General features: G+C 70.2%; 47 protein-coding genes (2 of these 47 cut by a window edge). 33 read left to right on the top strand and 14 right to left on the bottom strand.

What is annotated here, in order from left to right:
* The 8 genes from VHU88_21625 to VHU88_21590 form a co-directional block, all read left to right on the top strand.
* Window positions 1–914 carry the 3' portion of a polysaccharide biosynthesis tyrosine autokinase gene (locus VHU88_21625; protein ID HEX3614300.1) on the top strand. It extends 688 nt beyond the left edge of the window, so the window shows 914 of its 1,602 coding nt (coding positions 689–1,602); the start codon falls outside the window, past its left edge; the stop codon is at window positions 912–914.
* 206 nt (window positions 915–1,120) lie between these two features.
* Entirely contained in the window at window positions 1,121–2,479 is a 1,359-nt protein-coding gene (locus VHU88_21620; protein ID HEX3614299.1) for a hypothetical protein, read from the top strand.
* Window positions 2,476–3,408: a GDP-L-fucose synthase gene (locus tag VHU88_21615; protein HEX3614298.1), complete on the top strand. Its 933-nt coding sequence runs from the start codon at window positions 2,476–2,478 to the stop codon at window positions 3,406–3,408. Before VHU88_21620 ends, VHU88_21615 begins: the two co-directional genes overlap by 4 nt.
* The gene (locus tag VHU88_21610; GenBank protein HEX3614297.1) at window positions 3,405–4,697 is read left to right on the top strand and encodes a glycosyltransferase; all 1,293 of its coding nucleotides are present in this window, start codon (window positions 3,405–3,407) and stop codon (window positions 4,695–4,697) included. Before VHU88_21615 ends, VHU88_21610 begins: the two co-directional genes overlap by 4 nt.
* A 200-nt stretch (window positions 4,698–4,897) precedes the next feature.
* Complete coding sequence (locus VHU88_21605) at window positions 4,898–6,679, top strand: DUF4012 domain-containing protein (GenBank protein HEX3614296.1); 1,782 nt, start codon at window positions 4,898–4,900, stop codon at window positions 6,677–6,679.
* Between the two features lie 91 nt (window positions 6,680–6,770).
* A complete protein-coding gene (locus VHU88_21600) occupies window positions 6,771–8,321 on the top strand; it encodes a sugar transferase (protein ID HEX3614295.1) in 1,551 nt (516 codons plus the stop codon).
* 88 nt (window positions 8,322–8,409) lie between these two features.
* Window positions 8,410–9,003: a hypothetical protein gene (locus VHU88_21595; GenBank protein HEX3614294.1), complete on the top strand. Its 594-nt coding sequence runs from the start codon at window positions 8,410–8,412 to the stop codon at window positions 9,001–9,003.
* Window positions 9,000–10,112, top strand: a complete 1,113-nt coding sequence (locus VHU88_21590; GenBank protein HEX3614293.1) for a glycosyltransferase — start codon at window positions 9,000–9,002, stop codon at window positions 10,110–10,112. Before VHU88_21595 ends, VHU88_21590 begins: the two co-directional genes overlap by 4 nt.
* 55 nt (window positions 10,113–10,167) lie before the next feature.
* Here VHU88_21590 and VHU88_21585 read toward each other — a convergent pair whose 3' ends face one another.
* The 3 genes from VHU88_21585 to VHU88_21575 form a co-directional block, all read right to left on the bottom strand.
* Window positions 10,168–11,631 carry an oligosaccharide flippase family protein gene (locus tag VHU88_21585; GenBank protein HEX3614292.1) on the bottom strand — a complete coding sequence of 488 codons (1,464 nt, stop codon included), beginning with the start codon at window positions 11,629–11,631 and terminating at the stop codon, window positions 10,168–10,170.
* A gap of 187 nt (window positions 11,632–11,818) precedes the next feature.
* Complete coding sequence (gene gmd / locus VHU88_21580) at window positions 11,819–12,862, bottom strand: GDP-mannose 4,6-dehydratase (GenBank protein HEX3614291.1); 1,044 nt, start codon at window positions 12,860–12,862, stop codon at window positions 11,819–11,821.
* Between the two features lie 200 nt (window positions 12,863–13,062).
* The gene (locus tag VHU88_21575; GenBank protein ID HEX3614290.1) at window positions 13,063–13,743 is read right to left on the bottom strand and encodes an LPXTG cell wall anchor domain-containing protein; all 681 of its coding nucleotides are present in this window, start codon (window positions 13,741–13,743) and stop codon (window positions 13,063–13,065) included.
* A 230-nt stretch (window positions 13,744–13,973) separates the two neighbouring features.
* On the opposite strand from VHU88_21575, the gene VHU88_21570 reads away from it, so the two are divergent.
* Both VHU88_21570 and VHU88_21565 read left to right on the top strand, forming a co-directional pair.
* Window positions 13,974–14,621 (top strand): hypothetical protein, encoded by a 648-nt coding sequence (locus tag VHU88_21570; GenBank protein ID HEX3614289.1) that lies wholly within the window; start codon window positions 13,974–13,976, stop codon window positions 14,619–14,621.
* A 280-nt stretch (window positions 14,622–14,901) separates the two neighbouring features.
* Window positions 14,902–17,787 carry a hypothetical protein gene (locus VHU88_21565; protein HEX3614288.1) on the top strand — a complete coding sequence of 962 codons (2,886 nt, stop codon included), beginning with the start codon at window positions 14,902–14,904 and terminating at the stop codon, window positions 17,785–17,787.
* A gap of 83 nt (window positions 17,788–17,870) precedes the next feature.
* On the opposite strand, the gene VHU88_21560 is transcribed toward VHU88_21565, so the two are convergent.
* Entirely contained in the window at window positions 17,871–19,757 is a 1,887-nt protein-coding gene (locus tag VHU88_21560; GenBank protein HEX3614287.1) for an Hsp70 family protein, read from the bottom strand.
* Between the two features lie 416 nt (window positions 19,758–20,173).
* Between VHU88_21560 and VHU88_21555 the strand changes: the two genes are divergently transcribed.
* The 3 genes from VHU88_21555 to VHU88_21545 all read left to right on the top strand — a co-directional run bounded on the left by VHU88_21555 (window position 20,174) and on the right by VHU88_21545 (window position 25,089).
* Entirely contained in the window at window positions 20,174–21,427 is a 1,254-nt protein-coding gene (locus tag VHU88_21555) for an IniB N-terminal domain-containing protein (protein ID HEX3614286.1), read from the top strand.
* Between the two features lie 316 nt (window positions 21,428–21,743).
* Window positions 21,744–23,603 (top strand): dynamin family protein, encoded by a 1,860-nt coding sequence (locus VHU88_21550; GenBank protein HEX3614285.1) that lies wholly within the window; start codon window positions 21,744–21,746, stop codon window positions 23,601–23,603.
* Entirely contained in the window at window positions 23,596–25,089 is a 1,494-nt protein-coding gene (locus tag VHU88_21545) for a dynamin family protein (GenBank protein ID HEX3614284.1), read from the top strand. Before VHU88_21550 ends, VHU88_21545 begins: the two co-directional genes overlap by 8 nt.
* Window positions 25,090–25,185: 96 nt before the next feature.
* On the opposite strand, the gene VHU88_21540 is transcribed toward VHU88_21545, so the two are convergent.
* Both VHU88_21540 and VHU88_21535 read right to left on the bottom strand, forming a co-directional pair.
* Window positions 25,186–25,680, bottom strand: a complete 495-nt coding sequence (locus VHU88_21540; GenBank protein HEX3614283.1) for a hypothetical protein — start codon at window positions 25,678–25,680, stop codon at window positions 25,186–25,188.
* A gap of 241 nt (window positions 25,681–25,921) precedes the next feature.
* Window positions 25,922–28,543 (bottom strand): LuxR C-terminal-related transcriptional regulator, encoded by a 2,622-nt coding sequence (locus VHU88_21535; GenBank protein HEX3614282.1) that lies wholly within the window; start codon window positions 28,541–28,543, stop codon window positions 25,922–25,924.
* A 265-nt stretch (window positions 28,544–28,808) separates the two neighbouring features.
* On the opposite strand from VHU88_21535, the gene VHU88_21530 reads away from it, so the two are divergent.
* The 10 genes from VHU88_21530 (at window position 28,809) to VHU88_21485 (ending at window position 41,120) form a co-directional block, all read left to right on the top strand.
* Window positions 28,809–29,744, top strand: a complete 936-nt coding sequence (locus VHU88_21530; protein HEX3614281.1) for a DUF2520 domain-containing protein — start codon at window positions 28,809–28,811, stop codon at window positions 29,742–29,744.
* Window positions 29,745–29,838: 94 nt separating this feature from the next.
* Window positions 29,839–30,699, top strand: a complete 861-nt coding sequence (panC, locus tag VHU88_21525) for a pantoate--beta-alanine ligase (protein HEX3614280.1) — start codon at window positions 29,839–29,841, stop codon at window positions 30,697–30,699.
* Window positions 30,700–30,795: 96 nt separating this feature from the next.
* A complete protein-coding gene (gene panD, locus VHU88_21520) occupies window positions 30,796–31,266 on the top strand; it encodes an aspartate 1-decarboxylase (protein HEX3614279.1) in 471 nt (156 codons plus the stop codon).
* 31 nt (window positions 31,267–31,297) lie between these two features.
* Window positions 31,298–33,883 carry an L-aspartate oxidase gene (locus tag VHU88_21515; protein ID HEX3614278.1) on the top strand — a complete coding sequence of 862 codons (2,586 nt, stop codon included), beginning with the start codon at window positions 31,298–31,300 and terminating at the stop codon, window positions 33,881–33,883.
* A complete protein-coding gene (locus VHU88_21510; protein ID HEX3614277.1) occupies window positions 33,883–34,665 on the top strand; it encodes a type III pantothenate kinase in 783 nt (260 codons plus the stop codon). The genes VHU88_21515 and VHU88_21510 overlap by 1 nt, the downstream gene beginning before the upstream one ends.
* 172 nt (window positions 34,666–34,837) lie before the next feature.
* A complete protein-coding gene (gene lysX / locus VHU88_21505; protein HEX3614276.1) occupies window positions 34,838–36,358 on the top strand; it encodes a bifunctional lysylphosphatidylglycerol synthetase/lysine--tRNA ligase LysX in 1,521 nt (506 codons plus the stop codon).
* Complete coding sequence (locus VHU88_21500; protein ID HEX3614275.1) at window positions 36,355–36,849, top strand: amino-acid N-acetyltransferase; 495 nt, start codon at window positions 36,355–36,357, stop codon at window positions 36,847–36,849. Before lysX ends, VHU88_21500 begins: the two co-directional genes overlap by 4 nt.
* Before the next feature lie 112 nt (window positions 36,850–36,961).
* Entirely contained in the window at window positions 36,962–37,303 is a 342-nt protein-coding gene (locus tag VHU88_21495; protein HEX3614274.1) for an Lsr2 family protein, read from the top strand.
* Window positions 37,304–37,741: 438 nt separating this feature from the next.
* Complete coding sequence (locus tag VHU88_21490) at window positions 37,742–40,240, top strand: ATP-dependent Clp protease ATP-binding subunit (protein HEX3614273.1); 2,499 nt, start codon at window positions 37,742–37,744, stop codon at window positions 40,238–40,240.
* Between the two features lie 151 nt (window positions 40,241–40,391).
* The gene (locus VHU88_21485) at window positions 40,392–41,120 is read left to right on the top strand and encodes a hypothetical protein (protein HEX3614272.1); all 729 of its coding nucleotides are present in this window, start codon (window positions 40,392–40,394) and stop codon (window positions 41,118–41,120) included.
* An 83-nt stretch (window positions 41,121–41,203) separates the two neighbouring features.
* Here the strand turns inward: VHU88_21485 and disA are convergent, their stop codons facing one another.
* The 5 genes from disA to VHU88_21460 all read right to left on the bottom strand — a co-directional run bounded on the left by disA (window position 41,204) and on the right by VHU88_21460 (window position 46,403).
* Window positions 41,204–42,304 carry a DNA integrity scanning diadenylate cyclase DisA gene (gene disA / locus VHU88_21480; GenBank protein HEX3614271.1) on the bottom strand — a complete coding sequence of 367 codons (1,101 nt, stop codon included), beginning with the start codon at window positions 42,302–42,304 and terminating at the stop codon, window positions 41,204–41,206.
* 121 nt (window positions 42,305–42,425) lie between these two features.
* Window positions 42,426–43,838: a DNA repair protein RadA gene (gene radA, locus VHU88_21475; protein ID HEX3614270.1), complete on the bottom strand. Its 1,413-nt coding sequence runs from the start codon at window positions 43,836–43,838 to the stop codon at window positions 42,426–42,428.
* Window positions 43,839–43,912: 74 nt separating this feature from the next.
* Window positions 43,913–44,758, bottom strand: a complete 846-nt coding sequence (locus VHU88_21470) for a class I SAM-dependent methyltransferase (protein HEX3614269.1) — start codon at window positions 44,756–44,758, stop codon at window positions 43,913–43,915.
* A complete protein-coding gene (locus VHU88_21465) occupies window positions 44,755–45,663 on the bottom strand; it encodes a phosphoribosylaminoimidazolesuccinocarboxamide synthase (protein ID HEX3614268.1) in 909 nt (302 codons plus the stop codon). The genes VHU88_21470 and VHU88_21465 overlap by 4 nt, the downstream gene beginning before the upstream one ends.
* The gene (locus VHU88_21460) at window positions 45,663–46,403 is read right to left on the bottom strand and encodes a hypothetical protein (GenBank protein ID HEX3614267.1); all 741 of its coding nucleotides are present in this window, start codon (window positions 46,401–46,403) and stop codon (window positions 45,663–45,665) included. Before VHU88_21460 ends, VHU88_21465 begins: the two co-directional genes overlap by 1 nt.
* A gap of 23 nt (window positions 46,404–46,426) precedes the next feature.
* Here VHU88_21460 and VHU88_21455 point away from each other — a divergent pair, with 23 nt between their 5' ends.
* From VHU88_21455 to proC, 4 genes are all read left to right on the top strand, one after another.
* Window positions 46,427–47,380, top strand: a complete 954-nt coding sequence (locus VHU88_21455; protein HEX3614266.1) for a Ppx/GppA phosphatase family protein — start codon at window positions 46,427–46,429, stop codon at window positions 47,378–47,380.
* On the top strand, window positions 47,364–48,203 hold the full coding sequence (locus VHU88_21450) for a sugar phosphate isomerase/epimerase (protein HEX3614265.1): 840 nt from the start codon (window positions 47,364–47,366) through the stop codon (window positions 48,201–48,203). The genes VHU88_21455 and VHU88_21450 overlap by 17 nt, the downstream gene beginning before the upstream one ends.
* A gap of 70 nt (window positions 48,204–48,273) precedes the next feature.
* Window positions 48,274–49,218 carry a proline dehydrogenase family protein gene (locus VHU88_21445; protein ID HEX3614264.1) on the top strand — a complete coding sequence of 315 codons (945 nt, stop codon included), beginning with the start codon at window positions 48,274–48,276 and terminating at the stop codon, window positions 49,216–49,218.
* Between the two features lie 34 nt (window positions 49,219–49,252).
* Window positions 49,253–50,062, top strand: a complete 810-nt coding sequence (gene proC, locus VHU88_21440; GenBank protein ID HEX3614263.1) for a pyrroline-5-carboxylate reductase — start codon at window positions 49,253–49,255, stop codon at window positions 50,060–50,062.
* Between the two features lie 28 nt (window positions 50,063–50,090).
* Here the strand turns inward: proC and VHU88_21435 are convergent, their stop codons facing one another.
* Window positions 50,091–51,410, bottom strand: a complete 1,320-nt coding sequence (locus VHU88_21435) for a DUF445 domain-containing protein (GenBank protein HEX3614262.1) — start codon at window positions 51,408–51,410, stop codon at window positions 50,091–50,093.
* Between the two features lie 89 nt (window positions 51,411–51,499).
* Here VHU88_21435 and VHU88_21430 point away from each other — a divergent pair, with 89 nt between their 5' ends.
* The 6 genes from VHU88_21430 (at window position 51,500) to VHU88_21405 (ending at window position 56,250) form a co-directional block, all read left to right on the top strand.
* Complete coding sequence (locus tag VHU88_21430) at window positions 51,500–52,684, top strand: acetoin utilization protein AcuC (protein HEX3614261.1); 1,185 nt, start codon at window positions 51,500–51,502, stop codon at window positions 52,682–52,684.
* A complete protein-coding gene (locus VHU88_21425) occupies window positions 52,681–53,475 on the top strand; it encodes a phosphatase (GenBank protein ID HEX3614260.1) in 795 nt (264 codons plus the stop codon). Before VHU88_21430 ends, VHU88_21425 begins: the two co-directional genes overlap by 4 nt.
* A gap of 248 nt (window positions 53,476–53,723) precedes the next feature.
* A complete protein-coding gene (locus VHU88_21420; protein HEX3614259.1) occupies window positions 53,724–53,933 on the top strand; it encodes a helix-turn-helix domain-containing protein in 210 nt (69 codons plus the stop codon).
* 138 nt (window positions 53,934–54,071) lie between these two features.
* A complete protein-coding gene (locus tag VHU88_21415; GenBank protein HEX3614258.1) occupies window positions 54,072–54,170 on the top strand; it encodes an AURKAIP1/COX24 domain-containing protein in 99 nt (32 codons plus the stop codon).
* 27 nt (window positions 54,171–54,197) lie between these two features.
* Complete coding sequence (locus tag VHU88_21410; protein HEX3614257.1) at window positions 54,198–55,286, top strand: NAD-dependent epimerase/dehydratase family protein; 1,089 nt, start codon at window positions 54,198–54,200, stop codon at window positions 55,284–55,286.
* Window positions 55,279–56,250 (top strand): lysophospholipid acyltransferase family protein, encoded by a 972-nt coding sequence (locus VHU88_21405; GenBank protein ID HEX3614256.1) that lies wholly within the window; start codon window positions 55,279–55,281, stop codon window positions 56,248–56,250. The genes VHU88_21410 and VHU88_21405 overlap by 8 nt, the downstream gene beginning before the upstream one ends.
* A 36-nt stretch (window positions 56,251–56,286) precedes the next feature.
* Here VHU88_21405 and VHU88_21400 read toward each other — a convergent pair whose 3' ends face one another.
* The gene (locus tag VHU88_21400) at window positions 56,287–57,516 is read right to left on the bottom strand and encodes a DUF5667 domain-containing protein (protein ID HEX3614255.1); all 1,230 of its coding nucleotides are present in this window, start codon (window positions 57,514–57,516) and stop codon (window positions 56,287–56,289) included.
* Between the two features lie 123 nt (window positions 57,517–57,639).
* Window positions 57,640–57,671, bottom strand: partial view of an ECF subfamily RNA polymerase sigma factor, BldN family gene (locus VHU88_21395; protein HEX3614254.1) — the end only. 769 nt of this gene lie beyond the right edge of the window; the window shows 32 of its 801 coding nt (coding positions 770–801); its start codon lies beyond the right edge, outside the window — the gene reads right to left on this strand; the stop codon is at window positions 57,640–57,642.

Below are 57,671 nucleotides of genomic sequence, written 5' to 3'. Positions count from 1 at the left end.
TGACCCAGTATGACCCGACCGTCCGGTTGCGTCCGCTGATCGTGCACGACCAGCCGCACTCACCGTTGGCCGAGACCTTCCGGCAGCTGCGGACGAACCTCGAGTACGTCGACCTCGACCGTTCGAATCGACTGATCGTCGTCACCAGCGCTTTGCCCGACGAGGGCAAGACGGTAACCGCCTGCAACCTCGCCTTGGCGCTGGCCCAAGCGGGCAGCCGGGTTGCGATAGTCGAGGCGGACCTGCGACGCCCGAAGGCGGCGGAGTACATGGGCGTGGAGAACGCGGTCGGACTGACCACCGTGCTCACCGGGCAGGTCTCGCTCGACCTTGCACTGCAGCCGTGGCGCGGGGGTCTGCTGGACTTCCTGGGAGCCGGAGCCTTGCCACCCAATCCCAGCGAAATGCTTGCCTCCTCGAAGATGGCGGCGCTGCTGGACGAGCTTCGGGCGCGGTACAACACGGTGATCTTCGACGTGACCCCGACCCTGCCAGTGGCAGACGCGGCCGTGCTCGCCGCGAAGTGCGACGGGGTCGTGCTGGTGGCCCGGTCCGGACGAGTCCGGACCGACCAGGTCACCGCAGCTGCGCAGACGATCCGCCGCGTCTCCGCGCCAATCTTCGGTGTCGTCCTGTCGATGTCCCGCGCCAGCCAGGCGGGCTCCTACGAATACCGGTACACCCAGAACAGCGAGTACAGCCGCTCGGTCGCACGCCGGGCACCCGACGGCCTGCGAGGGACGGCGCCGCCACCGCCCCTCGGACCGCCGGCCGCCAGCGCCGTCGCGGCGGACCCGCCTGCGGTGGCCACCTCGGTGCCTGGCCCGCGGACTTACTCGAGAGCCGAGCGGTCGGTCGACGACATCCTCTCCAGCCTCGGCGAGCGTCGCCCTAACGAGCCCGGCCGATGGTGATCCGTCGGAAGTGACTGCGGCCGTACCGGCGGCACATCGGCCGATAGCGCGTCGGCGAACGGCGCGCGCAGCCTCCACCGCAGCTGTTCCGGCCGAACACCGGAAGAGCGTCGTCACGAATCGACTCCCTCTGGACGAAGGCCATGACCCACGTACTCGACGCGCCCGCCCCCGTCCGGGGGGCGACGGTTTCAGCCTCCCGCTGGATGGCGGTTGGACCGTGCATGGTTGCCTGTGCCGGAGCGATCGGCGAGCTGGCATGGCCGAATTCTCATGCGCTGATGCTGGCGTTGACCGGTGCCGTCACCGCGGTTCAGGTCGGCGCGCTGCGGGCGTCGACCCGGGAGGCAGTGCCGTTGGCCGCCCTGGTGATCGCCGTTCTGAACTCGGTTGGCGCGGCCGGGTACTACTTCTTCGACGCGGTGGCCGACAAAGGCGACGCGTCGTCCAGGGTGCTGACCACCGACGCGGGAACGTACCGTGCCGCGGCGATCACGTTCGCCACGGCGAGCCTCTGCCTCTGGACGGGCGCCTTGGTGGCGGCCCGTCCGGGACGCCCCACCGCGATCCGCCTGCCCCGGCTGACCCGACCGGTGGGGAGCTGGGTCCTGCTGTCGACCGGCTCGGTCCCGATAGTCCTGCACGTCGTCGGGCAGGGATGGCACGAAGTCCTGATCCGTACCGGATATCAGACCGTCGGCGGCCCAGTGCTGCTGATCAAGGCCGGTTCGTTGCTGACCCCCATCGGCATGACTCTGGCGGCATTGGTGGTGTTCGACCCGAACCGGAAATCCGCACGATCCATCGGCGTCGCAATGCTGGTTGTCTATTTCGGGTTGGCGTTGTCCCGGGACACCCGTGGGATCGGCCTGTTGCCGGTCTGCCTGCTGATCGGGGCCTTCGCCACCGGGCGACGCATCCGGCGGCGGACCGTCCTGGTCACGGCCCTGGCCACGGCTTTCCTGTTCCAATTGCCGTTGGCCCTACGTGGCGATGCTGGGGATTCGGCCGGCCTGATCCCTTACGCCCACCAGTTGGCCCACGATCCTGGCTCGGCATTCGTGTCGGAGCCTTATTCGGTTTTGGGAAATCTGTTGTTCTCCGTGCCGCTGACCGGTGTAGTCGCCACCCAGGAGCACTTTCCCCGGAAAGCCCTGATCACCAGCCTCGATCCGCTGCCGGGCCAGTTCACGGACTGGGAGGACATCAAGAGCGGGTTGCGAGTGAACAGCGCGGTGCCCTTCAGCGGTCTCGGCGAACTTGCCTCGTCCGGTTACGGGTGGCTGGTCGCTGTATTCCTGTTGCTGGGCGCGGGACTCACCGCCGCGCAACGGGCGATCGCGGCGTTGCCTGGCCTTCGCTCCACCGGCGGATTTGTGGTCGGCAGCGCGCTGACCATTTTCCTTTCCGTAGGCCTGCTCGAGTACAACCTCCGTTCTGATCTTCGGTACTTCTGGGATCTGGGTGCGCTGGTTCTCCTGTTGCGTTGCTGGCCCACGTGTGGCCCGGACCCCAGCGCATCCTCGGCTCTCCCACCGCGCTCGGATTGGCAGGCGGGAAGATGATCTCTCGAGAAGCTGTCGTCCACGTGGCTGGTCACCGAGGATTGGTCGGATCGGCGATCTGGCGTCACCTGGTTGCGGCTGGGTTCTCGAACCTGGTCGGTGCTTACAGCTCTGAATTGGATCTGAGGGACCATCAGTCCGTCGAGTCCTGGTACCAGCGGATTCGTCCGGAGTACGTGGTACTGGCCGCGGCCCGGGTGGGCGGAATTCTGGCCAACAGCGCTCGACCGGCCGAGTTCCTGTCCGACAACCTGCGGATCCAGGTGAACGTGATGGATGCGGCAGCCCGGCTGGGCGTGCGGAAGTTGTTGTTCCTCGGCTCGAGTTGCATCTACCCGAAGAATGCGCTGCAGCCGATCGCCGAGGAGTGCCTGCTGACCGGTCCGCTCGAGGAGACCAATTCCGCCTACGCGCTGGCCAAGATCGCGGGCCTGCAACACGTTCAGGCGCTGCGCAAGCAGTATGCGTTGCCCTACATCAGCGCCATGCCCACGAACCTGTACGGGCCAGGGGACAACTTCGACCCGATCAGCAGCCACGTGCTGCCCGGGATGATCCGAAAGTTTCACGACGCTGCGACCAACGGTGCCGACCGGATCACGTTGTGGGGAACCGGTACCCCGCGTCGGGAGTTCCTGCACGTCGACGACTTGGCCCGGGCTTGTCTCGTGCTGCTGGATGACTACGACGGCGACCTGGCCATCAACATCGGGGTCGGCGCGGACCTGACGATCGCCGAACTGGCGCAGGAGGTGGGTCGGGTAGTCGGCTGGCGGGGCGAGATCGAGTGGGACGCCGACAAGCCCGACGGAACTCCCCGGAAGCTGTTGGATGTCAGGCGCATCGAACAACTGGGTTGGAAGCCGGAAATCTCCTTGCCGGACGGTCTGGAGTCGACCTACCGCTGGTTCCTGGGGAACGTCGCATGAGACGACTCATCGAGAAACATCGAGGCCAGCTCAGTGCGGGGCGTGCCGACGCGACGGCCGCCGCGCGCGTGCTGCTGGTGGGCATCAATTACTGGCCCGAGCCGACGGGTATCGGACCGTACACAACTGCCCTGGCCGAACACTTGGCGACGCGCGTGCAGTCCGTGGAAGTGGTCACGGGTCTGCCCACCTATCCCCACTGGTCGGTGCCGCCGGCTTACCGGCGCGGGCGGCTCTTCCGGGAGGAGCGCCGCCGGGTGGCGATCACTCGGGTCAAGCACTACGTGCCCGGGCAACCGGACGCCGCTCGCCGTGCCATGTATGAGGCATCCTTCCTGGCTCATGTTTGCTGCGTGCCTGTCCGGCACCGCCCGACAGTCGTAGTCGGGGTCAGTCCTGCGCTGGCCGGCGCAGCGGCCGCCGCCGCCATGTCCGCGCGGTACGGGGCAAGGTTGGTGCTGATCGTGCAGGACCTGGTCGGCCCCGCCTCGCTCCAGAGCGGCGTGACCGGAGGCCGTCGGTTGGCGGGTGTCGCCGCGCGGTCGGAGCAGTCGGTGCTGCGGCGGGCCGACGCACTGGTCGTCGTGAGCGATGACTTCCGTGCGACATTGGAGTCTTACGGAGTCCCGGGAAACCGGATTCACACCGTGCGCAACTGGGCTCGGGTGCCTGCGCCGCGGACGGATCGAGAACAGACCCGGACAAGTTTCGGCTGGTCCCAGGACGCGACCGTGATCCTCCACACCGGAAGCATGGGATTCAAGCAAGGTCTCGAGAACGTTGTCGAGGCCGCTCGACTTGCTCAGGGCGAGCCGCGCCTGCGCTGGGTGTTGATGGGGGATGGATCGCAGTTCGACCGCCTGCGCATTGCGGCTTCGGGGCTTCCCAATCTCGAGTTCCGCCCACTGTGCAGTGACGCGGACTACGGATCGGTCTTGGACGCGGCCGACATCCTGCTGTTGAACGAGCGCCCGAGCGTTGCGCAGATGAGTCTGCCGAGCAAGCTCACCAGTTACTTCTCGAGCGGCCGTCCGGTGGCCGCAGCGGTGCGCCCGGACAGCGCAACCGCGGCCGAATTGCGCTTGGCGGGCGCGCCCTCCCCGGTCGCCCCCAGCGATCCGGCGGCTTTGCTCCAGTTGATCCGTGAACTTGCGGCCTGCCCCGAAAGCTGCGCGGCATACGGCCGGTCGCAGCGCGACTTCGCCCTCCGGAATCTGAGCTTCGGACGGGCGATGCGTGACATGGAGGTGATTCTGTGTCCTTCGACGATCGCTACCCCGCTTACCTGACAGCATTTCCGGAAGAAAGGGAACACCTTCCTGCGCAGGAACAGTCGGCGCGGGTCGGCAACCGACCTCCGTTCCCGAGGCAACGAACCGGACGACCGGTCCGGAACGCCTCCTTCGCACGCGGCCGCCGTCGGCGTCTTACCGTGCGGATCCTTGTGGCGACACCAATCTGTGGGCTGGCGTGGCTGGTCGTGACGGGCGTGCCGGCTGCACGGAGCCTTGAGCACCTGCGCTCGGATGCCGTCGCCCTGCGCGCCGCCCTGGATCGCCGTGACGTGGCCGGTGCCGAAGCGACCCTGCAGCGAATGAGCCGCTCGGCTCGGCAGGCCCACCGACTCACCCGTGGTCCGGTTTGGGCAACGGCAGCGCGCATTCCCTGGCTGGGCTCGCCGTTGCGCTCGGTCCGAGGCATAGCGGATGCGGCGGACGGGACGACCACCGCCGCGTCACGTGCCCTGACTTCCGTCGGCGCGTTGGTCGGCCCGGGCCGGCTACGCGGGGCCGATGCCGGACTCCCGACTGCCGAACTGCAGCGCGTCATGCCGGTCCTCTCCGATGCGACTAAGGCGGTCTCGCAAGCTGCGGCCACGGTGGCCGGACTGCCCAGGCGCACCTGGTGGGGCACCGTGGACAACGCTCGGGCCCTGTTCGCGGACCGACTGGAGGACCTGCGAGCCGGGGCCGGGCAGATCAACACCGCCGCGCAGATCGCACCTGCGCTGCTGGGCGCAGGCGGGCCGCGCAGCTATTTCGTCGCCTTCCAGAACGACGCGGAAGCCCGGGGCACCGGTGGCCTTCCCGGGGCTTTCGGCATCATGGACGTGGCCGACGGCAAGATCCGATTCGAGAGCTTCTACACCGATGTCGCCCTGTCCGGCGTCACGGCGAACGTCGATCTCGGTCGGGACTACGACACCCTTTGGCGTGCCTCGGGAAGCGAACAGTTGTACGTGAACAGCAACCTGGGCCCGAATTTCCCCGACGCCGCACGGATCTGGCAGGCCATGTGGCAGGCCAAGACCGGTCGGCGACTCGACGGCGCAGTAGCCGTGGATCCGCAGGTTCTCAGTTATCTGCTGGCGACTGTCGGGCCCGCGACGTTGCCGGACGGTTCGAGCATATCCGCGGACAACGTCGTACAGCTGACGGAGAACACGGCTTACCTCCGATTCGGACCGGACATCACCGGGCGCAAGCGGTTCCTGGTCCAGGTGGCCGAGGCGGTCACCAAACGGATGGCTGACTCGCACGGCGACGGCTTGGGTCTGCTCACGGCGCTGGCCAGAGCGGTGCGCGATCGGCGTCTGCTGGTCTGGACCGCCGACCCTGCGGTCGAGTCGCAACTCCTGCGCCTGCCGGTCTCCGGCGCGGTGCCTGAGACGAGCGGCCCTTACGCCGGGCTCACCGTGGTGAACGACGGGGGCAACAAGCTCGATTACTACTTGGATCGGTCGTTGACCTGGGATGCGCGGCAGTGCCACGGCGTTCGCGTCGTGACGGTGACGATCGATCTTCGCAACTCGGTGCCGTCCGACGTGACCAGTCCTTTCGTGGTGGCACGCAGTGACTCGCACCCATATGCGGTCAGCTCTGGAGATAACCGAGTGCTGGTGTATTTCGCGGCCTCAGTGAACGGCAGGTTGACGGCCGCGACGCTCGATGGACGACCGCAATTCGTCGGCTCGGGCATGGAGCACGGCCATCCGATGTACAGCTTGGATGTCGAGTTGCCACGTCAGCGAACTCGACGGATCGTCCTGCACCTCGAGGAGCCCGCTACGCCGGGCACCCCCTTGGTTCCCCCCCAGCCCTTGGTCCGTCCGATGGCTGTGACGGTCCGTCAGGCCGGGTGCGCGCAGCAATCCGGGAAGCCGGCACCGTCCCGGGAAAACCCCGTCGCGCCAATCCCGGGACGGGGCTCGTTGAGCCGTCCGGCGGACGGTGCACCAAACCTCTCGCCCCGGGAAGTTGCTTCCAGTTGAATTTGATCGGTCGACTCACGAGGGTTTCGGGTCGCGCGGCCTACCGGCCACGCGCAGTACTCGGTGCCGGCGGACGCATCACGGGGGACCTATGACGCAACAACCTCTGGTCGGCGCCTCGGGCGTCGAGGTGCAACTGCCCGCTCCGCGTCGCCCCACGGTTTCCGTCGTCGTACCGCAACCGGACGCGTCGGCCCTCGGGCAGGTCGCAGCAGCGCAGGCCGAGTCGCTCGGGGCGCCCGCCGGCCGACGGCGGGACTGGCGGTCGGTGTATCGGTCGGCGACCATTGTCGCCGATAGTGCGGCGGCCGTGCTCGGGCTGAGCTTGGTCAGGTGGTCGGAACCGGACCTTGGGTGGCACTGGTTCGCCGTTGCTCTCGTGCCGACTGTGCTGGTCTGGATCGCGCTGGTGGCCGTGCACCACGGCTACCTGAGCCAAACGTTGGACCCCGGTGGCACTGGTCCGCGAGCCGTCCCGGTCGCGGCGGTCTGGCTGTTGGGGTTGCTGGCCGGTGGGCCCATCGTCGCCGATGTCCAGCCGCATCGCACCTGGCTGGCGGGGCTGCTGCTGGTCGTGTGCGCAAGCCTGGTCTGCCGTTGGCTGCTCCTGGGTTGGTTGCGCCGCGCCCGGGTGCGCGGCCGGTGCAGGCAGCGAACGATCCTGATCGGATCGGCGGAGACGGTGACTGACCGGGCGAGCAGATTGCGGACCGCGCCGGACCACGGGATCGAGATCGTCGGCTACTGCCTGTCGGACACCGCCGGGTTGGATGTCGAGATCGACGCCGATCCCGACGTACTGAGCGGTCGGGTCGAGGACCTCGAAGCGCTGCTCGCCGTGACCGGTCCGGACCTCGTAATGATCCTTCCCGGGTCGGGCCTCTCGGGTGAGCGATTGCGGCGGCTGGCCTGGCGGTTGGAGACCGCGGGCGTGGAATGGGTTGCTTGCGCAGGCATCACCGAGACTTTGCGCCACCGCGTCTCGGTCCGTTCGATCGGTCACGCTCCGATGGTTCAGGTCGCCGGAGTTCGCCTGTCCGGTCCGGCGCGCGTGCTCAAGGGCGGCTTCGACCGCCTGGGCTCCCTAGTCGGCCTGGTTCTCGTAGCGCCTCTGCTCGCCGTGGTGGGATTTGCGATCTGGAGCCACGACGGCGGTTCGCCGTTCTTCTGTCAGACCCGGGTCGGGCGTGGTGGCCGGCAGTTCCGCATTCTGAAGCTCCGCACGATGACCGTCGACGCGGAATCGCGCAAGGCCGAATTGCTGCATCACAACGAGAGCGGCGGCGTCCTGTTCAAGATCGTCCAGGACCCGCGGGTGACCCCGATCGGTCAAATCCTGCGGCGCTACTCGATCGATGAACTGCCTCAATTGCTCAATGTCCTGCGTGGCGAGATGTCATTGGTCGGTCCGCGTCCGCCCTTGCCGGAGGAGGTTTCGGAGTACTCCGCCGACATGCGTCGACGGTTGCTGGTAAGGCCGGGGATGACGGGTCTGTGGCAGGTGAGCGGTCGATCGAGCCTGACGTGGGCCCAGACCGAGATGCTGGACCTGAGATACGTCGAGAACTGGTCGTTGAGTTACGACCTGCTGATCCTGGCCCGGACCTTTCGGGCGGTTATTTCAGCGCGGGGCGCGTGCTGAGTGTCCTGCGCCGCTCGAACGGCCTAGCGGGAGATCCTCATGGTCCGCCGACACTAAACTCGGCTTCGGCTATGCGGAGGGGGTTCGCATGACGCGCAATGCGGTGGCGAACGACGTACCGGTTCTCGATCTCTCGCTGGCGCCAGGCGAGCGAGTTGCTTGGGGAAAACCCACCGCCGTCGTTTATCTCTGGGGAATCTGCGAAGTGCTGTTCCTCACCAACCCCCTCCAGATCAGCTCGCGGTTGCGCGTGGCTGTGCTGCGTGCGTTCGGGGCGCAGATCGGTCGGGGCGTGATCTTCCGACCGCGTAGCCGGGTGAAATTTCCCTGGAAACTGCACGTCGGCGACCGGTGCTGGATCGGCGAAGGCGTCTGGTTCCACAATCAGGACCACATTTATGTCGGGCATGACGTGGTTATCTCGCAGGAGACCATGTTGACCACGGGCAGCCACGCGCACCGACGGGACATGGCTCTGCTGACTCGTCCGATTCATGTCGAGGACGGCGTCTGGATCACCTCCCGCTGCATCGTGCTGGGCGGCTCCCGGATCGGACGTAGCTCGTTGGCGCGGCCGATGACCGTGGTGGACGGTGCGATTGCCGCCAACACCGTGGTTTCGGGCCCCGATTGTGTGAACCTCGGCCCGAGGTTCGCATCCCTCGCCGCGGGGCATCCGTGAGGATCGCCCACGTCGTCACCTACCTCTCGGTCGACGGCGCGTTCGGCGGTCCGATCTCGGTGGCGTTGGCTCAGGCCGAGGAGTTGGCCCGGCGCGGCCACGAGGTGGAGCTGTTGGCCGGGTGGGACGGACGTGCGGAACTGCCGGAATCGCTGGTGCACCACCGCTTGTTCCGGGTGCACCGAGTGGGCCCGGGTTTCGTCGGCCTCGCGTCCCCGCACCTCTGGTTGTACCTGCTGCGCAACCGTGACAGGTACGACGCCGTCCATATCCATCTGGGACGCGACCTGATCACCTTGGCTGCGGCGCGACTCGGGCTCGGCGGGGCCCGAAAGGTTGTGGTCCAGACGCACGGCATGATCATGCCAAGATCGCGAGCTGCGGTCCGGCTCGTCGATTGCTTGGCAACCCGGCGGGTTCTCGACGGCGCTGACACCGTGCTCGTGCTGACCGACGACGAACGCCGAGGCGTGGCGGGCTTGACGAGGGATCCGAGCCGCATACGTACCGTGGCCAATGGCGTTCCGTCGCCGGCCTGGACGCCGCGGTGTGAGGACGATGGTCGGCCGGTGGTGATGTTCCTGGCGCGGTTGCACCCCCGCAAACGAGTCCTGGCCTTCGCACGAATGGCCGCCCTGCTGGTGGCGGCCGGATGCCCGGCCGACTTCGAGATTATCGGGCCGGACCAAGGCGATTTGCCTGCGCTGCGCGCATACCTGGCGGAGCACGGCCTCGGTGGCCGTGTCCGCTACCGCGGGGTCGTCCCGCAGGGCGGTGCGCGGGCAGAGATGCAGCGAGCCTCGGTGTACGTGTTGCCCAGCGTCGGCGAGGTTTTCCCGATGACCGTCCTCGAAGCCATGTCCGCCGGGACCCCGGCAGTCCTGACCGCCGATTGCGGCATAGCGCAGGAACTGCGAGACCGAGGCGCCGCCACGGTCACCGACGGCAGTCCGGAGGCGCTCGCGTCGGCCGTCATCGCGCTTTTGGCCGACTCGGAATTCCGGGCCCGGCAGCTCGCCTGTGCCGACGAGGCGCTGCGCGACTGGCTCAGCGTCGAGGCGGTGGTGGACCGGTTGGAGACCGTCTACTGCGCCGCGCAGCGTAGTTGATGCCGATCGGCCGCGGGCATGATCGGACTTCTGAGTCTCGGCCTCGGTACGAGGGTCAGGAGGCGGTGCCCGTCGGGGAACTCGGCTGGGCGGCTTCCGCCGAGCGGCTCGACGGGATGGCGCAGGGCGTGGCCAGGGATGCGGTGTCAAGTGTCTTCGCAGCCGAGGCGTGGCCGGTTCGACTGCCCGCGTGCACCTTTCGTAGGCCGATCGCGGTGGCAGGCCAGACGCAGGTGACGAAGGCGATGGAGGAGGCGAGGACGGGTCCCGCGACGCCCACCCTGGCACAGAGCACGATCGAGAGCACGATGCTGGTCAAGGCCATCAAGGCGTGGCCCCAGGCTTGGACGCGGAAGCCGAACGCGTCGGTGAGGAGCATGCCGGACGGCAGGTGAGTCGCGATCACGACCAGGAGGAGGGCAAACGCGACGGCGAGTCCCCGGTCGGCCGTTACCTGCCCGTGGGTCATCAAAGCGGTCGCCCATGGGATGAAAAGTACGAGCAAGGCGGCCATCGGGGCGACGCCGGCGGCGAACCAGAGGGTGGTTCGGCCCAGGTCGGTCAAGCCGGTCCGCCCCTCGCGGCGACGCTGCGCGAATTTGGGCCACAGCGCCATGCCCGCCGAAGTCACGAGGCCGATACCCAGGCCCTGCAGGGAGGCCGCCGCGCTGTAGCGGGCGACGGCCACCGTGCCCAGCATGTGACTGATCACGATCCGGTCGGTGTGATAGGTCAGCGGGCATGCGAGCGAGACCACCATCATTCCGCGCGCCACCGAGTGTGTGACCCGACCGGACGACCGGAACCGACAAACGGCGAGCAAGTCCCCGATGGGCACGTTCAGTGCCCGGGCGCCGAGCCGACAGGCCAGAACGGCGCCGGGCAACGGCGTGGCCATCAGCGTCAGGACGTACCAGTAGGGATTGGTCGTCCATTGAGGGAGCGCACAAAGAATCGCGATGTTGACGACCGGACTGATCGCCTGGAGACAGATGACCTCACGATTTCGGCCGGCGCCCAGGGCCAGGGAATATCCCAGCCCGAGCGGTAGCGAAACGGCGAAGAGGACTATTCCGGCCGTGGCACTGGCCTCGAGTGCATTATCGGCCGGGAACTTGAGCAGCACGTGCCACAGGCGCATCGCCCCCAGCGCTATCGCCGCGAGACACAGCAAGAGACAGTTGCGCACCAGAATCCGGAAGCTTCTGCCGAACGTCTGCAAAACCTCGGCCTTGCGGCCGCCGGCGCTGTTGACCACGTCGGCGCCGACACCGAGATTGGCGAACGGCAGAAGGGCCGGCAGGCTCGTGATTATCGACACCGATCCGTATCCGGAAGGACCCAGACTGACGACCTGGATTCGGGCGGAGATCAACCCGCTGATGCCCCAGATGGGCACGGTGATCAGTTGGGCGAGAAGCGCCCCGCCAGACGCGCGGGTGAGCTCGTCCGACAGGAAGGGTCGTGCCGGCCGGACCAGCGCCGAACGAGCGTCGGTCGAGTGCACGGTCGTCCTCAACTCTCGAGAGCAAGCGAGCGGGTGCTCCGTCCCGCCGCGGAGCACGGGCCGAGCGTAGTTGTTCTGTGCAGACGTTCCGGGCTGATTGATCCGCCTGAGTGAGCGTTCGCCGTGCCCGCTCGCCCATCTGCGGCGTGGTCCACCACTGCGCGTCGAGGTACGGCCCGCCGCGGTACCGCGGAGATTGTCAGGCGTGGCTGCGGGCTGCGGGGATCATCGCGGCCGCCGCCCGGACCAGCCGACCGGACAGCGCGTCGTCCAGCTTCTGGCGGTCGTGGTCCACCATCAACGTAGCGAGGGCACGCCAGTCCGTCCGAGCTTGCCAACCCAGCTCGCGTTCGGCCTTCGAGGCGTCACCGATCAGTGCAGCGACTTCGCTGGGGCGCTCGTAGGCGGCGTCGTAACGGACGTACCGCTCCCAGTCCAGTTCGGCCGCGGCGAATGCAACCGCGCAGAAGTCGCGGACACTGGCCGCCTTCCCAGTTGCAAGGACGTAGTCGGAGGGTTGGTCCTGCTGCAGCATCCGCCACATGCCTTCGACGTACTCCGCGGCGTAACCCCAGTCACGGACGGCGTCCAGATTGCCGAGGTAGAGGGCATCCTGGAGGCCGGCCGCGATCATCGCGACGCCGCGGGTGATCTTGCGGGTCACGAAGGTCTCGCCGCGCCGGGGGCTCTCGTGGTTGAACAGAATGCCGTTCGCGGCGTACATGTCGTAGGCCTCGCGATAATTGACCACAGCCCAGTAGGCGTAGAGCTTCGCGATGGCGTAGGGAGACCGCGGGTGGAACGGGGTCTGCTCATTCTGCGGCGGCGGTGTCGAACCGTAAAGCTCGGAGCTCGAGGCCTGATAGAAGCGCGTCTCGATCCCGGCGTTGCGGATCGCCTCCAACAAGCGGATCGTGCCGATCGCGGTCACGTCGCCGGTGTACTCCGGCATTTCGAAACTCACCCGGACATGGCTCTGCGCGCCAAGGTTGTAAACCTCGTGGGGCGTGACCGTCCGAAGCAGGTTGACCAGCCCGCCGCCTTCGGTCAGGTCGCCGTAGTGCAGGAACAGCCGGCGGTGCGCGTCGTGCGGGTCTTGGTAGACGTCGTCGAGGCGTTCGGTGTTGAACGTGGAGGCTCGGCGGATCAGACCGTGGACCTCGTAACCCTTGGCCAGCAGAAGCTCGGCCAGGTACGAGCCGTCCTGTCCGGTGATACCAGTGATCAACGCTATCCGGCTCATCGATTCCCCCGAACGCAACGGCGAGCGTGTACTTGGCTGCATCCGGAGCGTAGGTCGGCAGGCGGCACAATCCGGAGCGGATTGATCCAAAAGGGTGATCGGCCCACAGATCGGACAATCAGGCCAAAAATAAGCGGCCGTGGGCGCGCGGATCAGGCACCCACGAAGCCTGCGACGTAGTAGGGGACAGGACGAGCGAATCAGTCGCTGACGGTCCGGCGGCGTCGGCGGACGGTCAACAGCACACCGCCGGCGATCAGCGCCGCACCTGCCCCGCCGATCCCGGCCACCTTGGCGCCGGTGCTCGGCAGCGGCCCGTCGTCGTCGTAACCGGGGTCGCCGGGCTCGTAGCACGAGTCGGTCGCGTCGTCGCTGTAGGCGTCGTCGTATGCGGGGTCGTCGGTGGGTCCGCTGTCGTCGCAGTAGCCGCCGCCGCCGAAGCCACCGTGCTCGTGGTGGAACCGGTGGTGATGGTGATGGTGGTCGCCGCCGCCGCCCCCTCCCCCTCCCCCGCCGCAGCCCCGGACGAACAGTTCGGCAGAGGCGGAGTCGCCGGTGGTGCCGGTGCCGGTGATCGTGTGCCGTTGGCCGCACCAGTCTTCGGGGATGGTGATCTGGAGGGTGAACCTCCCGGTCGGGCCGTCGGGGACGTTGGCGAAGTGCACCGGGACCGAGTGGCCGTCGATGGACACGATCTCGTTCGGCACGTAACCGAAGCCGCGCACTCCGTCGTTCTCACCGGCGAACGGGTTCGGGTTGCTGACGACCAGCGTCGGGTTGTGGACGTAGGGCGCGGCGAACGCGGTCCCCGTGCCGAGCGCTACGACGCTGGTCAGCCCCAACGCGGCGCCGCAGGCCACCACGCCTGTTTTGAGCTTCATGCCGATTTCCTCCCCAGCTGTGGCGCCCGAAACGCTTGGACGCCTCTCCCCGCCGTGAATCGTAGGGATTCGGGTCGGCCCGGAAAATGTGCAGGACACACCTCTTCGTCATGCCGATTGGCGTGATCAACTGAACGTTCCGGCACGTCAGAAATCGAGGCAGCCGCTCGGGCCTGCCAGCTCGATCCCCCTGGCTCAACGGGATAACGTGATCTTGGAGGGGAACGCAAATGCCTGAGAATGCCGCGGGTCGGAAATTTCGAGTTCTGTTCGTCTGCACCGGAAACATCTGCAGATCACCGTTTGCGCAGGTTCTGACCCGGCACCTGCTCGACGTGCACCTTGGTGCCGCGGCGCAGGAGTTCGAGGTCACCAGCGCCGGGGTCGGTGCGGTGGTCGGGGCGCCGATGCATCCGGCCAGTCGGAGAGCCCTGGAACCGTGGGGGTTGGCCGGGGCGGCCGCGCAGGATTTCCGGGCTCGGCAGTTGACCGCCCTCGATCTTGCGACCGCCGATCTGGTGCTGACCGCGACCACGGCGCATCGTGCCGATGCCTTGCGGATCCGTCCGAAATCGTTGGCGAATGTCTTCACCGTCCGGGAATTCGCTGGTCTGGTCGGATCGGTCGACCTGTCCGGTCTGCCGGTCGACCCGGTGGCTCGGGCGCTGGCACTGGTCCCGGCGGCGCGCGGTGCACGCGGAATGACCCCAGCGTTGTCCGCGGAGGACTACTCCGTCCCGGACCCGATTCGTGGTTCGGTTGCCGATCACCTCAACTCGGCGCGGCTGGCTGCCGAAGCACTCCAGGCGACGGTTGCCGCCCTGGTGCCCGCCGGCGGTTCCGCATTGGCCCCCGGTGCCGGATACGCCACCGGTTGAGCAATTCACCCGCTGTTGAGACCAGCGCAGCGGCCGGTGATTCGAGCCGCGGGATTTGCCGGTCCATTGCGGCAACGCAGACATGACATGCCGGAAACCCCTAACGGCGGCGGACATAGTTCGCTGCCCCGTATTCCGACGTGCTTATCCCCAGGGCAGTCGACGGGGAATACCCCCGATTTCCATTTCCCCTCCAGACCTAGCGTGAAGGGCGGGACTCCTCCGTTCGGAGGAGGGTGAACGCGCAGGATCCGCCTGTGCTTGCCGATGGGGAGATCAGATGGCGAACCACTCGATGCTCGACTGGATCCTGAACCTGCTGCGTGACGACCACGCCCGCGCGGCGTTCAACCAGGACCCGGTCGCGACTCTGACGTCGGCCGGCTTCGACACCAACTGCGGGGACCAGCTCGACGAGGTCCGCCGCACGCTCGTCGACCACGCGTGCATCGCCTCGAACGGCGAGGGGCACGGCGGCGAGTCGGGCGGCGCGGGCTGGGACTCGGGCTGGGACGGCGAGCACGACCACGACGGCATCGGCAAGATCCACCACATCCTGCGGGACTACCGGTGGACCGAGACCACCAACATCACCCACAACGAGACCACGAACACGGTCACGAACAACACGACGAACAACACGACGAACAACACGACGACGACCACGACGAACAGCAACAACACGACGAACAGCAACAACACGACGAACAGCAACAACACGACGACGAACAGCGATAACGGGAATCACAGCGACAACGGAAACAACAGCCACAACAACACGGACCGGAACGCGACCGTCAACGGCAACGGCAACGTGGTCACCACCGGCGACCACGACCAGGTCGGCAACGGCAACATCGCCGGCGACGGCAACCAGGTCGGCAACGGGAACGTGCAGGGCAACGGCGACAACACCATCAACGGTGACCACGACACCCAGAACACCGGCATCGGCAACCAGCTGATCAACGGCGACATCCTCAGCCACGGCGGCCTGATCTCCGGTGGCGTGCTCAACGGTGGCGTGATCAACGGCGGGCTGCTCGACCCGACCCTGCTCAACGGCATCGGCAACGGGATCCTGTCCGGCAACGGCAGCATCCTGTCCGGCATCGGCGACGGCCTGCTGAACGGCTCGGCCAACGGCCTGCTGAACGGCTCCGCCAACGGCATCCTGGGCGCGGTCGCGAACGGCACCCTCGACGGGACCCTGAACAACGCGCTGCAGGGCGGCGTGCTGAACGGTCTCGGCGGCATCCTCGACGGCAGCCCGATCCTCAACGGCAGCCCGATCCTCAACGGCCTCCCGATCCTGGACGGAAGCTCGGTTCTGTCCGGCCTGGTCAACGGCGACGACGTACTGGGCGGCGGCATCCTGAGCCCGACCGTGATCGCTCCGATCACCGACGTGCTGAACCCCAACGGCCTGCTCCACGACGGCGTGCTCGACTCCGCCACCGGCATCCTGAGCGGCCAGGGCGGCATCGCCGACGGCCTCGGCGGGATCCTGAACAACCAGAACGGCATCCTCGACTCGACCACCGGCATCCTGAGCAACCAGGGCAGCGTCGCCGACAGCCTCGGCGGGATCCTCAACTCCGGCACCGGGATCCTCGGCGGCAACGGCGAAGAGGTCGGCTACGTCGGTGACGTCGCCGAGAACCTGCTCAACCCGATCGTGGCCACCGCGCCGATCGGTCTCTCGGTGCTCGACCCGGTCGTCGGCGCCGGCGGCATCGCCAACGGCCTGACCGCGATCGCTCCGGTCGCCGACGGGCTGACCGCCCTGGTTCCGATCGCCGACGGCCTCACGGCCGTGGCCCCGATCAGCGCGCTGACCGCTCCGGTCACGGCGCTGGCTCCGGTGAACGCCCTAGACGGCGTCACCGCGCTGGCGCCGATCGCGGGCATCGCGGACGGGCTGACGGCGACCGCCCCGATCGGCGCCCTCTCCGGCATCACCGGGGTCGCGGGACCGATCACGGCGCTGGCCCCGATCGCCGGCATCGCTGACGGGCTGACGGCGATCGCGCCGGTCGGTGGCGTGGCCGACGGCCTCACGGCCCTGGCCCCGATCGCGGGCATCGCGGACGGTCTCACAGCCCCGATCGGTGTGAACGCGCTGACCGCTCCGGTCACCGCTCTCGCGCCGATCACCGCCCTGGCCCCGATTGCGGGCATCGCGGACGGGCTCACGGCCATCGCGCCGATCACTGCGCTGACCGCGCCGATCACGGCCCTGGCCCCGATCAACGCCTTGGCTCCGATCGCCGACGGCCTGACCGCAGGCGTTCCGGTCACCACCGGCCCGATCAGCGCGCTCACGTCGCCGATCACGGCCCTGGCTCCGGTGACTGCCCTGGCTCCGATCAACGCGCTGACCTCTCCGGTCACCGCGCTGGCCCCGGTCACGGCGCTGGCTCCGGTCACGGCGCTGGCTCCGATCACGGCCCTGGCACCGATCAACGCGCTGACCGCGCCCATCACCGCGGTCACCTCGGTGCTGACCGGTCCGGTCGCCACCGGCGCCGCCAGCCCGACGACCACCGCCGGTGTGAGCAACCTCCTCAACGGCGCGACCACCGTCGTGGACCCGCACACCGGGGTCCTGGCACCGGTCACCAGCGCGGTGGACCCGTCGACGGTCCTGTCCGCGCCGACCAGCGCCCTGAGCAACGTCTCGCCGAGCGTGGACCACGTGGTCACCACCGCGGTGGCCCCGGCCGTACTCGACGGCATCACCTCGACGGTGACCAACCCGACGGTGAGCCCGATCGCGAGCGTCGCCCCCGGCGTCGTCTCGAACGTCGGCGCCACCACCTCACCGCTGCTGGATGTCCTGCACTCGCAGAACAGCCCGCTGGCAACCCTCACCGCTCCGGTCACGACCGCGGCCGACACGGTGCACACGGTGGCCCCGGTGACCGCCCTCGCTCCGGTCGGCGTCTCCACGCCGGTCACCACGGCGGTCGACGCCGTGCACGCGGTGACCACCGGTGACGTCTCCGGGCTGACGACCGACCTGTCGCACCTCGTGACCGCGCCGATCGACACCCACGCGGCGGACAACGTGGCCAACTCGCTCCACGGGGCCGACACCACCGCGACGGCGGACACCGCCGCTCACGTCACGGACTCGGTGAACCACCTCATCCACGCTTTCTGACGAGCCCGCGAGGGAACCCCCCAGGAAACCGAATGGCCCGCTCCGGGAGGAGCGGGCCATTCGGCCGTTCCGGCCGAGACGTCTCAGGGACGCACTGAGGCGTTCGGTGAGGAACCGGAACCGTTCGGGGAGGAGCGGAACTCCGTGGAGCCGGAGTCCGTGCTGTCCGGCGCGGGCGCCGGGGCAGCTGGTGCAGGCGCCGGTGCGGCCGGTGCGACCGGCTGGGTGTGCTGCTGGGCGGGGGCCGGCGCTACCGCGGCCGGCGCCGGAGCCGCGGGCGACCAGGAGGTCCAGCCCGAGTCCGGGCGCGGATCCACCACGGGGTACGCCGGTCGCTGAACGACCCCCTGCGGTCGGGCCGGCCGGCCCGGGCCCGGGATCACGACGACCCGGCGCGGGCCGACGGCTGTCGCGGCGTTCCGCCCGGTCGACCGCTCCGGCGCCCGAGCCTGCGTCGGTACTGCGACGGTGATCGCCGGTGGGTTGGCCGGAGCCGCCGTCGGCGCGGCCGGCTGGGCCGGAACCGCGGGTGCGGCGGGTGTCGGGGCGGCGGGTGCCGCGGCAGGTGCCGGGGCCGCCGGGTGCGCCTGTACCGGCGAGGCCGCCGACCGGTGCGGGGTCTGCAGGTAGTGCTGGCCGAAGGTGCCGGCGACCATCGCCATGGTTGCCGTGGCCAGCAGGAACAAGGCCCGGTGCCTGCGCTGCCGGGGCGGGTCCACGACCAGCACGGGGGAGGCCGGGACCGTCGCGTCCGGCCGCGGCGGAGCGTCGGCCTCCGGCCGGCCCGCCGTGCCCGTCTCCTCGTTCTCGTCCATCGACTCGGTGGCCTCCGCGGCGGTCCGGGCGGCCGGCACGCTCGACGCGGGCGCCGGGACCGAACGCAGCGCCGACAACGCCGCACCCATCGCGACCGCCAGCTTCGGGTCCAGCCCACGGTCGAGCTGCACGCCGGGCCCGAGCCGGGCCGACAGGGACTGCACCACCAGCGGGATGCGCGACGAGCCGCCGGTCAGCAGCAGCCGCTTGAGTTCGCCGGGTTCCAGGTCGGCGGAGTCCAACGCGCTCTCCAACGCGTCGATGCTGGACGCCACACCGGGGGCGATCAGCTCCTCGAACTCCGCGCGGGTGATCCGCACACTGGTGGCCAGTTCGCCCAGCAGCACCGGGATCGTCGCGGTGGTGTCCGTGCTCAGCGCCTCTTTCGCATCGACGCACTCCCGGCGCAGCCGGGCCAGCGCGGTGACGACCATCGGGTCCGCCGGGTCCAGCGCAGTCTTCGCGGCGCCCAGCCCGTCCAGGACGTGGTCGAGCACTGCGTCGTCGAAGTCGATGCCGCCCAGATTCGGCAGCCCGCTCGGGATACCGACGACGGCGAACTGCCCGTCCGCGCCGGCCCGCATCACGCAGGCGTCGAACGTGCCCCCACCGAGGTCGTAGACGGCCAGGGCGCCGGCGGCGGTCAGCCGTCCGGAGTGGGCGTAGGCATACGCGGCCGCGGCCGGCTCGCTGATCAGCCGCGCCCGGCTCAGGCCCACCTCGGCCAGCGCGCGGGCCAGCAGTTCGCGCTTGTGCGGGCCCCAGGAGGCCGGATGCGTCACCGCGATCTCGTTCGGCTCGCGGCCCTGACGCTGCGTCACATGCGCGTTGACCCAGGCAATCAGCTTCGCTGCCAGCGTGTGCGCGTGGTAGGCGTCGGCGCCGATGAGCAACGGGGTCTCGTCGCCGATGCGCCGCTTGAATCGACGGACCACGTGGTCCGGGTCGACCAGCGCGCGGCGTTCGGCCGCATCGCCGACCAGGAACCCCGAACCGCTGCTCAGGTGCAGCACCGAAGGCATCGTGTCCGCCCGACTGCCCAGCGGCACGGCGACCGCCAACTGCCCGGGGGTGGCCACGGCCGCCGCCGTGAACGTCGTCCCCAGATCGATCCCGAGTGCGTAGCCCCCGGTGCTATTGCTTCCGGTACCCATTTCGGGTTGCCCCTCCCGCTGTTTGCCCGCCTTGCGCCCGGGTTCATATGACCCGAGTAGGGGCTGTCCGCGCGCCCCGGGGGTTGGAAAGGTTCCTTGACCACGGGCCCGCTTTGCCGTCCTGGTGGGGCGTTCCGGAGGGTGGGACCGACCCGCTGACCTGCGGGTTTGCTGGGGCTTGACAAACTGGGACGTAAGGCAATTTATGGGGCCTTCGTTACTTGTGTTTCATTTGATACCAGTGGGGTTGATGTGGTCAGAGCCCTCGGACCCCCTAATGATCATGCGGGGCTCGCGGGATTTTCCCCGATTCGGGGCATGTGTCCGCACTGGCAGCTTTCTCGGCATGACGGGGCGAACAACCGAACCGTCCTGAAGACGAAGACACCGATCACGACCGAAGGACGGCGACAAAGATGGCCACCTCTCTCCTCGACTGGATCATGCATCTGCTGCAGAACCCGGAGGCCCGCGAGCACTTCCAGGCCGACCCGCAGGGCGCGATGACTTCGGCCGGCCTCGGCTCCGTCTGTGGCCAGGACGTCCGCGACGCTCGTGCGTTCCTGCTCGACAACCCGAACGTGCACCAGCTCGACGACAACAAGGCGGCGGTGCGCGGCGAGGCCGGGCACGACCACGTCAAGCACCTCGTCGACAACTACGCCTTCGCGCCGAGCCACAAGGCCGACAACGTCATCCCGGTCGCGCACACCTCGAGCCTGCGCGCCGACCACGTCCGCGGCGACGGCAACGACGACCACCACCACGCCGACCGCGTCAACCACGTGAACCACCGCGTCAGCGAGCAGCGCATCCACGACGACCGGCACGACCGGTACGCCCACATCAACGACTCGCACGACGAGCACGAGCACGCGTGGCACGAGTACGGCGTCGGCCCGACCACCGACGGTGGCACCGGCGGCGACCTGCACCACTCCCACGTGGCCCACGACCAGCTCGAGATGGGCGGCCGCGGCAACCTGCTCGGCGACGGCAACGACTTCAGCCAGACGTCCACCCGCAGCGCGACCACGAGCTCGGACAGCCACCAGCACGACCAGACCGTCAGCGGCAACGGTGCGGCCGGCCGCAACATCACGGCCAACCACACCAACACGGTGGACCACACCGACACGACGGTGAGCGGCAACGGAGCCTCGGGTCGGGACACGCACGCCGATCACACCACCGTCAGTGGTAACGGCAGCGCCGGCCACGACGTCCACGTCGACAAGAATGGCCCGGTCATGGGACAGGGAATGGCGAACGGCGACATCGACCACACCGGCAGCCTGGCCGGCCTCGACCACACGGTCTCCGTCGGTGACGTGAATCTGCTCTCCGGTCTGGTCAACACCGGCGACGTACTCGACGGCAGCCTCGACCACAGCCTGAACCACGCCGTGGACCACAGCCCGATCCTGTCGCCGCTGTCCGACGACCCGATCCTGTCCAACGACCCGATCCTGTCCGGCGACCTGAACCGCAGCCCGGTCCTGTCCGGCGACCTGAACAACAGCCTCAACCACGTCCTGAACCACGACCTCAACGGCGACCTGAACCACAGCCTGAACCACCTGGGTCAGGGCAGCCTGGACGACCTGCTGCACAACACGGACGTGCACGACATCCACGACATCGGCCACGAGATTCACGTACTGGCCTAGTAGTCCGACAGCGAGCTCGCCTCGAGATCCTGCTTCACCGTCCGGGGGGACGGTGGGGGGAGCAGGGGCAAGCCAGAAATCCGAGCTCGCCGCACGACCCTGCAGTTCGACCAACCCAGTGGGGGGACCACGTGGGAGGGGAAGCAGGGGGTAAGGAACACCTCGGCTCGTCCGCCTGCCCGCGAGTCGCGTGGTTAGCCCCACGCGACCGACCGAGGTGAAAGGATCGGCCCCGTCCTGGGCAACGCACCCCAGGACGGGGCCATCCCTCTTTCCGGGATGGGTTGGGGATTCCGGCGCAGGGCAGGTGGGGCGGATGGCGGCAGCGGAGGCAGTGGTCGGCACCGTCGAGGCGGCGCTGGAACTGGCCGTGGCCTGCGGCCGGAAGGACTTGGCGACCCGCCTGCGCAGGGCGGCGGTGGGACTGGCCGACGACCGCGTGCGGGTCCTGGTGATCGGCGAGTTCAAGCAGGGCAAGAGCCAACTGGTCAACGCGTTGGTGCGGGCCCGGATCTGCCCGGTCGACGACGACATCGCCACTTCGGTGCCGACCTCGGTGTCCTGGGGCGAGCAGCCCTCGGCGGCGCTGGTGAAGGAGAAGCCGCGGGCCGGTGACGGCCCGGATCCTGCCGAGCCGGAGTACGAGCGCACCCCGATCGCGGTCGACGACCTGGCCGGGCACGTCAGCGAGACCGGCAACCCCGGCAACCGGGCGGGCCTGTCCCACGTCGAGGTCTCGCTGCCCGCGACGTTGTTGGAGGGCGGGCTCGAGCTCGTCGACACCCCCGGGGTCGGCGGCCTCGGTTCGGTGCGCGCCACCACGACGTTGGCCGCGCTGCCCGGCGCCGACGCCGTCCTGCTGGTCTCCGACGCCGCGCAGGAGTACACCGGCGCCGAGCTCGAGTTCTGCAAGCACGCGGTGAAGCTGTGCCCGAACCTGACGTGCGTGCTGACCAAGATCGACCTGTACCCGGAGTGGCGGAAGATCTACGCGCTCAATGCCGAGCACCTGGCCGCGGCGGGCGTCACCGCCCAGGTGATCCCGGTGTCCTCGACGCTGCGCTGGCACGCGTTGGAGCGCAACGACAACGAGCTCAACGTCGAGTCGGGCTTCCCGGTCCTGGCCACGCTGCTGACCCAGATCGTCCAGCACGCCGACCTGCTGACCCGTCGGGCCGCGGCGAACACGGTTCTGCGGGTCACTGAGCAACTCTCGTCGGCGTGTTCGTCCGAGCTCGGCGTCGCAGAGAACCCGGAGACGGTCGACGCGATCATCCGCGGGCTGGCCGAGGCCAAGTCCCGGATCACCGCGCTGCGCGACCGGTCCGCGCGTTGGCAGCAGACATTGGCCGACGGCGCCGCCGATCTGTCCTCCGACATCGACTACGACCTGCGCGACCGGCTGCGCGAGATCACCCGCGCCGCGGAGGAGGAGATCGACTCCTTCGGCGACCCGGCCGTCGTCTGGGTCGAGTTCGCCCCGTGGGTGGAGGAACGGGTTGCCGCGGCCACCTCGGCGAACTTCGTCTGGACCCATGAGCGGGCCCGCTGGCTGTCGACCCAGGTCGCCGAGCACTTCGCCGAGGACGGGCAGTTGGCGCTGCCGGAGCTCGAACTGGTCAGCGGGACCTCGATGCTCGACGAGATCCGCCCCATGGCCCTGTCCAGTACGGATGACCCGAACATCGCCGACAAGGCGCTGACCGCCGTCCGTGGCGGCTACATCGGGACGCTGATGTTCGGCATGTTCTCCACCGTGGCCGGGTTGGCGATGCTCAACCCGTTCTCGGTCGGCGCCGGAATGCTGCTCGGCGGACGGACGTTGCGCGATGAACGCAAACGGTTGCTGACGAAGCGGCAAGCCGAGGCGAAGGTGGCCGTCCGCCGCTACACCGACGACGTCATATTCCACGTAGGCAAGGATTCCCGCGATCTGCTGCGCCGCCTGCAACGGCAATTGCGCGACCACTTCACCGACGTCGCCGCCGAGTTGGAGACCTCGCTGGCCGAGTCGATGCGCACCGCGGAGACCGCTGCCCGTGCGGACGCCGCCCAGCGCGACCAGCGCGTCTCCGAACTGCGTGCGTTGCTGACCCGGATCGCCACCGTCGAACGGTCAGCCGCCTCGCTGGTGTCCGCCCCGCCGGCCGTACCCGCGGGCTCCGACCGTGGCTGATCGGCCCGAGATCGGCTCGCAGGTCGCCGTGCTGTTGCGCCGCGCCCGCGAGGTCTACGTCGACCTTCCCGAGGTCACCGAGCGCATCGACGCCTGCGCGGCCCGCCTCGACGGCCCGATCCGGGTCGCCATCGCGGGCAAGGTGAAGGCAGGCAAGTCCACGCTGCTGAACGCGATGGTCGGCGAGATCATCGCGCCGACCGACGCGGGGGAGTGCACCCGGATCGTCACCTGGTACCGCGACGCCCCGGTGCCCCGGATGACCCTGCAGAGCCACGACGGCGGCCTGCGCGACCTGCCGATCAACCGCAAGGATGGTCGGTTGCTGATCGATCTGTGCGGGGTGGCGCCCGAGCAGGTCGAGCGGTTGTCGGTCGACTGGCCGTCGATCGACCTGGCGGCGATGACGTTGATCGACACGCCGGGCATCGCCTCGACCTCGGCGGAGCTCTCCGCCCGCACCGAGGCGTTCCTGACGCCCGGGTCGGAACCCGGCGAGGCCGACGCGATCGTCTATCTGATGCGGCACGTGCACGCGGACGACATCGGTTTCCTGCAGGCTTTCCACGCTCACTCTGCCACCGGCTCGTCGCCGGTGAACACGGTCGCGGTGCTGTCGCGGGCCGACGAGATCGGCGCCGGCCGCGTCGACGCGCTCACCTCCGCGGGCCAGATCGCCCGCCGGATGCGGTCCGACCACGCGATCCGTGCGCTGTGCCAGACCGTGGTCCCGGTGGCCGGCCTGCTTGCCGAGACTGGACGGACCCTGCGGCAGGCCGAGTTCAACGCGCTGGCCGTGTTGGCCGCCGCCGACCGAGACTACGTCGAGGGCCTGTTGCTGTCCGCCGACCGGTTCTCCCGCGAACTCCCCGAGGGCGCGCCCGACCTGCCGCCGGCGGAGGTCCGCCGCGAACTGTTGGTCCGGCTCGGGCTCTTCGGCGTGCGGATCGCGCTGCCGTTGATCCGTCAGGGCTTCGCGGATGCCCCGGCGTTGGCCGGCGAACTGGTGCGGCGCAGTGGGTTGGCAGACTTGACCGGGGCGCTGGCGGCGCTGTTCACCGAGCGGGCCGGGCTGCTCAAGGCGCGCTCGGTGCTGCTGACCCTGGAGCGGATGATCCGGCAGGTGCCGACCGACGCCTCGGCGGAACTGCTCGGCGAGATCGAGCGGATCACCGCCGGGGCCCACGAGTTCGTCGAGTTGGCGCTGCTGGGAGCGCTGCGCGCCGGGGTCGTGGCCATGGATCCGGAGCTGACCGCGGAGGCCGAGCGAATCCTCGGTGGCTCCGGGCAGAAGCCCTGGGTCCGGCTGGGCCTGAACTTCGGCACGCCGCCCGCGAAGCTGCGCGCCGAGGCGGCCGAGACCCTGACCCGCTGGCGCCGCCGGGCGGAGAACCCGGTCTCGGTCCGAGCCGTGGCCGACGCCGCCAGGGTGGTCGTGCGTACCTGCGAAGGGATCATCGCGGCGCTGCCGCCGCAGGGAGCCTGACGTATCGTCAGTTCTGATCCCGGCTTGGGAATGCCGAACGCCCCCGGCCGTGGGGGCCAGGGGCGCTTGGGGAGTCTTCGGCAGGCGCGGGTGGCGTCAGGCGGTCGGGCCGACCGGGCCGGGGCCCTCGCCGGGAGCGGTGACGTTCGGCACGTTCATGTCCGAGCCGTCGTCGCCGGCTGAAGGCATCTTCGGGTCGGCGGGGAAGTTGGGGTCGGCGGGGGCGGCCGGGGCCTGCTTGCCGGCGCGATCGGCGGGCAGCGCGGACGGCGCGGGCTGGTTGCTGCCCGGCTTGCTCTCGAAGTCCGGGGTCGTGACCTGTCGGCCGTTCTCCGCCGTGGTCGCCGGCTTCGGCGCCGGGGGCTGCATCTCCTTGCCGGTCTGCGGCCCGCCCGTCGAGTCCGCGGAGGTCTGACCACCGTCAGCCTGCATGCCCGGGTTGTACGCGTTCGGCGGACCATCCGGGTTCGGCTGCGATACCCCAGACTGCGGCGACGGGACGTCAGCTGCAGCGGCGCCGGTCGCCGAGGGGCCGGCAACGACGAGTAGGCCGGCGCCGATCGTGGTCCAGAGCTTCCAGGAATTCCTCATTTGCCGTGTCCCCCTGCATCCAGGCCGCGGCCCGGGCATTCCGGGCCTAACGGGAGCAACACTGCTCGGATCGGGCAATCGCGCGAAATCGGGTTACTCCGTCCGTGCACGCCGATCATCGATGATCTGGCGGGGCTCTCTCATACGCGGCGTGGGCTCTCTCATGCGTGAAACGGGGCTACGGGCCAGGTCTGGCCCCATCGGTATGACGCCTCGCTCATCAATGATCGGAGCGGACGGCCTACTCGGCAGCCTCGAGGGTGGCGCGCAGCCGGGAGAACAGGTCGGCGCGACTGGTCGCGCCGCAGCGGTGCCGGATGCGGGCGATGTGGTGCTCGACGGTCTTGGCCGAGATGAACAGCCGGGCGCCGATCTCCTTGTACGTCAGGCCGTTGACCAACAGCGCGGCGACCTCGCGCTCGCGGTCGGACAGTGGGACCTCACCGGGTCGCGGCGACATGGCGTGTGCGCGCACCGGTGCCTCCGGCGCGGTGCCGGCCGCCGGCTCGAGCGGGCGCAGGTCCGCGGCCGCGACGTCCGGGCGCAGGCTGCGCGCGCAGCTGAGCAGGCTCGTCATCACCGCCCGGTCCTCGGCCCGCACCGCGGCCTGGCCGGCCAACCGGGAGGCGTCCCAGGCGTGCCCGATGGCGTGCAACCGGCGGGCGGCCCCCTCCACCTCGGCGGCGTCGATCTGCCCGGCCATGACCCGCAACCAGCACCGGGCCGCCTCGGCGAGCACCTGGGCCTGCGGGTAGGCCGTCGCTGCGACCAGCGCGGCCACGTGCGGCGCCGCGTCCTCCGGACGCTCGCCCAAACCGGCCGCCTGCACGGCGTACCAGTGCATCGGCGCCGCCCACAGGGGTGGTTCGCCCAACCGCGCCAGCAGCGCCCAGGCCTCGGCCAGGTGCGGAGCGACCCACCCGGCTTCCTTCAGCCGCTCGGCCGCCACGGCCAGTTCGCCGAGTGCGTGCAACGTGAACAGGTCCACCGGGTGCCGGACGACGGCCTGCCGAGCTCGTGCCCACGCGATCGACAGCGCGCCCAGGTTGCCCTCCCGGCGGGCGATGCCGACCTCGATCGCCGCGGCGATCAACTCCTCGCGCGGCTCCAGCGTGCCGCCGCCCGGCCCCGGACAGGCCAGCAACGCCCGGGCCCGATCCAGGTCGCCGCGCTGCATCGCGATCCAGGCCTGCAACACCTGATGTCGCGAGCGGGCGAACTCCCCGCCCAGCCCGATGCCGACCGCGCGGGCCAGCACCGACTCGGCCACCCCGAACTCGCCGCAGTTCAACGCCACCACGGCGGCCAGCGCCGCCGGGGTGTCGGACAGCAGTGCTCGGGTCGCGCCCGGTTCGAGCAAGGCCGCGGCGCGGGTCAGCTTCGACAGCGCAGCGCTCGGCGTCCCGGTGACGGTCTCCAGCAGGCCCTCGGCCAGCAGTGTCTCGACGCCCTCACCGAGGGTCGGGGCGCCGGTGCCGCCGTTGGTCGCGGCGGTCGCGCCGGCCAGGTCGCCGGTGCCCAGCAGGGCGGGCGCGGCGGCCGCAGCCGGGATTCCGGTCGGGCCGGCGAACCAGCGGTGCAGCGCCGCGCTGCGCGACAGCATGCCGCGACCGGCCAGGATCGCGGCTGCGACCGTGATCGCCACGTCGCGGTCGGCGGCGTTCGGGTCGCCGACGGCTCGGTCGGCCAGGCGCAGTGCGTAGTCCAGGTCGCCGGTCAGTGCGGTCGCGCGTGACATCCGCCCGGCGACGGTCTCCACCGGCGCGCCGGCCCGGACAGCCTCAGCCAGCAGGGAGGCGATCACCCGCGGGTCGGTGGCCTCGGCGGCGCCGGCGACGAGCACGGCGGCCACCTCGGGCCCGGTCGCGCCGACACCGGCCAGTTCCTTCGCGTAGGGAAGCATCGACCCGCCGCGGCCCAGCACCAACGCGGCAAGGCGGGTCCGCAACGCCTGGAGGCGCATCGGCGCGGTCAGCACGCGCACGGCCACCCGGACGATGGGCAGCACGGTGCCGGCCTCGATGAGCAGGCCGGAGCTGGTGGCGTCCTGCGCGGCCCGCTCGATGCGGTCCGGGCCGATGCCCAGCACCTGGGCGAGCAGGCCGGGGTCCGGGTCGGTGCCGATCGCCAGCGCGTGCAGCAGGCTCGCGCTGTCGGCGCCGAGCAGGTCGACCTCGAGACGGATCTGTTCGAGCATCCCGGTCGGCACTCGGGTGGGCACCCAGTCGGCTGCCGGGCGGTCCGGGATCAGTGCGGCGTCGCGCAGTGCCACGGTGAGCAGGCCGACCAGTCGCGGGTTCCCGCCGGCCTGGTTGTGGATCCACTCGGCCAACGCCGGGGTGGCGTTGCGCGGGCACAGCGCCTCAACGCGGCTGCGGCTGGCGGGCAGGTCCAAGCGGCCCAGCACGATCGGCGGCCGGATCCGCCCGAGGGCCCCGGCCAGGGTGTCCAGCGCCGGGCGCGTCGGCCCGGGTCGGGCGGCGACCACCAGCCGGACGCTGTCGGAGCCGGTCAGGGAGATCAGGTACGCCAACTCGTCGTCGGAGAGCGTGCGCGCGTCGTCGACCAGCAGCGCGCACTCGCCGTCGGCCGGCGTCGGCCGCCGACCCGGGTCGCGCAGCACGGTCACCCCGGCCGCCGACCACAGCCGGGCCAGCGCGTCCAGCACAGTCGTCTTGCCGGTGCCGCCGGCGCCCACGACCAGTACGCGCAGCGCGGCCAGCGGATTGCGCGCGACCTCGGTGCACAGCGCAGTCGCCTCGGGTCCGCCGGTCAACGCCGGGGCCGGTGCGGGCCGGCCGCCACTCAGACTTCGATCCGTGGGGTGGGCGAGGATGTCCAGACCCCCGACGGGTCGAGCCACTGGGCATTCCTCCGTCGGTCTGGCCGGGCGCCGGATTCCATTCGGGCTCGGCTGCTGGGTGGGACGCGGAGCGCGGCCCCCCGGTTCCTGATCCGAAGAGCCCTCGGCTTCAGGATGAGCAGCCTGTCCCAGTTTGCCCCATAGATCACATACGGCACAACAGTCCCAGGAGTATCTGTGTCCTGGGCGATGGTGGCTCAGCCGCGAAGCTGGCAGAATTGGCCCCGAGACGTCCGGTACCCACCCAGGACTGGAACGACGAGCGATGACTGAACCCAGCAGGCCCGACCGAGCTGCGCCGCACCCCGCCCGCCTGGCGGTCGGTGTACTCGGCGCCGGCCGGGTGGGCGCAGTGCTCGGGGCGGCGCTGATCCGGGCTGGTCACGAGGTGGTGGCGGCCTCCGGGTTCAGCCGGGCCAGCCGGGAGCGCGCCGCCGAACTGCTCGGGATCGACTGCGTCGACCCGTTCGAGGTCGCCGCACGCAGTTCGCTGCTGCTGCTCGCGGTCCCCGACGACGCCTTGCCGCCGCTGGTCGAGGCGTTGGTCAGTGCCGAGGCAGTCGCACCGGGCACGTTGGTGGCGCACACCAGCGGTCGCTACGGCACCGCGGTGCTCGACCCGCTGACCCGCGCCGGGGCCCTGCCCTTGGCGCTGCACCCGGTGATGACCTTCACCGGCACCCGGGTCGACCTGGCCCGACTGGCCGGGGCCTGCTTCGGTATCACCGCTCCGGAGCCGCTGCGGCCGGTGGCCGAGGCCCTGGTGGTCGAGATGGGGGCCGACCCGCAGTGGGTGGCCGAGGAGCACCGGGTGCTCTACCACGCGGCCTTGGCCAACAGCGCGAACCACCTGGTCACGCTGGTCGCGCAGTCGGCCGACCTGCTCGCGGTGGCCGGCGTGGAGAACCCGTCGCGATTGCTCGGTCCGCTGCTGGGGGCCGCGCTGGACAACGCGCTGCGCAGCGGCGACCACGCGCTGACCGGGCCGGTTGCCCGCGGCGACTCCGGAACCGTCGGCGCGCATGTGACCGCGATCGCCGGGCAGTCCCCGGAGGCGGCGGCGGCGTACGTGGCCATGGCCCGCCTGACCGCCGACCGGGCACTGGCCGCCGGGCTGCTGGACTCGACGCGCGCCGCCGACCTGCTCGAGGTGCTCCGCCGCCGGCACCCTTTCGAACGGGCGGAGGGCGGCGACCGATGAGCTTTCCGATCGCCAACTTGTGTCGGGTTTCGGGGCCCTCGCGACGTCCTGAGAGCCCCGAGGCCCAACACAAGATGCAGGCGGGGGTGGCGGGATGAGCCTCTTGGTGGCACGCACCCGGGCGGAGTTGCGGGCGGCGCTGGCCGGTTTGCCGGACCCGCGTGGCGTGGTGATGACGATGGGTGCCCTGCACGACGGGCACGCCGAACTCATGCGCCGGGCGCGCAAGGACTGCGGAACCGTCGTCGCGACGATCTTCGTCAACCCGCTGCAGTTCGGCGCCGGCGAGGACCTCGACCGGTACCCCCGGACCTTCGACGCCGACCTGACGGTGTGCCAGGAGGCCGGCGTGGACGTTCTGTTCGCTCCCGACGACTCGGTCCTGTACCCGTCCGGTCGCCCGGCCACGATCGTCACGGCGGGCCCGGTCGGCGACCACCTCGAGGGCGCCACCCGACCCGGCCACTTCGACGGTGTGCTGACCGTCGTGCTCAAGCTGCTGCATCTGACCGGACCGGCGCTGGCCTACTTCGGCGAGAAGGACTACCAACAGCTAACGCTGATCCGGCAGATGGTCCGCGATCTGGACCTCGACGTGGAGATCGTCGGCGTTCCGACCGTCCGCGAGCCCGACGGGCTGGCCCGCTCAAGCCGCAACCGCTTCCTGGCCGACGAGGAGCACCGCGCTGCCCTGGCCCTGTCCCGGGGTCTGGCCGCCGGTGCGGCGGCCGGGGTAGACGGTCCGGACGCGGTGCTGGCCGCGGCCCGGGCGCACATCGAGTCCGCGTCCGGAGTGGCGCTGGACTACCTGGAACTCCGGGCGCCGGACCTCGGTCCGACACCCGGTGCCGGTCCCGCTCGGCTGCTGACCGCGGCCTGGGTGGGAACGACCCGGCTGATCGACAATCTGCCCGTGCTCCTGGCGGCCCCACCGCCGGGAAGCAAGCCCAGGTAACTCCCGCTGCACAGCTCTTGAACGGATATGGAACTGTTACCGATCGCAGTGGTGTTAATGCAGTGACCGGCCCTTACCCATCGAAGGGACCCTCTGATGTTCCGCACCATGCTCAAGTCCAAGATCCACCGCGCGACCGTGACCCAGGCTGACCTGCACTACGTCGGCTCGGTCACGATCGACGAGGACCTCATGGACGCCGCCGACCTGCTGCCCGGCGAACAGGTGGCGATCGTCGACATCGACAACGGCGCCCGCCTGGAGACCTACGTGATCCCGGGCCCGCGCGGCTCCGGCGTGATCGGCATAAACGGCGCGGCCGCCCGCCTGGTCGCGCCCGGCGACCTCGTGATCATCATCAGCTACATGGGTGTGACCGACCGGGAAGCCCGCGAGCTCAGGCCGACCGTCGTGCACGTCGACGGCCGCAACCGCATCGTGATCATCGACGGCGACCCGGCCGCCCCCGTCCCCGGCGTCGGCACCGCCCGCGGCGACCTGCGCGGCGACGGCCTGGTCGATCCGGTCGACGACCCGCTGCTGCACCACCACGCAGCGCACCGCTGAGCGCGTCTCCTCGTCCGCAGAAAGCACGCAGGTGACCGAAAGCAGCTCCGCCCCGCGGCTGATCGCGCGGTTGGCGGCACCCGATCCGGGATGGACGACGCAGGCTGCGGTCGTCGTCGTGGGTTCTGGGATCGCCGGCCTGACGATCGCGCTGCAGGCCGCGGCTGTTCTGCCGGAGTCGCTCGGCCCGGTACTGGTGGTCACCAAGGACGTGCTCTCGGCCGGGTCCACCCGGTGGGCGCAGGGTGGTATCGCGGCCGCACTCGGCCCGGGCGACAGCCCGCAGGAGCACCTGCGCGACACCGTCGCCGCGGGCGACGGCCTGTGCGACACCACCGCGGTCAGCGTGCTGGTCACCGAGGGGCCACCGGCCGTGCGGAACCTCATCTCCACCGGCGCGGTGTTCGACCGCTCCGCCGACGGGGAACTCGCCCTGACCCTGGAGGGTGGGCACCGGCGCCGCCGCATCGCCCACGCCGGCGGCGACGCGACCGGGGCCGAGATCCAGCGGGCGCTGGTCGACGCTGTCCACGCCGAACCGCGCATCCAGGTGATCGAGCACGCCCTGGCCCTGGACATGCAACTGACCGCCGATGGCGCCGTGGCCGGGATGACCCTGCACGTTATGGGCGAGGGTCAACCGCACGGTGTAGGCGCGGTCGCCTCGGGCGCGGTGGTCCTGGCCACCGGTGGCCTGGGGCAGGTCTACGCCGCCACGACGAACCCGGTGGTGGCCACCGGCGACGGTGTCGCGATGGCGCTTCGGGCCGGCGCGGTCGTCCGCGACCTGGAGTTCGTGCAGTTCCACCCGACCGTGCTGTGGCTGGGCGAGAACACGACCGGGCAGCAGCCGTTGATCTCCGAGGCCGTGCGCGGCGAGGGGGCGGTGCTGCGCGACGCCGCGGGCGAGCGCTTCATGCCCGGCGTCCACGAACTGGCCGACCTGGCACCGCGCGACGTCGTCGCCAAGCAGATCCTGCGCACGATGTACGCCACCGGGCGGGCGCACGTCTGGCTGGACGCCCGCGACTTCGGCGAGGCCAAGTGGCGCGAGCGGTTCCCGACGATCCTGGCCACCTGCCGCGAGCACGGCGTCGATCCGGTCACCGAGTTGATTCCGGTCATCCCGGCCTGCCACTACGCCTCCGGCGGGGTGCGCGCCGACCTGTCCGGCCGCTCGTCGCTGCCCGGCCTGTGGGCCTGCGGCGAGGCCGCCTGTTCCGGGGTCCACGGGGCCAACCGGCTGGCGTCGAACTCGCTGCTCGAGGGCTTGGTCTTCGCCCAGCGGATCGCCGCGGACCTGGCCGTCAACCTGCCGCAGCGGCGCGAGGCCGCGCTCGACCGTCGCGAGCCTGGCCTGATCGACGGCGAAGTCAGGGCCGAGATCCAGGCACTGATGAGCGCGGGCGCCGGCGTGCTGCGCACCCGCGAGGGGCTGCTGCGTACGGCGGCCGAACTGGCCGGGCTGGCGGTCGACCGACCCGGGACGCCCGGGGTCGAGTCCTGGCAGACCACCAACCTGCACACGGTGGCCACCGCGCTGGTCGCCGCGGCCGGGCAGCGCGAGGAGACCCGCGGTTCGCACTGGCGCGAGGACTTCCCGGCCCGCGACGACGCCCGGTGGCAGCGTCACGTCGACCTGACCACGGCCGGCGGAGTTCTGGTGTCCAGCCGCAGCGACAGCACGCCGGAGTCGCGGGCCTTCCCGTCCGAGGTGCTGCTCGCGCAGTTCGCCGAGGCCGGTCTGAGCGCCGATCAGGTCGTTCACCTGGTCGAGCTCGCGCTGGCCGAGGACCTCGGACCGGGCAAGCTCGACGTGACCACCGCGGCCACCGTTCCGGCCGAGCAGTGGTGCGTCGGCGACCTGGTCGCCCGCGCCGACGGAGTGATCGCCGGGCTCGCGGTCGCCCGCGCGGTCTTCGAATACGTCAGCGACGGCGAGGTCGTCGTCGACCAACTGGCCAAGGACGGCGAGCGGGTGCATCGCGGCGACGTGCTGATGTCGGTCCGTGGCCGCACCCGCGACCTGGTTGTCGCCGAGCGCACCGCGCTGAACTTCCTCGGCCGCCTCGGCGGGGTGGCCACCGCGACCCGCGCCTGGTCCGACGCGTTGGCCGGCTCCGGCGCGCGGGTCCGCGACACGCGCAAGACCACCCCGGGGCTGCGCGCGCTGGAGAAGTACGCGGTGCGCTGCGGGGGCGGGGTCAACCACCGCTTCGCGCTGTGGGACGAGGCCCTGATCAAGGACAACCACGTGATCGCCGCCGGCGGGGTCGTCGAGGCGCTGGAGGCGGTCCGGGCAGCATTCCCCGGCATCCCCGTCGAGGTCGAGGTCGACTCCCTCGAGCAGCTCGACGCCGTCCTCGCGGCCGGCGCGGAGCTCGTGCTGCTGGATAACTTCAGCCCCGAGTTGATGCGCACGGCCGTCGCCCGATCCGGCGGCCGCGCGAAGTTGGAGGCCAGCGGCGGGTTGACCTTCGCCGACGCCGCGGCGGTGGCGGCGACCGGGGTCGATTTCGTCTCGGTCGGTGCGTTGACCCACTCCGTGAACGTGCTCGACGTGGCGTTGGACCTGCGGACGCCGGAGGCGACCGCAACTGGAGAGGTAGCGCGCTGATGCTGTTGACCATCGACGTCGGGAACACCCACACCGTGCTGGGGCTGTTCGACGCGGGCGTGATCTACCAGACCTGGCGGATCTCCACCGAGTCGCGCCGGACCGCCGACGAACTCGCGGTCACCGTGCGGTCGCTGTTGCAGCACGTCGGCGACGACTCCGAGGTGGTCTCGGGGATCTCGATCTGCTCCACCGTCCCGGCCGTCCTGCACGAGATGCGCGAGCTGGCCCGGCGGCACTACCCGGACGTGCCGACGGTGGTCGTCGAACCCGGCGTACGGACCGGCGTGCCCGTGCTGATGGACAACCCGAAGGAGGTCGGCGCCGACCGGATCGTCAACGCCCTGGCCGCCGCGCACCTGTACGGCGGGCCGTGCATCGTCGTGGACTTCGGCACGGCGACGACCTTCGACGCGGTCAGCGCCCGCGGCGAGTACGTCGGGGGGGCGATCGCGCCGGGCATCGAGATCTCCGTCGAGGCCCTCGGCGCCCGGGGCGCCCAACTGCGCAAGGTCGAGATGGCCCGGCCGCGGTCGGTGATCGGCAAGAGCACCGTCGAGGCGATGCAGTCCGGCATCCTCTACGGCTTCGCCGGTCAGGTCGACCGGATCGTCGATCGGATGGCCGAGGAACTCTCCGACGACCCCGACTCGGTGACCGTGGTCGCCACCGGTGGCCTGGCCCCGGTCGTGCTCGGCGAAGCCGGGAGCATCGACAAGCACGAGCCGTGGCTGACGTTGATCGGGCTGCGCCTGATCTTCGAGCGCAACGCCGCACTCTGACCCGCCGGCCGCAACCCGGGAACACCCGCGCTTGTTTTGCGGTCGTCGACCTTTAGCCCTGCCTGTCGGCCGTTATTTCGACCGACAGGCAGGGTTTACTCCCGACAGGCACGGTTTACGGTCGACGACTGCAACCGCCCAGGGCGCTGGCCGGGATCGCTAACCTGTGCCGGTGAATGAGGCGAACGACGAAGCATTGACGGCAGGCGCGGACACCCCGGAGCAGATCCGGATCCGGCGCGAGAAGTTGGACCGGATCCGCGCCGCCGGGCGGGAGCCGTACCCGGTCGGTTACCCGCGCACCTCCTCGATCGCCGAGGTGATCGCCGCCCACCCGGGCCTTGGACCGGACGTGTCGACCGGACAGACCGTCGGGATCGCCGGCCGCGTGCTGTTGTCCCGCACCGGGGGGAAGCTGTGCTTCGCGACGCTGCGGGACGGCACCGGCGACCTCCAGGTGATGCTGTCCTTGGACCGCGTCGGGGAGGAGGCGCTGGCGGCCTGGAAGACCGACGTCGACCTCGGCGACCACGTCGGTATCACCGGCGAGGTGATCACCTCCAAGCGTGGTGAGTTGTCGGTGCTGGCCGACTCCTGGGCGCTGACCGCGAAGTGCCTGCGGCCGCTGCCGGACAAGCACAAGGGCCTGTCCGACGCGGAGGCGTTGGTCCGGCAGCGCTATGTCGACCTGATCGTGAACCCCGAGGCCCGCCGGATGCTGGCGCTGCGCAGCGACGCCGTCCGCTCGCTGCGGAACACGCTGGCCGACGCCGGTTATCTCGAGGTCGAGACGCCGATGCTCCAGGCCATCCACGGCGGGGCGAACGCCCGCCCGTTCGTGACCCACATCAACGCCTACGACGTCGACCTGTACCTGCGGATCGCCCCGGAGTTGTACCTCAAGCGACTGGCGGTCGGCGGGGTGGAGAAGGTCTTCGAGATCAATCGGAATTTCCGGAACGAGGGCGTCGACGCCAGCCACAATCCAGAGTTCACGATGCTCGAGGCCTACGAGGCGTACGGCGACTACAACTCGATGGCTGAACTGACCCGTCGGCTCATCCAGAATGCGGCGCGGGACTCGCTCGGTTCCACGGTCATCCGGCACGGCGACGACGAGTACGACATCGGCGGCGAATGGCGTTCGGTCACCGTCAACGAGGGCCTCTCGGAGGTTCTCGGGGTCACGATCACCGCCGACACACCGCTGGCCGAACTGGTCGGGGTGTGCGAGAAGGCCGAGGTCCCCCTCGATCCGGCGTGGAATCGCGGCCAGGTCATTCTCGAGATGTACGAACGACTGCTCGAGGAGCACACTGTGCTGCCGACGTTCTATCGGGATTTCCCGACCGAGGTCTCTCCGTTGACCCGGGCGCATCGCATCGACCCGCGGCTGGCCGAACGGTGGGACCTGGTCGCATTCGGCCACGAGATCGGCACTGCGTACTCGGAGTTGATCGACCCGGTCGAGCAACGCGCTCGGTTCACCGCGCAATCGCTGCTCGCCGCCGGCGGAGATCCCGAGGCGATGCAGTTGGACGAGGATTTTCTGCGTGCCCTGGAGTACGCAATGCCGCCGACCGGTGGAATGGGCATGGGCGTGGATCGACTGCTCATGATGTTCACCGGTGCCAGCATCCGACAGACCGTGCTGTTCCCGTTCGTGCGTCCGCAGGGCCAGGTCGGCTCGTGAGTGAACTGCGCCGCGCCCGGACCTCCGACGTCCGGGCGATCCGGGCGTTCATCGACGCTTATGCCGATGAGCGGATCCTGCTGTCCAAGCCGTTGGTGAAGCTCTACGAGGATGTCCAGGAATTCTGGGTGGCCGTCCACGAGGGCGCGGTCGTCGGCTGCGGCGCGGTTCACGTGATGTGGGAGGATCTCGCCGAGGTCCGCACGCTTGCGGTCGTACCCCAATTGCGCGGTACCGGACTCGGGCATCTGCTGCTGCAACAGTTGATTGCCGCTGCCCGCGAACTCGGCGTACGTCGACTCTTCTGTCTGACCTTCGAGGCCGAATTCTTCTCCAAACACGGTTTCGTCGTGATCGACGATGTGCCGGTCGAGCACGAGGTGTTCGAGCAGATTCTGAAGTCGTACGACGAAGGCGTTGCGGAGTTCCTCGATCTGGAACGAGTGAAGCCGAACACTCTGGGCAACTCGCGGATGCTGCTGACGCTCTAGTGTCGCGCGGCACATTTGCCGAAAGACGCAAATCCTGGTTTGCTTTTCCCGCACGCGGTGCGTGCCGGCTTCGCCATCCAGGACAACGAGCGAGAGCAGGGGAATCCCCGCCATGGCATCAAAGACCCTCGTCTTTCTTGAGGACGACCTCGACGGCAGCGAGGCCGAGGAGACGGTGTCGTTCTCGCTCGACGGTGTCGCGTACGAGATCGACCTGTCGGCCAAGAACGCGGGCAAGCTGCGCGACGCTCTCGCGCTTTACATCGGTTCCGGTCGCCGGGTCGGTGGCCGGGCGGCTCGGGGTCGCGCCGTCGGCGCCAAGCCCGCCGCGCGTTCCGGTTCGGCGAACACCTCGGACATCCGGGAATGGGCGCGTAAGAAGGGCCTCGACGTGAGCGAGCGTGGGCGCATTCCGGCCACGATCATCGAGGCGTACAACAACGCGCACAAATAAGACGTAGCAACCAACCGGTCGGGGCCCGCCGCAGGCGGTGCCCCGACCGGCGTTTTTCATGAAACTCACTCCCGCCCACCGGCAGCCTCGTGCCCGTGGCGCGGCGCCGGCCCGAGCAGACGTCCAGTTCCCGGCGGGGAGGCTTCAGGTAAATCGATCTGCCGCCCGTTTCGCCCCGGTCCGCCAGGCCCGGCCCGATCCGCCCGGGCGCCGGCCGCGAAGTATCGGGAAGAAACCGTCGGCTCGTGCCGTTGACGTCGTACGCCGTGACCGCAGGCGGTGGTCCGGGGGGATCCGACCACCGCATCCGGCGACCAGACGTCACCAACGGGTCACGGATACAGTGATGACAGGCGTTGGATGGAATGCTCCACCCATCGCCGCCGAGCAGCCCAGGTTTGCCTCTGGCAACGTCAGGCACAGTAGGAGCGCTGCCATATGTTCGAGAGATTTACCGACCGAGCCCGTCGGGTTGTCGTCCTGGCCCAGGAAGAGGCCCGGATGCTCAACCACAACTACATCGGCACCGAGCACATCCTGCTCGGGCTGATCCACGAGGGCGAGGGCGTGGCGGCCAAGGCGTTGGAGAGCCTTGGCATCTCCCTGGAGGCCGTCCGGTCCCAGGTCGAGGAGATCATCGGCCAGGGCCAGCAGGCCCCGAGCGGGCACATCCCGTTCACGCCGCGCGCCAAGAAGGTCCTGGAGCTCTCGCTGCGCGAGGCGCTGCAGCTGGGCCACAACTACATCGGCACCGAGCACATCCTGCTGGGTCTGATCCGCGAGGGTGAGGGCGTCGCCGCCCAGGTGCTGGTCAAGCTCGGCGCCGACCTCAACCGCGTCCGCCAGCAGGTCATCCAGCTGTTGAGTGGCTACCAGGGCAAGGAGCCGGCCGCGTCCGGCGGGCCGGCCGAGGGCACGCCGTCGACTTCGCTGGTGCTCGACCAGTTCGGGCGCAACCTGACCCAGGCCGCCCGCGAGGGCAAGCTCGACCCGGTCATCGGGCGGGAGAAGGAAATAGAGCGCGTGATGCAGGTGCTCTCCCGCCGGACCAAGAACAACCCGGTGCTGATCGGCGAGCCCGGCGTCGGCAAGACCGCCGTGGTCGAGGGCCTGTCGCAGAAGATCGTCCGCGGCGAGGTCCCGGAGACGCTGAAGGACAAGCAGCTGTACACGCTCGACCTCGGCGCGCTGGTCGCGGGCTCCCGCTACCGCGGCGACTTCGAAGAGCGGCTGAAGAAGGTCCTGAAGGAGATCCGCACCCGCGGCGACATCATCCTGTTCATCGACGAGTTGCACACGCTGGTGGGCGCGGGTGCCGCCGAGGGCGCGATCGACGCCGCGTCGATCCTGAAGCCGATGCTGGCCCGCGGTGAGCTGCAGACGATCGGCGCCACCACGCTCGACGAGTACCGCAAGCACCTGGAGAAGGACGCCGCGCTCGAGCGCCGCTTCCAGCCGATCCAGGTCGCCGAGCCGTCGCTGCAGCACACCATCGAGATCCTCAAGGGTCTGCGCGACCGCTACGAGGCCCACCACCGGGTCTCGATCACCGACGCCGCGTTGGTGGCGGCGGCCACCCTGGCCGATCGCTACATCTCCGACCGGTTCCTGCCGGACAAGGCCATCGACCTGATCGACGAGGCCGGCTCGCGCATGCGGATCCGTCGTATGACCGCCCCGCCGGACCTGCGGGAGTTCGACGAGAAGATCGCCAACGTCCGCCGCGAGAAGGAATCGGCGATCGACGCCCAGGACTTCGAGAAGGCCGCATCCCTGCGCGACAGCGAGAAGCAACTGCTCGGGGAGAAGTCGCTCCGGGAGAAGGAGTGGAAGTCCGGCGACATGGACGTTGTCGCCGAGGTCGACGAGGAGCTGATCGCCGAGGTCCTGGCGACCGCCACCGGCATCCCGGTCTTCAAGCTGACCGAGGAGGAGTCGAGCCGTCTGCTCCGCATGGAGGACGAGCTGCACAAGCGCGTCATCGGGCAGCGCGAGGCGATCAAGGCCCTCTCGCAGGCGATCCGGCGTACCCGGGCCGGCCTGAAGGACCCGAAGCGCCCCGGTGGATCGTTCATCTTCGCCGGCCCGTCCGGCGTCGGTAAGACCGAGCTGTCCAAGACGCTGGCGGAGTTCCTGTTCGGCGACGAGGACTCGCTGATCGCCCTGGACATGTCCGAGTTCTCCGAGAAGCACACGGTCTCGCGGCTGTTCGGTTCGCCGCCGGGATACGTGGGCTACGAGGAGGGCGGCCAGCTCACCGAGAAGGTGCGCCGCAAGCCGTTCTCGGTCGTCCTGTTCGACGAGGTCGAGAAGGCCCACCCGGACATCTTCAACTCGCTGTTGCAGATCCTGGAGGACGGTCGCCTGACCGACGCCCAGGGCCGGGTCGTGGACTTCAAGAACACCGTGATCATCATGACCACGAACCTCGGTACCCGCGACATCTCGAAGGGCATCAACCTCGGCTTCGCCGCGGAGGGTAGCCACCAGACCGGGTACGAGCGGATGAAGCTCAAAGTCCAGGACGAGCTCAAGCAGCACTTCCGGCCGGAGTTCCTGAACCGGGTCGACGACATCGTGGTGTTCCACCAGCTGTCGCAGGACGAGATCATCCAGATCGTCGACCTGATGGTTGCCAAGCTCGACGACCGGATGAAGGACAAGGACATGGCCATCGAGGTCACGCCCGCGGCCAAGGCGTTGCTGGCCAAGCGCGGCTTCGACCCGGTCCTCGGCGCCCGGCCGCTGCGTCGCGCGATCCAGCGCGACGTCGAGGACGCGCTGTCCGAGAAGATCCTTTACTCGGAGCTCCGGCCGGGTCAGATCGTCGTGGTCGACGTGGAAGGCGAGGGCGACCAGGTCAAGTTCACCTTCCGGGGTGAGCCGAAGCCGCAGCCGATGCCCGACGCCCCGCCGGTCGAACTGCGTAACGACTGACCCTTCCGCACCTGACGCAACGGCGCGCCTCCCGATCTCGGGGGGCGCGTCGTTCTAATTTTCAATTGCCATGACTACCGCGACGCGTCCTCGTTCCGTCTACTGGCGCCGGCGTGCAATTTTGACGGCCGCCGCTTCCGTCGGCCTGCTCATGCTGGTCCATTCGTGCGCGAGCAGTGGCCCGCCGCACCTGCAGGTCTCGACGCGGAAACTCCCGGCGGTGCCGGTGACCGACACCTACACACCGACCCCGACCCCGACCCCGACCGTCGCCGCCGCGCCGACCGGCGCACCCACTGGGGCGCCGACCGGCGCCCTGGCGATGCCGGGCGCCAACACGACCTCGGCCTACGCGGTCACGCCGTTGCCGTCCCCGGCGGGCGCCGTGCCGGCCAAGCCGGGCGCGACGGTGAAGCCCGGCAAGGGCAAGACGGCGGCCCCCGCTGCCGCCGTCCCGACCGCCGTTGCACCAGCGGCCCCACCGGCGATTCCGCGGTGCGCCAAGAACGACCTCGGCGTCGAACTGCGCGCTGACTCGAAGAGCTACTCCGAGTCGAGCAAGCCGAAGTTCTACATCGGCATCAGCAACATCGGGAACGCTCCCTGCCGGGTCGACCTGGGCTCGATCGCGCTGTCGTTCACCGTCCGCTCCGGGCCGGACCGGATCTGGTCGTCGCGGGACTGTCAGGGCAAGGGCGCCCACGACATCCGCACCCTGGCCCCCGGCCAGAAGCTCTGGGGCCGCTCGATCTGGAACCGGTCACGCTCGAAGCCAGGCTGCGCCACCGGCGACTCCGACGCCCGCCCCGGCACCTACACCCTCGACGGCTCCGCCGCCGGCGTGAAGGCCCAGAAGAAGGTCGTCTTCCGCATCCGCTGAGAGCCTGAATCTGACGCCTCGCGTATGAGAGTGCGCCCTGCGCGTATGAGAGTGCGCCCTGCGATCATCGATGATCGCAGCGCTCAGACGTAGCGCTCGAGGATCGATGACTCGGCCAGGCGGGACAGGCCCTCGCGCACCGAGCGGGCTCGGGATTCCCCGACGCCTTCCACGGCCTGGAGGTCGTCGATGCTGGCGGCCAGGAGCTTCTGCAGCCCGCCGAAGTGGTCGACCAGGCGCTCGATGACCAGCGCGGGGAGACGCGGGACCTTTGCCAGCAGCCGGAATCCACGAGGGCTGACCGCGGCGTCGAGGGCATCGGCCGACGCCGCGTGCCCGAGGGCGCGGGCCACCGTGGTCAGATCGAGCAGGTCACCGGCGGTGAGGCCGTTCAGCGAGTCGAGCACCACCTGCACCGTCAGCTTGCTGCGGCCGGACTGGGGCGGCAAGTAGTCGCGTGCGATCAGCTCGCGGTCCGGGTCGACCCCGGAGATCAGCTCGTCGAGCTGGAGGGCCAGCAGGCGGCCGTCGGCGCCCAGCTCGACCACGTAGCCCGCGATCTCACCGGCGATCCGGCGCACCATCTCCAGTCGCTGCGCCACGGCCGCGACGTCGCGGATCGTGACCAGGTCCTCTATCTCCAGGGCCGAGAGGGTGCCGGCGACCTCGTCGAGGCGCAGCTTGTAGCGCTCGAGAGTGGCCAGCGCCTGGTTGGCGCGGGCCAGGATCGCGCCGGAGTCCTCCAGCACGTGCCGGTTGCCGTTCAGGTACAACGCGATCAGGTTCATCGACTGGCTGACCGAGATCACCGGCAGGGCCACCTGCCGGGACACGCGGTCGGCGGTGCGGTGCCGGGTGCCGGACTCGGCCGTCGGGATGTTCGCGTCCGGCATCAGGTGCACGGCGGCCCGGACGATCTTCGTCGCGTCGCGGTCGAGGACGATCGCACCGTCCATCTTCGCCAGCTCACGCAGCCGGGTCGCGGAGAACTCGACATCGAGGGCGAACCCGCCGGTGCACATCGCCTCGACGGTCTTGTCGTGGCCGAGGACGATCAGCGCCCCGGTGTGGCCGCGCACGATGCGCTCCAGGCCTTCGCGCAGCGCTGTACCCGGCGCCACTGCGGCCAACGTCACCCGCAGCAGCGCCTCGTGCTCAGCGCCAGACCGGTCGATCGCTGACACGCTCCCCCGAGTCGGAAGGCTGTTGGGGCCAGATTCTACTTGTGCTACCAGGACGTTCGCGGTGAACACCGGACCAACCGATTTCGACCTGCGCCGTTGACGACGGTCCCACTGCGCACCGTCACTGGATCACGGAGAGCTGGCCGCCGCGCCGCGCAGGCGTAATTGCAGCTGTACCCGCTGCGGCCGCCGACCAAGCAGCCGCCAACGTCCCGACCTCGAGGACCGTCATCCCGTCCGGGGCGTTGCTCGCGCAACCGGGCGGCACCAGGGCCCGCCGGAAGCCCAGCCGAACCGCCTCGGCCAACCGCACGGTGATCCCGCTGGCCGGCCGCAGCTCACCGGCCAGACCGATCTCGCCGAGCGCCACCATGTCAACGGGGAGCGGCTGGTCTCCGGCCGCACTGGCCACCGCCAACGCCACCGCGAGATCCGCGCACGGGTCGGAGAGCCGCACACCGCCGACCGTCGAGGTGTAGACGTCCTTGTCGTGCAGGCGAACCCGGGCACGCCGTTCCAGCACCGCCAGGGTCAGCGCGATCCGGGCCGGGTCGAGCCCGGCCGTGGCCCGCCGCGGCGCGGGCGCCGGACTGGGCGCGACCAACGCCTGCACCTCGACCACCAGAGCTCGCCGGCCCTCGACCGTCACCGTCACGCACTGGCCGGACACGGCCACCGGGGCTCGGGACAGGAACAGCCCGCTCGGGTCGGGCAGTCCGAAGATGCCGTCGTCGGCCATCTCGAAGCAGGCCACCTCGTCGGCCGGGCCGTAGCGGTTCTTCACGCCCCGGACCATCCGCAGCCGACTGCCGCGTTCGCCCTCGAAGTGCAGCACCACGTCCACCAGGTGCTCGAGCATCCGGGGACCGGCGATCGCGCCGTCCTTGGTGACGTGGCCGACGAGCAGCGCCGACATTCCGCGTTCCTTGGCCAGCCGGGTGATCGCCCCGGCCACCTCGCGGACCTGGGCCACGCCACCGGCCGAGCCCTCGGCCTCGACGCTGGTGACCGTCTGCACTGAGTCGACCACCAGCAACGCCGGGGCGACGGTGTCGACGTGCTCGACGATCGCGGCCAGGTCGTTCTCGGCCGCCAGGTACAGGTTGGGGACCACGGCACGGACCCGCTCGGCCCGCAACCGCACCTGCGCGGCGGATTCCTCGCCGGTCACGTAGAGCACCTTCGCGCCCTGCCGGGCGGTGGCCGCAGCGACTTCGATCAGCAGCGTGGACTTGCCGACGCCAGGCTCGCCGGCCAGCAGCACGACCGCGCCGGGGACCAGTCCGCCGCCGAGGACCCGGTCCAACTCCGCGACGCCGCTGGGATTGTGCCGCGCGGCGGTGACGCTGACCTGATCGATCGGCAGGGCCGGGGACCGGGGGAAGGCACGGCTGCTCGGCCGCCGACCGCCGGGCGACCCGGACGCGATCGCCAACACCGTGCTCCAGGCCTGGCAGCCGCCGCAGCGCCCGACCCACTTCCCGGTCTGCCAGCCGCAGTCGGTGCACCGGAAGATTTCGCTGTGCTTCCCCATGCGTCCACGTTATTTGCCGGCACCGACAACTCCGGCGTGCCGCGCGGGAGCGGGTGCACCGGGTAAGGCGGAGGTCAGCCGAACCGACGGAACCAGAGGTTCACCGCAGCGTCGACGTCCCACCCGGCACCCCGCTCGTCGACCTCAGCCAGCGCTGCCTGGACCACCCCGGCGGGGAACTCGATCGCCAGCACCGCCGCGAGATCCTCGCGCCGGGTGAACCGCCACCGCACGTCCAACCGGCGCAGCACGAACCCGTTGCGCGCCCAGAACCGCTCCAGCCGGTCCGGATCGTGCTCGATCCCGTCCTCCCGCAGCCCGGCGGCGAACCACCGGCCGACCGACGACCGCGTCGCGTCGTGGTCCAGCACCACGACCGCCGCGCCGCGCCGGCACACCCGGGACAGTTCGCGCAGGCCCGGTTCGCAGCCGGGACCGAAGAAGTAGGCCCATCGGGCATGGGCCAGGTCGATCGAAGCGTCGGCCACCGGCAACCCCTGCGCCGTGCCCTGACGGACCGTCACATTCTTCAGTTGGGCAACCCGGCGCGTGGCCCGGGCGGCCAGTCCGGGGTGCGGCTCGACGCCGATCACACTGTCGGCGCACGCGGCCAGCCGGGGCAGGTGGAATCCCGCGCCGCAGCCGACGTCGAGCACGTCACCCCAGCCACGCTGGAACTGTGCCGCTTCGTTGCCAAGTGCACCCTCCAGTACGCCAATTGCAGGACTGAAGGCTCTTTCCGTCGGCGTACTTCCGGGTGCATTGGCAAGTGACGCCCCGTCGGACAGCAGTTCGTCGATGGCGGCCTCGATCACCCCGTCCGGGTCGACGGCGGTGTTCTCGAGTTCGTAGAGCTCCGGGTTCTCCCAGATGTTCGGGCTGGGAACCGTGCCGCCAGGAATGATCCCGGACGGGGTCATCCCGCCTGCCAGGTCCGTCCGGTCAGCCGTCGGTAGATCTCGCGGTAGCGCTCCCGAGTGGCAGCGACGACCTCGGCGGGCACCTCGGGCGCCGGGGGCTTACGGTCCCAGCCGGTGCCGGCCGCCCAGTCGCGGACGAATTGCTTGTCCAAGCCGTGCTGCGCCCGACCCGGCACCCAATCCTCGGCCGGCCAGAACCGCGAGGAGTCCGGGGTGAGCAACTCGTCGCCCAGGGTCAGCACGTCGTCGGAATCCAGCCCCAGCTCGATTTTCGTGTCGGCGACGATGATCCCGCGCTCCGCGGCGATCTGCGCCCCGCGCCGGTAGAGCTCGAGGGTCACCTCGCGCAGGCGCTCGCCCAGTGCCGGGCCCACCGCCTCGGCGACCTCGGCCGCGGTCATCGGCTCGTCGTGCGAGCCGACCGGCGCCTTCGTGGTCGGGGTGAAGATCGCCTCGGGCAAGCGCGAGGCCTCCGCCAACCCCGGCGGCAGCGCGACCCCGCTGACCCTGCCGGTCGCCTGGTACTGCGTGGTCCCGGACCCGGACAGATAGCCGCGGGCGACGCACTCGACCGGCACCATCCGCAACGGCCGGCAGCGGATCGCGCGCCCGGCAAATTCTGACGGTACGTCAGTCGCGGAGACGATGTGGTCCGGCACCACCCCGGCCAGTTGTTCGAACCACCACAGCGACAGGGCGGTCAGGATCGCGCCCTTCTCCGGGATCGGCGTCGGCAGGATGACGTCGAAGACCGAGACCCGGTCCGAGGCGACCAGGATCAGGTCGGCGCCGTCGCGATAGACGTCACGGACCTTGCCGGAGTGCAACAGCGTCAACTGGCCGCGATCCTCGGCGGAGCGGACCTCGTCCGGACCGACGCCGCTCGACCGGCTCGGCTCGGCCATCAGGCGGGGAGGTCGGCCGGGTGCGGGGCGACGGCGTTGCCAGCGTCGCGTTCGGCACACATCCCGGCGAGCACGGCGTAGGCCGCGTGGCCCATCAGCTCGCGCAGTTCCGGGCCGTAGCTGATCCAGACCGGTTCGCTGCCGACGTGGGCCTCGGTCGCCCCGGTGCACCACCAGTTCAGGTCGTGCCCGCCCGGGCCCCAGCCGCGGCGGTCGTACTCGCCGATGGTGACCTCCAGGTAGCTGGTCTCGTCCGGGCGTTGCACCTGGCGGTAGGACCGGCGGACCGGAAGCTGCCAGCACACGTCGGGCTTGATCTCCAACGGGTGGCGCCCGGTGCTCAGCGCGTGGCTGTGCAGCGCGCAGCCGGCACCGCCCGGGAAGCCTTCGCGGTTCAGGAAGATGCAGGCGCCGTCGACGACCCGGGTCTGCTTCGAGCCCTCCGAGTCCTTCTGCACGACGCTCTTGCGCCCGGCCTCGCGGTACTGCCACTCGTTAGCGGACAGCTCCTTGGCCGCCTTGCGCACCCGTTTCTCGTCCCCCGCGTCGGCGAAGTGCGCGCCGAGCGTGCAGCAACCGTCGGCGGCGCGTCCCGGCACGATCCCCTGGCAACCGCTGCCGTAGACGCAGGTCCAGCGGGAGGTGAGCCAGGTCAGGTCGGCCCGGAACACCTGATCGGGATCGTCCGGGTCTCCGAACTCCACCCAACTGCGGGGGAAGTCCAACATGACCTCGGGCATGCGGGTCAGCTTAGACGGCCGGGATGTACGGTCGGGCAATGCGGCTCGGCGTGCTGGACATCGGTTCCAACACGGTCCACCTGTTGGTCATGGACGCGCACCACGGTGCTCGGCCGTGGGCCGCGTACTCGCACAAGACCGAGTTGCGACTGGTCGATCACCTCCGGCGCGACGGTTATCTCGGGCGCCGCGGCGTGACCGAACTGGTCTCGATCGTCGCGCGGGCGCAGAAGATCGCCGAGCAGACCAACGCCGAGGAACTGTTGGCCTTCGCCACCTCGGCGATCCGCGACGCGAAGAACGCCGACGAGGTGCTCGGCGAGATCCGCAGCAAGACCGGGGTCGAGCTGGCCGTGCTGGCCGGCGACGACGAGGCCCGGCTCACCTTTCTCGCCGCGCGCCGGTGGTTCGGCTGGTCGGCCGGTCGGCTGCTGGTGCTGGACATCGGCGGCGGCTCGTTGGAGATGGCGGTCGGCGTCGACGAGGAACCGGAGACGGCGGTCTCGCTGCCGTTGGGCGCCGCCCGGCTGACCCGCTCGGCGATGCCCGGCGACCCGCCCGACCTGGAGACCGTCGAGGCGGTCCGGCGTCGCGCCCAGGGCGAACTCGCCACCACCGTGCCCAAGCTGCTCGGCACCGGCCCGGTCGACCGCGCCGTCGCGACGTCGAAGACGTTCAAGCAGTTGGCCCGGCTGGCCGGCGCCGCACCGAGTTCGGACGGCCGCTACGTGCGGCGGGTGCTCTCCCGCGTCGACCTGGGCTATTGGACGGGCAAGCTCAGCCGGATGACCGCGGCCGAGCGCGCCGAGCTGCCCGGGGTGTCCCCGGGTCGAGCCCAGCAGTTGCTCGCGGGCGCGATCGTGGCCGAGGCGGCATTGGAGGAGTGCGGACTGGACGAGGTGGAGATCTGCCCCTGGGCGCTCCGCGAAGGCGTCATCCTGCGCAGACTGGACTGGATCTTTGACAGCCAGATCTGAGGACGGGTTTCTTCGCCTGTCCGAGGCGAAGGTGTGTCTGTCGACCTCGTCGGTCTACCCGGAGTCGACCGGCGCGGCATTCGACATCGCGGCGTCGTTGGGATTCGACGGTGTCGAGGTCATGGTCGGCGTCGACCCGGTCAGCCAGGACGCGGCCGCGCTGCGGCACCTCTCGGATTATCACGGGCTGCCGATCACCGCGATCCACGCGCCCTGCCTGCTGATCACCCAGCGGGTGTGGAGCACCGACCCGTGGACGAAGCTGGAACGCGCCCGGGAGGTCGCCACCGAGCTCGGGGCCACCACCGTCGTGGTGCATCCGCCGTTCCGGTGGCAGCGGGAGTACGCGCGGACGTTCGTCGAGGGCCTCAACCGCATGACGCAGGAGACGCCGATCGCGTTCGCGGTGGAGAACATGTACCCGTGGCGGGCCGGCAACCGGGCCATGCAGGCCTACGCGCCGGACTGGGACATCCTCGAGCACGACTACCCGTCGGTGACCCTGGACCTTTCGCACACCTCGACCTCGCACTCCGACCCGCTGGCGATGATCGAGACGCTCGGCCACCGGCTGCGCCACCTGCACCTGGCCGACGGCTCCGGCACGAACAAGGACGAGCACCTGATCCCCGGCCGGGGCAACCAGCCCTGCGCCGCGGTGCTCGAGACGCTGACGGCCCGCGGCTTCAGCGGCAACGTCGTGCTGGAGGTGAACACCCGCCGCTGCTCGAACCGACAGCAGCGCGAGTCCGAGCTGATCGAGGCCCTGGCGTTCACCCGGTTGCACCTGGCCGCCCCGGTCGACCCGCCCCAGCACGCCTGACCCCCGCGCCCCGCATCGAAGTCGCAGGAATTGGGCGCACGGCGGGAGCTGTCGCGGCACCATGATCGTTGTGAACCCTTCGCTGCTGATGCGACGCGCGATCCTGGCGGCCGCCCGCTCCGGCTCGATCCGGTCGGCGGTGGTCGCCGCCCCGGGGACGCGGGGGATCGTCCGTCGGTTCGTCGCCGGGCAGGAGCTGCCCGAGGCGGTCCGGGTCGCCGGCGAGCTCGTCGAGCGCGGCATGCACGTCTCGCTGGACCACCTCGGTGAGGACACCTCCGACCGCGCCGACGCGGCCGCGATGCGCGACTCGTGCATCGCCGCACTGGACGCCCTCGGCGCGGCTGGGCTGACCGGCAAGGCCGAGATCTCGGTGAAGCTGTCCTCGCTGGGCCAGTTCCTCGGCCCGGACGGCGCGAAGCTGGCGCTGGACCATGCCCGGCAGATCTGCGCGGCCGCCGCCCGGCACGGCACCACGGTGACGCTGGACATGGAGGACCACACCACCACCGACGCGACCCTGGAGACGCTGCGCGAGCTGCGCGCGGACCACCCGTGGGTCGGCGCGGTCCTGCAGGCCTACCTGCACCGCACGCTGACCGACGCCCGGGAGCTGTCCGGGCCGGGCTCCCGGGTCCGGCTGTGCAAGGGCGCCTACCGCGAGCCGCCGTCGGTCGCGTACCAGGACCCCGCCGAGGTCGACCGCAACTACGTCCGGTGCCTGCGAGTTCTGATGGAGGGTCAGGGCCGACCGATGGTCGCCACCCACGACCCCCGGTTGATCACGATCGCCGGCCACCTGGCTTCCGGGGCGCACCGCGCGGCGGGCGAGTTCGAGTACCAGATGCTGCACGGCGTCCGGCCCGACGAGCAACGCCGGTTGGCCGACACCGGCGCCACCGTGCGGGTCTACGTCCCGTTCGGGGAGCAGTGGTACCCGTACCTGATGCGTAGGCTGGCCGAGCGCCCCGCCAACGTGGCGTTCTTCGCCCGCGCCGTGCTCACCAAGGGCTGAGTCCGCCCCGGCCACGACGTGGCAGAGTGGCGGCATGACGCAGCGGGTGGCCGTGCTGGGCGGCGGCAAGATGGGAGAGGCACTGCTTTCCGGCATGCTCCGGGCCGGTCGCAGCGCCGACGCGGTGGTGGTGGCCGAACGGCACCCGGAGCGGGCCAAGTTCCTGCGCGAGACCTACGGGGTCGCGACGCCGGGCAACGCCGAGGCCGTCAAGTCCGCCGACATCATCCTGCTGGCCGTGAAGCCGCAGGACATGGCCGGGCTGCTGACCGAGATCGGCGGCGACGTGCGACCGGACCAGTTGGTCGTCTCGGTCGCGGCAGGCATCCCGACGGCGTTCATCGAGCGCCACGTCGGCGCGGAGGTCCCGGTGGTCCGGGTCATGTCGAACACCGCGGTCTTCGTCGACGCGGCGATGAGCGCGATCTCGCCCGGATCGCACGCCGGCCCGGAGCACCTGCGCACCGCGGAGAGCCTGCTGACCCCGGTCGGTGAGGTCATCCGGGTGCCCGAGGCCCAGCAGGATGCGGTCACCGCGCTGTCCGGGTCCGGCCCGGCGTACTTCTTCTACCTGGTCGAGGCGATGACCGACGCCGGGATCCTGCTCGGGCTGCCCCGCGAGGTGGCGTACCAACTGATCGTGCAGACCGCGATCGGCTCGGCGCGGATGCTGAAGGAGACCGGTGAGCACCCGGTCAAGCTGCGCGAGGCGGTCATGTCGCCGGCCGGAACCACGATCGCGGCGATCCGGGAGATGGAGAACCACGGCGTGCGCGCCGCACTGCTGGCCGCGTTGGAGGCCGCCCGCGACCGGTCCCGGGAGCTGGCCTCCGGCATCGGCTGACTACCCGTCAGTTTGATCTGACTGGTAGTCAGATGTGCTGGATTCCCACGGCGACGGAGTGGATGGCCAGCCCGGCCAAGGCGCCGACCACGGTTCCGTTGATCCGGATGAACTGCAGGTCCTTCCCGACCGCGGTCTCGATGCGGCTGGAGGCGTCGTGGGCGTCCCAGGCCTGCACCTGGGAGTGGATCAGCGTCACCAGTTGGTCGCCGTACTCCCCGACGACCCAGCGGATCGCCCGGTCCAGGTAGTCGTTCGCGTGGGCGGTGAACTCCGGGTCGGTCTGCAATCGTTGGCCGAGCTTCCGCAGGACCGCCGCCACCTGGCTCTCGAACGCCCCGTCCGGTGCCGTCAACGACCCGCGCACCGAGCCGAGCAGGTCGGTGACGACCGAGGCGAGGTGTTCCTGGATCCCCGGGTCCTGCACCCACTCCAGCAGCTGCTCGTCGACCGCGCGGGCGTGGTCCGGGTTGGTGCGCAGTTGCTCGGCGAAGCGCAGCAGCCCGTCGTCGAGCGTGCGCCGCATCCGGTGGTCGCGGCCCTGCCGGATCATGTCGTCCAGGGTCCGCAGGAGGTAGTCGAGGACTCGGTCCACCCGGCCGCGCGTGGTCAAGACCCGCAGGATCGGGCCCATGGAGTCGCCGAGGCTCATCAGGAAGTCGTGCCAGTCGGCGCGGTGCTCGCGCAGGTGGTCGCGGGCCGAGATCACCAGGACGTCGACCAGCGGCTGCCGCCCGCGGCCCTCCACGGCGGTGCGCAGCACCTCCCCGATCCGGGGCGCCCAGGACCTCCCGTCCGCCTGACGGTGCCTCAGATCCGTGTGCAGCGCCTCGAACAGGACCTCGGCCAGGGCGCGCGGGTCCAGCGAGTCCACGGCCGCCGCCAACGGGACCGACGCGGCGCGGGCCAGCGCGCGCCCCCGCTCCGGATCGGCCAGGTAGTGCGCCACCCGCTCGACCGGCCGCGCCGCGCGCACCTGCGCGGCGACCGCGTCGGGCGTGACGAAGTTGCCGGTGACGAACTCCCCGAGCTTGGCCGCCAGCACGTCCTTCTGCCGAGGCACCAGCGCGGTGTGCGGGATCGGTAGGCCGAGCGGGTGGCGGAACAGCGCGGTGACCGCGAACCAGTCCGCCAGGCCGCCGACCATCCCGGCCTCGGCGGCGGCCTGCACGAAGCCGACCCAGCCGGCGTCCGGCAGCGCGAACGTCACCAGGAAGACCGCACCCGCGACCGCCAGCAGTCCGGTGGCCCGCAGCTTCATCCGGCGCAGCGCGGCTCGCCCGACCGGGTCGTCCACCCCGCCGACGACGCGCGCCAGCGGTCCGGCCGCCGGGCCCGGAGCGGTCATGTCGGCAGCCTAGGGGCCGACGCGGTGATCGTCCGGGACGTCGTGCCGCCGTCCGACCCGCGGCGGCGATATGCCCTAAATTCGAATCCATGAGGTGTTCCGTGCCGACGCGGGTCATGTGGGACCCCGCGTTGATCGGCTACAACTTCGGCCGCGGTCACCCGCTGGCCCCGGTGCGGGTCGACCTGACCATGCGGCTGGCCCGCGAGTTCGGCATCCTCGACCGTTCCGACGTCAGCGTGCAGGCGGCGCCGGGTGCTCAGGAGAAGACCCTGCGCCTGCTGCACGAGGCGCCGTACCTGGCCGCGGTGCGCCGGGCGGGCGTCGATCCGCTCCAGACCGACCTCTACCGAGGGCTCGGCACCGGCGACAACCCCACCTTCCACGGCATGTACGAGGCCTCCGCGCTGGTGGCCGGGCAGAGCGTGGCCGCCGCCGAGGCGGTCTGGCACGGCGAGGCCGGGCACGCGATCAACATCGCCGGCGGCCTGCACCACGCCCTGGCCGGGTCGGCCAGCGGCTTCTGCGTGTTCAACGACGTCGCGCTGGGCATTGCCCGGCTGCTCGAGCTCGGGGCCGAGCGGGTCGCCTACGTCGACGTCGACGTGCATCACGGCGACGGCGTGCAGGAACTGTTCTTCCACGACCCGCGGGTGCTCACGATCTCGCTGCACGAGTCCGGCCGGACCCTGTTCCCGGGCACCGGATTCCCGGACGAGACCGGCGGGCCGGGCGCGCCGGGCTCCTCGGTCAACGTCGCCCTGCCGGCCGGCACTGGCGACGCGGGCTGGTTGCGGGCATTCGAGGCCGTCGTCCCGCCGCTGCTGCGGGCCTTCGCCCCGCAGGTCCTGGTCACCCAGCACGGCTGCGACACCCACGCCGAGGACCCGCTGGCACACCTGACCATGACCGTCGACGGCCAACGCCGCTCGTACGCCCGGCTGCACGAGCTCGCCCACGAGGTGTCCGGCGGCCGTTGGCTGGCCACCGGGGGCGGCGGCTACGCCCTGGTCGAGGTGGTGCCGCGCTCCTGGACCCACCTGCTGGCCGAGCTCACCGGGGAACCGCTCGACCCGGGCCTGGACACCACCGCCGACTGGCAGGCCCACGTCGGGTCGTTGGGCGGCAGCGCACCGCTGCGGATGACCGACGGTGCGGACGCCGCCTTCGAACCTTGGGGTACCGGCGGCGCGGACGCCGTCGACGAGGCGATCCGTGCCACCCGGGCGGCCACGTTCGCGGCCCACGGTCTCGATCCTGCGACGGCGGCATGACCGTCGAATCCCGTCGACGATTGGTCGACCACCTGCGGAAATCGGCCATCGCGGGCGACGTGGCCACCCCGCGGGAGGCCAATCTGCGCAGTTACCGGAATTTTGCCTCGGACGCCGTTTACCCCAAATTCGGTCTCACCTCGGATCGGCACTGGACGCCGGACGACGTGCTGGCCGTGATGGTCCGGCGCTGCGGCGTCGATCCGGACCCGAGGCACCTGTCCGGGCCCGACACGATCGACCCGGATCTCACCCTGGCGCAGCTCGACGCCGCCGGTGCCAGCATCGGTGAGATCGCCGCGGCACGAGGCAGTGTGCTGTTGGCGACAGGGCACCCCTCGGGGCTGCTCCAGGTGCACCTCGAGCTCGCTACCGCGTTGCGCCGGGCCGGGTGCCGATTGCTGACTCCCGGCTCCGGCCTGCGCCATATCGAGCGTCGCAGGGGTGAACCGGAGGAGCGGGAGGTCCGCTACGTCGGCGACGTCGCGATGGTCTCCGACCGCGGCGCGCTCAACCACACCCACTCGGCCCGGCCCATGCAGGGAATCCTCGAACTGCTCGACGAGAGCGGGCAGGACCTGCCGGACCTGGTGGTCGCCGACCACGGTTGGGCCGGTGCGGCGGGGGAGGCCGGGCTGTCCGTCGTCGGGTTCGCCGACTGCAACGACCCGGCCTTGTTTGTGGGCGAGGAGGACGGGAAGGTCGACGTTGTCGTCCCGTTGGACGACAACGTGAGCCCTTACCTGTACCTGCCAGTGATCGAATACCTGCTGGAAACGGCTGGGATCTGAGGAAAGTTCACCCCTTCGGGTGGTAAAGCAGAGGCGCCGAGCGGTCCGCTATGTCATCAAATATCGGTCCATAACGGTCAACGCGTGTCGCTCCATCGGCGTCACTGGGTATCGGGCACAATGCGGCCCCTTCCCCATCCGTACCTCTGGCCACTAATGTTGACGTGTTCACGTGGGAGTCCCGCCTTCGTGACATCCGCGGGCCCTACCCTCGCGGCGCCGTTGCGGTCGAAAGGTCCGGTGCGTCCATGGCTTCGAACGAGCAACCGCTCGCCGACGTCTCGTTCCTGACCGTGGCAGAAGTCGCCACGAAGATGCGGGTATCGAAGATGACCGTGTACCGCCTGGTGCACAACGGGGAGCTGCCTGCGGTTCGCGTGGGTCGTTCGTTCCGGGTGCCCGAGAATGCGGTGCAGGCCTACCTGCAGTCGTCCTACTACGAGGCCGACATCGGCTGACGCCGCCGGCACTGCTATGCCTCTCGACGCCGATCCGCCATCCGCGGGTCGGCGTCGCTTCGTGTGCGGATAGGCTGAGGCCTCGATCACGCGCGGGTTCGACTGCACGTGGCGTCACCGGTGAGCGAAGGTTACGCAGTGGGCTCTGTAATCAAGAAGCGTCGCAAGCGGATGGCGAAGAAGAAGCACCGCAAGCTGCTCAAGCGGACCCGGGTCCAGCGCCGCAACAAGAAGTAGCGGCGCACCCGCTAGGACTGGGCAGGTATGGGGCGGACAGTTCTGGTCACCGGAGTCGCACGGCCATTGGGAAGTCGGCTCGTGCGCCGGTTGAACGACGAGCCAGGGGTCGACCGCGTGATCGGCATCGACACGATCCCGCCGCGTACCGACCTGGGCCGCGCTGAGTTCGTCCGAGCCGACATCCGCAACCCGATCATCGCCAGGGTGATCGGAGCCGCGGAGGTCGACACGGTCGTGCACATGAGCGTCAGCCGCTCCGGCGGCGGCTCGGCGAACCGGTCGTCGGTGAAGGAAGTCAACGTCATCGGCACGATGCAGCTGCTCGCGGCCTGTCAGAAGGCGCCGAGCCTGCGCCGGCTGATCGTGAAGTCCACGACCGCGGTCTACGGGTGCTCGTTCCGCGACCCGGCACTGTTCACCGAGACGACCGAGCCGGTCGTGCCGCCGCGCGGTGGCTACGCCAAGGACGCCGTCGAGGTCGAGAGCTACGTGCGCGGCTTCGGCCGGCGTCGGGCCGACGTCGCGGTCGCCGTGCTGCGGTTCGCCAATTTCATGGGCCCGGACGTCGACTCCCCGTTGACCCGGCTGTTCACGCTGCCGGTCGTGCCGACCGTGCTCGGCCATGACGCGCGCCTGCAGTTCGTCCACGTCGAGGACGGCCTGGAAGTGCTGCGGCGGGCCGTGATCGGCGACCACCGCGGCGTGTTCAACGTGGCCGGGCCGGGCGTGCTGCTGATGTCGCAGGCTGCCCGCCGAGCCGGACGCCCCACGATGGCCGTTCCGTCCCGGGCGATGGGCTCGGTCGGCACGTTGTTGCGTCGGGCCGGCATGCTGAATCTGAGCGAGGAGATCGTCGAGTTCCTCACCCACGGCCGGGCGGTCGACACCGCTCGGTTGTGGGAGCGGTTCGGGTTCCGGCCCACGCACAGCACATTGGCGACCTTCGACGAGTTCCTCGACGTCCGCGGGCGCGGCCCGCTCACCCCGGACCGGCTGGCCCACGCGGCCGACCAGGCGTTCGAGGCCGTGCGCTCGTTCTCCTTGCCGGTTCCACAGCCCCGCACGGCGGCCGGCCGGGTGCTGGCAGCGGTCGGGGACGACGTCGATGAGTGAGGCCCGGGTGATCCCGTTCAGCCCGCAGGAGCGCCGCTCCGGCGGCGAGTCGGGCCTGCCGGTGGGGAGCCCGCCGTCCGCGTCCAAGAAGGTCCCGCAGGACGCCGGGAGGGGGAATCCGTTGCGGGCCGTGGACCAGAGCGTCGCCCGGAGCCTGGCATTCCTGCGGCGGCGGCTGTCCGGGGACTACACGATCGACGACTTCGGCTACGACGCCGAGCTGACCGAGTCTGTGCTGCTCGCTCCGCTCCGGCCGCTGTTCTCGCGTTGGTTCCGGGTCGAGGTGCGCGGGCTGTCGAACATCCCGGACACCGGCGGCGCGCTGGTCGTCTCCAACCACTCCGGCACGCTGCCGCTCGACACGCTGATGATGATGCTCGCGATCGGCGACCACCACCCGGCCAAGCGTTGTCTGCGTCCGCTAGGCGCCGACCTGCTCTTCGGGACACCGTTCCTCGGCGCGCTGGCCCGCAAGTCCGGGGCCACGCTGGCCTGCGTCCCGGACGCGGAGCGGCTGTTGGCGGCCGGTGAGGTCGTCGGGGTGTGGCCGGAGGGCTACAAGGGTCTGGGAAAGCCCTTCCGGGAGCGCTACAAGCTCCAGCGCTTCGGCCGGGGCGGGTTCGTGGCCGCCGCATTGCGGACCCGGACACCGATCATCCCCGCCGCCGTCGTCGGGGCCGAGGAGATCTACCCCGTGATCGGCAACCTGCGCTCGATCGCCCGGGTGCTGGGCCTGCCGTACCTACCGATCACGCCGACGTTCCCGCTGCTCGGCACGCTGGGCCTGGTCCCGCTGCCGAGCAAGTGGATCATCGAGTTCGGCCCGCCGATCCTCACCGACGACCAGCCGGCCGGCGCCGCCGACGACCCGATGCTCGTGTTCGACCTGGCCGACCGGGTCCGCGAGTCGATCCAGGCCGACCTCTACCGCCTGCTGATGCAGCGCCGCTCCGTATTCACGTAAGCCGCGCGCCGGGGTCGGACCCCGGTCAGGGACGCCCTAGCGGTCGGACGCGAGGTGGCTGTAGTGCCCGCCCAGCTGGGCCAGGCTGAAGTCCAGGCCGGCGGTCAGGCTGCCCGGGATCATCGTGTCGATCGAGTCGTCCGGCAGCGGCAGGAGCCCGAGCAGGAACGACCCGCCGGCCGACGACATCCCGGCCGGCGTCGGGCGCAGCGGGCCGGCGGAATCCGAATCGGCCGGGTCGTCGGAGCTCGAGGCCAAACTGGGTCGGGCCGCCGGGTCGAACAGGTCGGTGTCGACCAGGCTGCGGACGTCACGCTCGACGTCGGTCTGCTCCCGGTGCGACCTCTGGGAATGCTTCGCGCTCGCGCTCTTGGCGTTCTCGCGGGCCGAGGCGACCGCGTCGTCAACCGAGTTAACGGTCGGGTCGGTCAGGTGCGAGAGGTCCTCGCGGTCGGCGTCGGACCGGCTGGCCCGGGCCGCGGCAGGCGCCGGATTCAGCGGCGTCGTCTGGACTGTCCGGTCGACGGCCGGGGCCGGCGTCCCGGTGGCCGAGGCCACCCGCGCGGCGATGCTCTGAACCTCGCCGATCAGCGAGTCCTGCTTGGGCAACAGCTCGACCGGCAGCAGCGCCCGCATCTCGTTGAGCGTCGTGGTGCGGTGGTCGACGAAGTCGGCGAGCGGGGCCAGAACCTTCGGGTCCTGGTAGTGGCCGAACGCGGCGAACAGGTGGTTGCTGCCTGAGGCCAGCGCATCGGACATGTCCGAGAGGGTGTCGCGCAACTCCTGGACCACCACAGGGTCGGCGGACTGGCTGCCGTCGCGGGCCAGCAACGCCTGGACCTCGGAGAGCCGGGTGGCGGCGATCGCCAGGTACTGGTCGCCCTTCGCCCGGTCGCCGTTGGCCAGCGCGAGCTGGACGCCCTCCACCGCGCGCTTGACCTCGTACAACCGGTCGCCGGGCAGCGCGTGGGTGCTGGCCACGGCGGTCGCCGCGACGCCACCGGTGGAGATCGTGAGCACGGCGCCCGCGGCCACCAGCCGACGCCGCCAGTGCGCCGCGGTCGGCCGTGCGACCGCAGCCGGGGCGGTGTTGAGCAGGCGTACCCGCAGCGCGTCGCTGAACTCGGCGCTCGGTGTGATGATCGCCCCGGCACCGGCCAGGCCGGCCGCCACGTTGCGCAGCAACAGGAACTGCGCGTCGCCGGCAACCGCAGCCTCGAGCGCCAGCGCGAACTGCCTGCTCTGCCGGCGTTCCATGGGCCGCATACTCACCCGCTCACCCCCGCCCCTGCTCTCGTCGGACAGCACAACGACCCCGCGGGCGGGAAGTTACGCTCCGGGCGCAACGGGGCGCGCACCGCGACGACCGCGGCTGTGCCGGGGTCCGAGTCATGCGGTCTCCTCCGGCAGGATGGCCGCGA

Source organism: Sporichthyaceae bacterium (assembly GCA_036269075.1).
Lineage (GTDB): Bacteria > Actinomycetota > Actinomycetes > Sporichthyales > Sporichthyaceae > DASQPJ01.
Note: the sequence above shows the minus strand (reverse complement) of the source record. Positions and strands in the feature narration are given on the sequence as shown.

What these genes read in the sequence shown, in the direction of transcription:
- radA (HEX3614270.1), bottom strand. Translation starts at nt 43,838, where the DNA reads ATGGGGAAGCACAGCGAAATCTTCCGGTGCACCGACTGCGGCTGGCAG.
- VHU88_21430 (HEX3614261.1), top strand. Translation starts at nt 51,500, where the DNA reads ATGAGGTGTTCCGTGCCGACGCGGGTCATGTGGGACCCCGCGTTGATC.
- VHU88_21575 (HEX3614290.1), bottom strand. Translation starts at nt 13,743, where the DNA reads ATGAAGCTCAAAACAGGCGTGGTGGCCTGCGGCGCCGCGTTGGGGCTG.
- VHU88_21410 (HEX3614257.1), top strand. Translation starts at nt 54,198, where the DNA reads ATGGGGCGGACAGTTCTGGTCACCGGAGTCGCACGGCCATTGGGAAGT.
- VHU88_21610 (HEX3614297.1), top strand. Translation starts at nt 3,405, where the DNA reads ATGAGACGACTCATCGAGAAACATCGAGGCCAGCTCAGTGCGGGGCGT.
- proC (HEX3614263.1), top strand. Translation starts at nt 49,253, where the DNA reads ATGACGCAGCGGGTGGCCGTGCTGGGCGGCGGCAAGATGGGAGAGGCA.
- VHU88_21620 (HEX3614299.1), top strand. Translation starts at nt 1,121, where the DNA reads ATGGCGGTTGGACCGTGCATGGTTGCCTGTGCCGGAGCGATCGGCGAG.
- VHU88_21570 (HEX3614289.1), top strand. Translation starts at nt 13,974, where the DNA reads ATGCCTGAGAATGCCGCGGGTCGGAAATTTCGAGTTCTGTTCGTCTGC.
- VHU88_21550 (HEX3614285.1), top strand. Translation starts at nt 21,744, where the DNA reads ATGGCGGCAGCGGAGGCAGTGGTCGGCACCGTCGAGGCGGCGCTGGAA.
- VHU88_21460 (HEX3614267.1), bottom strand. Translation starts at nt 46,403, where the DNA reads ATGCCCGAGGTCATGTTGGACTTCCCCCGCAGTTGGGTGGAGTTCGGA.
- VHU88_21465 (HEX3614268.1), bottom strand. Translation starts at nt 45,663, where the DNA reads ATGGCCGAGCCGAGCCGGTCGAGCGGCGTCGGTCCGGACGAGGTCCGC.
- VHU88_21495 (HEX3614274.1), top strand. Translation starts at nt 36,962, where the DNA reads ATGGCATCAAAGACCCTCGTCTTTCTTGAGGACGACCTCGACGGCAGC.
- VHU88_21405 (HEX3614256.1), top strand. Translation starts at nt 55,279, where the DNA reads ATGAGTGAGGCCCGGGTGATCCCGTTCAGCCCGCAGGAGCGCCGCTCC.
- VHU88_21485 (HEX3614272.1), top strand. Translation starts at nt 40,392, where the DNA reads ATGCTGGTCCATTCGTGCGCGAGCAGTGGCCCGCCGCACCTGCAGGTC.
- panD (HEX3614279.1), top strand. Translation starts at nt 30,796, where the DNA reads ATGTTCCGCACCATGCTCAAGTCCAAGATCCACCGCGCGACCGTGACC.
- VHU88_21540 (HEX3614283.1), bottom strand. Translation starts at nt 25,680, where the DNA reads ATGAGGAATTCCTGGAAGCTCTGGACCACGATCGGCGCCGGCCTACTC.
- VHU88_21560 (HEX3614287.1), bottom strand. Translation starts at nt 19,757, where the DNA reads ATGGGTACCGGAAGCAATAGCACCGGGGGCTACGCACTCGGGATCGAT.
- VHU88_21435 (HEX3614262.1), bottom strand. Translation starts at nt 51,410, where the DNA reads ATGACCGCTCCGGGCCCGGCGGCCGGACCGCTGGCGCGCGTCGTCGGC.
- VHU88_21530 (HEX3614281.1), top strand. Translation starts at nt 28,809, where the DNA reads ATGACTGAACCCAGCAGGCCCGACCGAGCTGCGCCGCACCCCGCCCGC.
- VHU88_21565 (HEX3614288.1), top strand. Translation starts at nt 14,902, where the DNA reads ATGGCGAACCACTCGATGCTCGACTGGATCCTGAACCTGCTGCGTGAC.
- VHU88_21600 (HEX3614295.1), top strand. Translation starts at nt 6,771, where the DNA reads ATGACGCAACAACCTCTGGTCGGCGCCTCGGGCGTCGAGGTGCAACTG.
- gmd (HEX3614291.1), bottom strand. Translation starts at nt 12,862, where the DNA reads ATGAGCCGGATAGCGTTGATCACTGGTATCACCGGACAGGACGGCTCG.
- VHU88_21615 (HEX3614298.1), top strand. Translation starts at nt 2,476, where the DNA reads ATGATCTCTCGAGAAGCTGTCGTCCACGTGGCTGGTCACCGAGGATTG.
- VHU88_21595 (HEX3614294.1), top strand. Translation starts at nt 8,410, where the DNA reads ATGACGCGCAATGCGGTGGCGAACGACGTACCGGTTCTCGATCTCTCG.
- VHU88_21420 (HEX3614259.1), top strand. Translation starts at nt 53,724, where the DNA reads ATGGCTTCGAACGAGCAACCGCTCGCCGACGTCTCGTTCCTGACCGTG.
- VHU88_21510 (HEX3614277.1), top strand. Translation starts at nt 33,883, where the DNA reads ATGCTGTTGACCATCGACGTCGGGAACACCCACACCGTGCTGGGGCTG.
- VHU88_21425 (HEX3614260.1), top strand. Translation starts at nt 52,681, where the DNA reads ATGACCGTCGAATCCCGTCGACGATTGGTCGACCACCTGCGGAAATCG.
- VHU88_21490 (HEX3614273.1), top strand. Translation starts at nt 37,742, where the DNA reads ATGTTCGAGAGATTTACCGACCGAGCCCGTCGGGTTGTCGTCCTGGCC.
- VHU88_21555 (HEX3614286.1), top strand. Translation starts at nt 20,174, where the DNA reads ATGGCCACCTCTCTCCTCGACTGGATCATGCATCTGCTGCAGAACCCG.
- VHU88_21455 (HEX3614266.1), top strand. Translation starts at nt 46,427, where the DNA reads ATGTACGGTCGGGCAATGCGGCTCGGCGTGCTGGACATCGGTTCCAAC.
- VHU88_21400 (HEX3614255.1), bottom strand. Translation starts at nt 57,516, where the DNA reads ATGCGGCCCATGGAACGCCGGCAGAGCAGGCAGTTCGCGCTGGCGCTC.
- VHU88_21470 (HEX3614269.1), bottom strand. Translation starts at nt 44,758, where the DNA reads ATGACCCCGTCCGGGATCATTCCTGGCGGCACGGTTCCCAGCCCGAAC.
- panC (HEX3614280.1), top strand. Translation starts at nt 29,839, where the DNA reads ATGAGCCTCTTGGTGGCACGCACCCGGGCGGAGTTGCGGGCGGCGCTG.